This is a genomic window from Neobacillus camarae, assembly GCF_054950115.1.
Window position 1 is genome coordinate 751,904 of record NZ_JBUCKX010000002.1, and the last position, 57,671, is coordinate 809,574.

Annotated in this window: 47 protein-coding genes (1 of these 47 cut by a window edge); 32 read left to right on the forward strand and 15 right to left on the reverse strand. The window is 44.1% G+C overall.

The genetic code is table 11. The features are described from left to right. Positions 1-667, reverse strand: the 5' portion of a protein-coding gene (locus ACY8D0_RS11320) for a copper resistance CopC/CopD family protein (RefSeq protein ID WP_462410606.1). Its footprint begins 308 nt before the window's first position; only the first 667 of its 975 coding nucleotides appear in the window; its start codon is at positions 665-667; its stop codon lies beyond the left edge, outside the window. Between the two features lie 16 nt (positions 668-683). After that, positions 684-1,256 (reverse strand): DeoR family transcriptional regulator, encoded by a 573-nt coding sequence (locus tag ACY8D0_RS11325; RefSeq protein ID WP_462410607.1) that lies wholly within the window; start codon positions 1,254-1,256, stop codon positions 684-686. 280 nt (positions 1,257-1,536) lie between these two features. Here ACY8D0_RS11325 and purU point away from each other — a divergent pair, with 280 nt between their 5' ends. Further along, positions 1,537-2,436, forward strand: coding sequence for a formyltetrahydrofolate deformylase (gene purU, locus ACY8D0_RS11330; protein ID WP_462410608.1), 900 nt, complete (start codon positions 1,537-1,539; stop codon positions 2,434-2,436). A 347-nt stretch (positions 2,437-2,783) separates the two neighbouring features. On the opposite strand, the gene ACY8D0_RS11335 is transcribed toward purU, so the two are convergent. The 4 genes from ACY8D0_RS11335 to ACY8D0_RS11350 all read right to left on the reverse strand — a co-directional run bounded on the left by ACY8D0_RS11335 (position 2,784) and on the right by ACY8D0_RS11350 (position 7,169). Further along, positions 2,784-3,533 (reverse strand): GntR family transcriptional regulator, encoded by a 750-nt coding sequence (locus tag ACY8D0_RS11335; protein WP_462410609.1) that lies wholly within the window; start codon positions 3,531-3,533, stop codon positions 2,784-2,786. Positions 3,534-3,711: 178 nt separating this feature from the next. Further along, on the reverse strand, positions 3,712-4,839 hold the full coding sequence (locus ACY8D0_RS11340; protein ID WP_462410610.1) for a mandelate racemase/muconate lactonizing enzyme family protein: 1,128 nt from the start codon (positions 4,837-4,839) through the stop codon (positions 3,712-3,714). Next, positions 4,836-5,708 (reverse strand): NAD(P)-dependent oxidoreductase, encoded by an 873-nt coding sequence (locus ACY8D0_RS11345; RefSeq protein WP_462410611.1) that lies wholly within the window; start codon positions 5,706-5,708, stop codon positions 4,836-4,838. The genes ACY8D0_RS11340 and ACY8D0_RS11345 overlap by 4 nt, the downstream gene beginning before the upstream one ends. 63 nt (positions 5,709-5,771) lie before the next feature. Continuing rightward, positions 5,772-7,169 carry an MFS transporter gene (locus tag ACY8D0_RS11350; protein ID WP_462410612.1) on the reverse strand — a complete coding sequence of 466 codons (1,398 nt, stop codon included), beginning with the start codon at positions 7,167-7,169 and terminating at the stop codon, positions 5,772-5,774. Positions 7,170-7,461: 292 nt separating this feature from the next. Between ACY8D0_RS11350 and ACY8D0_RS11355 the strand changes: the two genes are divergently transcribed. Next, the gene (locus tag ACY8D0_RS11355; RefSeq protein ID WP_462410613.1) at positions 7,462-8,925 is read left to right on the forward strand and encodes an NAD-dependent succinate-semialdehyde dehydrogenase; all 1,464 of its coding nucleotides are present in this window, start codon (positions 7,462-7,464) and stop codon (positions 8,923-8,925) included. 186 nt (positions 8,926-9,111) lie between these two features. Then, entirely contained in the window at positions 9,112-9,876 is a 765-nt protein-coding gene (locus ACY8D0_RS11360) for an SDR family NAD(P)-dependent oxidoreductase (RefSeq protein ID WP_462410614.1), read from the forward strand. 70 nt (positions 9,877-9,946) lie between these two features. On the opposite strand, the gene ACY8D0_RS11365 is transcribed toward ACY8D0_RS11360, so the two are convergent. Next, entirely contained in the window at positions 9,947-10,483 is a 537-nt protein-coding gene (locus ACY8D0_RS11365) for a GbsR/MarR family transcriptional regulator (protein WP_462410615.1), read from the reverse strand. Between the two features lie 261 nt (positions 10,484-10,744). On the opposite strand from ACY8D0_RS11365, the gene ACY8D0_RS11370 reads away from it, so the two are divergent. The 4 genes from ACY8D0_RS11370 to ACY8D0_RS11385 are packed head-to-tail and all read left to right on the forward strand — an operon-like array spanning position 10,745 to position 14,187. Beyond that, positions 10,745-11,884 carry a betaine/proline/choline family ABC transporter ATP-binding protein gene (locus tag ACY8D0_RS11370; protein ID WP_462410616.1) on the forward strand — a complete coding sequence of 380 codons (1,140 nt, stop codon included), beginning with the start codon at positions 10,745-10,747 and terminating at the stop codon, positions 11,882-11,884. A 12-nt stretch (positions 11,885-11,896) separates the two neighbouring features. After that, positions 11,897-12,550, forward strand: a complete 654-nt coding sequence (locus tag ACY8D0_RS11375) for an ABC transporter permease (protein WP_462410617.1) — start codon at positions 11,897-11,899, stop codon at positions 12,548-12,550. Between the two features lie 15 nt (positions 12,551-12,565). Continuing rightward, positions 12,566-13,489, forward strand: coding sequence for an osmoprotectant ABC transporter substrate-binding protein (locus tag ACY8D0_RS11380; RefSeq protein ID WP_462410618.1), 924 nt, complete (start codon positions 12,566-12,568; stop codon positions 13,487-13,489). An 11-nt stretch (positions 13,490-13,500) separates the two neighbouring features. Continuing rightward, positions 13,501-14,187, forward strand: a complete 687-nt coding sequence (locus ACY8D0_RS11385) for an ABC transporter permease (RefSeq protein WP_462410619.1) — start codon at positions 13,501-13,503, stop codon at positions 14,185-14,187. 329 nt (positions 14,188-14,516) lie between these two features. Here ACY8D0_RS11385 and ACY8D0_RS11390 read toward each other — a convergent pair whose 3' ends face one another. After that, entirely contained in the window at positions 14,517-14,993 is a 477-nt protein-coding gene (locus ACY8D0_RS11390; protein WP_462410620.1) for a sigma-70 family RNA polymerase sigma factor, read from the reverse strand. Between the two features lie 305 nt (positions 14,994-15,298). On the opposite strand from ACY8D0_RS11390, the gene ACY8D0_RS11395 reads away from it, so the two are divergent. Further along, positions 15,299-16,630, forward strand: coding sequence for an MFS transporter (locus ACY8D0_RS11395; protein WP_462410621.1), 1,332 nt, complete (start codon positions 15,299-15,301; stop codon positions 16,628-16,630). A gap of 158 nt (positions 16,631-16,788) precedes the next feature. Here the strand turns inward: ACY8D0_RS11395 and ACY8D0_RS11400 are convergent, their stop codons facing one another. The 3 genes from ACY8D0_RS11400 to ACY8D0_RS11410 all read right to left on the reverse strand — a co-directional run bounded on the left by ACY8D0_RS11400 (position 16,789) and on the right by ACY8D0_RS11410 (position 18,986). After that, complete coding sequence (locus ACY8D0_RS11400; RefSeq protein WP_462410622.1) at positions 16,789-17,496, reverse strand: DNA alkylation repair protein; 708 nt, start codon at positions 17,494-17,496, stop codon at positions 16,789-16,791. 119 nt (positions 17,497-17,615) lie between these two features. Then, complete coding sequence (locus ACY8D0_RS11405) at positions 17,616-17,756, reverse strand: hypothetical protein (protein WP_462410623.1); 141 nt, start codon at positions 17,754-17,756, stop codon at positions 17,616-17,618. A gap of 117 nt (positions 17,757-17,873) precedes the next feature. Beyond that, positions 17,874-18,986, reverse strand: coding sequence for a GerAB/ArcD/ProY family transporter (locus ACY8D0_RS11410; protein WP_462410624.1), 1,113 nt, complete (start codon positions 18,984-18,986; stop codon positions 17,874-17,876). Positions 18,987-19,222: 236 nt separating this feature from the next. Between ACY8D0_RS11410 and ACY8D0_RS11415 the strand changes: the two genes are divergently transcribed. Continuing rightward, complete coding sequence (locus ACY8D0_RS11415) at positions 19,223-20,458, forward strand: DUF3298 and DUF4163 domain-containing protein (protein WP_462410625.1); 1,236 nt, start codon at positions 19,223-19,225, stop codon at positions 20,456-20,458. A 388-nt stretch (positions 20,459-20,846) separates the two neighbouring features. On the opposite strand, the gene ACY8D0_RS11420 is transcribed toward ACY8D0_RS11415, so the two are convergent. Then, positions 20,847-23,348, reverse strand: a complete 2,502-nt coding sequence (locus tag ACY8D0_RS11420; RefSeq protein WP_462410626.1) for an NEW3 domain-containing protein — start codon at positions 23,346-23,348, stop codon at positions 20,847-20,849. Between the two features lie 334 nt (positions 23,349-23,682). Here ACY8D0_RS11420 and ACY8D0_RS11425 point away from each other — a divergent pair, with 334 nt between their 5' ends. The 21 genes from ACY8D0_RS11425 (at position 23,683) to ACY8D0_RS11525 (ending at position 52,470) form a co-directional block, all read left to right on the forward strand. Then, positions 23,683-24,897, forward strand: coding sequence for an ROK family transcriptional regulator (locus tag ACY8D0_RS11425; protein ID WP_462410627.1), 1,215 nt, complete (start codon positions 23,683-23,685; stop codon positions 24,895-24,897). Positions 24,898-25,322: 425 nt separating this feature from the next. Then, the gene (locus ACY8D0_RS11430; RefSeq protein ID WP_462410628.1) at positions 25,323-27,170 is read left to right on the forward strand and encodes a dynamin family protein; all 1,848 of its coding nucleotides are present in this window, start codon (positions 25,323-25,325) and stop codon (positions 27,168-27,170) included. Positions 27,171-27,172: 2 nt separating this feature from the next. Then, positions 27,173-28,924 carry a dynamin family protein gene (locus tag ACY8D0_RS11435; RefSeq protein WP_462410629.1) on the forward strand — a complete coding sequence of 584 codons (1,752 nt, stop codon included), beginning with the start codon at positions 27,173-27,175 and terminating at the stop codon, positions 28,922-28,924. A 14-nt stretch (positions 28,925-28,938) separates the two neighbouring features. Then, the gene (locus ACY8D0_RS11440; protein WP_462410630.1) at positions 28,939-29,463 is read left to right on the forward strand and encodes a hypothetical protein; all 525 of its coding nucleotides are present in this window, start codon (positions 28,939-28,941) and stop codon (positions 29,461-29,463) included. 28 nt (positions 29,464-29,491) lie between these two features. Further along, positions 29,492-33,103 (forward strand): dynamin family protein, encoded by a 3,612-nt coding sequence (locus tag ACY8D0_RS11445; RefSeq protein ID WP_462410631.1) that lies wholly within the window; start codon positions 29,492-29,494, stop codon positions 33,101-33,103. Positions 33,104-33,476: 373 nt separating this feature from the next. Continuing rightward, positions 33,477-34,151 (forward strand): hypothetical protein, encoded by a 675-nt coding sequence (locus ACY8D0_RS11450; RefSeq protein WP_462410632.1) that lies wholly within the window; start codon positions 33,477-33,479, stop codon positions 34,149-34,151. Positions 34,152-34,419: 268 nt separating this feature from the next. Further along, entirely contained in the window at positions 34,420-36,636 is a 2,217-nt protein-coding gene (locus tag ACY8D0_RS11455) for a bifunctional 2',3'-cyclic-nucleotide 2'-phosphodiesterase/3'-nucleotidase (protein WP_462410633.1), read from the forward strand. 257 nt (positions 36,637-36,893) lie between these two features. Beyond that, complete coding sequence (locus ACY8D0_RS11460) at positions 36,894-38,372, forward strand: PfkB family carbohydrate kinase (protein ID WP_462410634.1); 1,479 nt, start codon at positions 36,894-36,896, stop codon at positions 38,370-38,372. Next, the gene (locus ACY8D0_RS11465; protein WP_462410635.1) at positions 38,353-39,453 is read left to right on the forward strand and encodes a mevalonate kinase family protein; all 1,101 of its coding nucleotides are present in this window, start codon (positions 38,353-38,355) and stop codon (positions 39,451-39,453) included. The genes ACY8D0_RS11460 and ACY8D0_RS11465 overlap by 20 nt, the downstream gene beginning before the upstream one ends. Before the next feature lie 57 nt (positions 39,454-39,510). Then, positions 39,511-40,227 carry a dTMP kinase gene (locus ACY8D0_RS11470; RefSeq protein ID WP_462410636.1) on the forward strand — a complete coding sequence of 239 codons (717 nt, stop codon included), beginning with the start codon at positions 39,511-39,513 and terminating at the stop codon, positions 40,225-40,227. 3 nt (positions 40,228-40,230) lie between these two features. Further along, positions 40,231-40,899, forward strand: a complete 669-nt coding sequence (locus tag ACY8D0_RS11475; RefSeq protein ID WP_462410637.1) for a hypothetical protein — start codon at positions 40,231-40,233, stop codon at positions 40,897-40,899. After that, the gene (locus ACY8D0_RS11480) at positions 40,893-41,591 is read left to right on the forward strand and encodes a hypothetical protein (RefSeq protein WP_462410638.1); all 699 of its coding nucleotides are present in this window, start codon (positions 40,893-40,895) and stop codon (positions 41,589-41,591) included. The genes ACY8D0_RS11475 and ACY8D0_RS11480 overlap by 7 nt, the downstream gene beginning before the upstream one ends. A gap of 69 nt (positions 41,592-41,660) precedes the next feature. After that, positions 41,661-42,671 (forward strand): glycosyltransferase family 9 protein, encoded by a 1,011-nt coding sequence (locus tag ACY8D0_RS11485; protein WP_462410639.1) that lies wholly within the window; start codon positions 41,661-41,663, stop codon positions 42,669-42,671. A gap of 4 nt (positions 42,672-42,675) precedes the next feature. After that, complete coding sequence (locus tag ACY8D0_RS11490) at positions 42,676-43,884, forward strand: aminotransferase class V-fold PLP-dependent enzyme (RefSeq protein ID WP_462410640.1); 1,209 nt, start codon at positions 42,676-42,678, stop codon at positions 43,882-43,884. Positions 43,885-43,904: 20 nt separating this feature from the next. Further along, positions 43,905-45,785 (forward strand): iron-sulfur cluster assembly scaffold protein, encoded by a 1,881-nt coding sequence (locus ACY8D0_RS11495; protein WP_462410641.1) that lies wholly within the window; start codon positions 43,905-43,907, stop codon positions 45,783-45,785. 16 nt (positions 45,786-45,801) lie between these two features. Next, positions 45,802-46,458: a class I SAM-dependent methyltransferase gene (locus tag ACY8D0_RS11500; RefSeq protein ID WP_462410642.1), complete on the forward strand. Its 657-nt coding sequence runs from the start codon at positions 45,802-45,804 to the stop codon at positions 46,456-46,458. Next, positions 46,455-47,399, forward strand: coding sequence for a glycosyltransferase family 2 protein (locus tag ACY8D0_RS11505; RefSeq protein WP_462410643.1), 945 nt, complete (start codon positions 46,455-46,457; stop codon positions 47,397-47,399). The genes ACY8D0_RS11500 and ACY8D0_RS11505 overlap by 4 nt, the downstream gene beginning before the upstream one ends. Continuing rightward, positions 47,383-48,588: a radical SAM protein gene (locus tag ACY8D0_RS11510; protein WP_462410644.1), complete on the forward strand. Its 1,206-nt coding sequence runs from the start codon at positions 47,383-47,385 to the stop codon at positions 48,586-48,588. The genes ACY8D0_RS11505 and ACY8D0_RS11510 overlap by 17 nt, the downstream gene beginning before the upstream one ends. A 311-nt stretch (positions 48,589-48,899) precedes the next feature. After that, positions 48,900-50,546 (forward strand): Ig-like domain repeat protein, encoded by a 1,647-nt coding sequence (locus ACY8D0_RS11515; protein WP_462410645.1) that lies wholly within the window; start codon positions 48,900-48,902, stop codon positions 50,544-50,546. A gap of 201 nt (positions 50,547-50,747) precedes the next feature. Next, a complete protein-coding gene (locus ACY8D0_RS11520) occupies positions 50,748-51,080 on the forward strand; it encodes a hypothetical protein (protein ID WP_462410646.1) in 333 nt (110 codons plus the stop codon). A 151-nt stretch (positions 51,081-51,231) separates the two neighbouring features. Beyond that, positions 51,232-52,470, forward strand: a complete 1,239-nt coding sequence (locus ACY8D0_RS11525) for a helix-turn-helix transcriptional regulator (protein ID WP_462410647.1) — start codon at positions 51,232-51,234, stop codon at positions 52,468-52,470. 28 nt (positions 52,471-52,498) lie between these two features. Here ACY8D0_RS11525 and ACY8D0_RS11530 read toward each other — a convergent pair whose 3' ends face one another. Beyond that, the gene (locus ACY8D0_RS11530) at positions 52,499-52,705 is read right to left on the reverse strand and encodes a hypothetical protein (protein ID WP_462410648.1); all 207 of its coding nucleotides are present in this window, start codon (positions 52,703-52,705) and stop codon (positions 52,499-52,501) included. Positions 52,706-52,829: 124 nt separating this feature from the next. On the opposite strand from ACY8D0_RS11530, the gene ACY8D0_RS11535 reads away from it, so the two are divergent. After that, the gene (locus ACY8D0_RS11535) at positions 52,830-54,182 is read left to right on the forward strand and encodes a PDDEXK-like family protein (RefSeq protein ID WP_462410649.1); all 1,353 of its coding nucleotides are present in this window, start codon (positions 52,830-52,832) and stop codon (positions 54,180-54,182) included. A gap of 45 nt (positions 54,183-54,227) precedes the next feature. Here ACY8D0_RS11535 and ACY8D0_RS11540 read toward each other — a convergent pair whose 3' ends face one another. Together ACY8D0_RS11540 and ACY8D0_RS11545 are read right to left on the reverse strand one after the other, a co-directional pair. After that, complete coding sequence (locus tag ACY8D0_RS11540; protein WP_462410650.1) at positions 54,228-55,511, reverse strand: ADP-ribosylglycohydrolase family protein; 1,284 nt, start codon at positions 55,509-55,511, stop codon at positions 54,228-54,230. A 74-nt stretch (positions 55,512-55,585) separates the two neighbouring features. Continuing rightward, positions 55,586-56,278, reverse strand: coding sequence for a hypothetical protein (locus ACY8D0_RS11545; RefSeq protein WP_462410651.1), 693 nt, complete (start codon positions 56,276-56,278; stop codon positions 55,586-55,588). Positions 56,279-56,558: 280 nt separating this feature from the next. Between ACY8D0_RS11545 and ACY8D0_RS11550 the strand changes: the two genes are divergently transcribed. Beyond that, the gene (locus ACY8D0_RS11550) at positions 56,559-57,662 is read left to right on the forward strand and encodes a site-2 protease family protein (RefSeq protein WP_462410652.1); all 1,104 of its coding nucleotides are present in this window, start codon (positions 56,559-56,561) and stop codon (positions 57,660-57,662) included. Positions 57,663-57,671: the final 9 nt, after the last annotated feature.

Here is a 57,671-nt window from a genome sequence, read left to right on the forward strand (position 1 = left end):
AATTTAACACCTTGCTCCACGGGAATCCCGTTTCAATTGTTGCTTGTAACGGTAAACCCAAAATAATGCTTATGCATAACGTGGTGACTGAAAGTCTTATTAACCTGTTCAAAGCCTTCGACACCCATAAATCCTGGATTAATTCTTTACCAGAAACAAAGAGGCAGAAGAAGAGTACTCCCACTAAACACGCGTTGCTTATATATTGAAGCCAACGGATTAGGACTAAGTCGAATTGAGGGACATAGCCTGCTGTTTGACGGTCAATAGTAGACTGGTTTGTACCTTCATTTCCAATTTGGAACGGAATGACTCCTTCCACTGGATGACCGTCACTGGATACAACCCTCCATTGTATGCGGTAGGTCCCATTGGGCAGATTTTCGGCCAAATCACATTCAAGGATAGATGGATGATCGGCACTTACACGGCCATTATTTTGATCAACCCGTTTCCCTGATGATTCAAATACTTCAATGGAATTATAGGAAGGCTGGATGGTCTCATCGAACTCAATGGATACCTTTTTTGGTGCTTCGCTTAGGATTTCGTTATCGGAAGGATTGGATTTTATGATATAAGCATGGGCATAAGCGGACAACGGATAAACGAAAATAAAAAGAGCGAAGACTAAAATAAGAAGGTAACTGTATAGAATCCATTTCAACCCTGCACCTCCTCTATTAATGGCAGCCACAGCCTGTATCTCCATTCATTCTGAGTGAAATTTCGTTTACTGCCTCATTAAATGGTAATATGTATCCGCCAAATCCTTTTTGAAAACGTTCTGCATAGGCTAATGATTCAAATGTTAATACCTGTGGCTGGCAGCAATTTAGATGAAAATCCGCACCCAACAAGAAGTAAGCCAATTTAGCGCTAATCGTGGTATTGCTGAGAAAATCCCGGCAAATAATGTGCGAAACATTTTTTTCAATCGCTTTATATCTTAGTAAACCACAGTGCGGGCAGCATAATTGTTCTACTGTTTGATGGTGAGTAATGATTTGCACAGGGTGGCGATCTGGTAATTCCTTTAGACAATAGGTACAGGAGTTGGGTGAAACTTTTAAAATATTCACTAAAGAAATTCCGCCTGATGTTTTATGTATCTTATTTTCTTCCATCAGCGGCCTAATATCCCGATATACGGTCATTTCAGAAACATTTAATCGCTTGCTGAGCTCGGCAATGGAGAGTATTTCTTCTTCTGATAACCAGCTCAATATTTGTCTTTGCCTCTCAATCGGCAGCATTTGAAAACCTCCTTTACCATTAAAAGTATTAGTCCGTTAAGAATACAATAAAATAGTTCTTCCGTATTAACAAGTTGGACATGTTATTTATGTGTGAATATGATTATATAAAATCACGTTTTTTAACAATAATTAATAGCTCTCGTGCCTTTTTCTTGATTGATTCCTCAAAAAACATGAGAATTGTTCCGCGAATATTAAAAATTTTCCGCTAAATCATTAACGAGAAATCACATTTCATGTATAATATTCTTCATCAATCATGAGGGGATTTTGTACTATGAAATCATATATTAAGGAACAAATCGAGTCATTTAAAGAACGCAATCGGAATCGAGGCCGGTTATTGGTGAGCTGCCCCGACCAGCCTGGGATTGTTTCAACCATTTCCCATTTTTTGTTTTCCTTCAATGCCAACATTATGGAATCCAGCCAGTATTCCACGAATCCGGAGGGCGGGACCTTTTTTATCCGGATTGAATTCGAGTGTCCAGGCCTTATGGAGAAGGCAGAGAAAATGAAACAGCAGTTTGAGGGGATTGCCAAGCGGTTTGATATGGAATGGAGCTTCATGCATGTGTATCGCGTAAAAAGAGCGGCCATCTTTGTTTCCAAAGAACTCCACTGTTTGCTTGAGCTTTTATGGGAATGGCAAAGCGGCGATTTGATGGTGGAAATCCCGCTGGTCATCAGCAATCATGAAGATGCAAGAGAGGTTGTCGAAGGGCTCGATATCCCGTTTTATTACATTCCGGCCAATAAAAATATCCGGGCTGAAGTCGAGGCCAAGCAGCTGGAATTGTTGAAAGAGCATGATGTCGACTTCGTGATTTTGGCGCGCTATATGCAAATCTTGACGCCTGCCTTTGTGACGGAGTACCCGAAACGGATCATCAATATCCACCATTCCTTCTTGCCGGCGTTTATTGGGGCCAAGCCTTATGAGCGGGCCTATAACCGCGGCGTGAAACTGATTGGGGCCACCTCGCACTATGTGACCGATGACCTTGACGAAGGACCGATCATTGAGCAGGACATCGGCCGTGTCGACCATCGTAATGATGCTGACAGCTTGAAAAAAATTGGCCGAAACATTGAGCGAAGCGTCTTGTCGCGCGCGGTCAAATGGCATCTGGAAGACCGGATTATCGTTCATGGCAATAAGACCATTGTTTTCTAGAAAAAAATCATGGGGACGGTTCTTGTGGGAAAAACCAGGAGAACCGTCCCCGTGGACTGTCAAAAACCGAAATATCCCCATTCCTCCTTCATGTAACTTACCCTAGTTTCATGCCTTAAATAGAGTGTTTGTCCAGTTTATTTGACCTTCAGTTGAACAGAATATGGTGATAACTTATGGTTGGAGGCTAATATTGCCGGATTGCGGAGTTGAAAAAGCTGGTAAGAAAGAAAACCGAAGGCGGATTAGAAACCTGAAAGATAGAAGAAGAGGATACTGTGAAATCCTAGAATAAGGAACATATTAATAGGCACAACGAGCAAACGTTGTGCCTTTTTGCAGCTTTTTTAACCTCTTCGATTTAATTTCACTACATACTGGAAGTGGTCTGGACGAAAGACGGATTGTAGAAATTCAATGGGTACTCCTTCTATTGAGAGAGTTAAGCGTTCAATATAGAGTAAGGCTTCGCCCTGGGGGATGTTTAACAATTCCGCTTCTTCGAGGTTGGCATTTACTGCACTGATAACCTGTTTTCCTTCATGGGGTTTAATATTTAATTCTTTCTCTAAATATTGATAGGTAAGAATATCGTGAAGCCCCTTATGTTTGCTAATTTCTATTCCGATATTTTCGGGAAAGTAGGAATGTTCTATAGCAATCGGTACACCATCTGCAAAGCGGAGGCGTTTTAGTTCCCATGCTTCGTTTACTCTAAGATGGTCTTTTATTTTTGCAGGAGGGTTCAATATTTTCCCACTCTTTATCACCTTGGCCCCAGCCTTATTGCCCATCGATTCGATTGTTTCCGAAAAACCCATCAATTCCCCAATCCAGTTTTCCGATTGATTGGACCTTAAAAAGGTGCCGCTGCCTCTTTTTCGATCCAAGAGGCCCTCATCCATTAGGGTTTTTAATGCCGAACGAATTGTAATCCGGCTTACTTGGAATTGTTCAGCCAATTCATGTTCAGTTGGCAGTTTGCCGGATGGGTCCACCAAATGACCATTGAGCAGCTCTTTCCGTATATATTCAGTCAGTTGATGATGTAAAGGGATGGGGCTATTATGATTTAATACAGATTTTAAATCATTCATTTTATTTATTTGAATCCCTCCATTAAGAATACGTTTAAGGTGATAAGTTATACATGTGTCACTTTTAATATTATTTTACACTCAGTGATTGTTCGGAAAAAGACTCTCCCGGAAATTTTCATACGATAACAAAGAAAGCCCATACCTTCCATCGGTAATGGGCTGGTTTTGAAGAAGTTTACATTTGCTTATAATCCACTGTGTAAAAGTCTACAAATTCCTGATCCATTTCGAACCCTAAACCTGGTTGCTCAGGAATTTTCACTTTTCCGTCTTTGACTATAAAAGGATTCGTGAATAGTTGCTCTCTAAATGGATTTGGATTCGCATCCATTTCCAGGATGAGTCCTCCAGGGACGCTTGCAAAAAAATGGAGGCTGGCTGCAAAACAAACAGCTCCGCCAAGATAATGTGGGGCATACGGGCGGTCAAAACTGCCCGCCATTTCAGCGATGATTTTAGATTCAGAAATTCCTCCGTTTTTGCTTAGATCAGGTTGGATAATGTCCACTGCCTCTAGTTCAAGAGCTTTCCTGGCTTGTTTTCTTCCATATATATTCTCACCTGCAGCAACAGGAATACTAGTGGCTTCCCGAATATACCGTAACCCCTCGATATCATCACATGGAATAGGTTCCTCAATCCAAGTTAAGTCAAAGGGCGTGAACTGCAATAAATTTTGAATAGCAGATTGGCGGTTCCATGCTTGATTAGCATCAATCATTAATTTACCGACGGGACCAATCAAATCTCTTAATCTTTTTAAGTTTTGAAGATCCAAAGCTGTATCTTTTCCAACCTTTAGCTTAAAACTGGTTATCCCCATTTCCTGATGCTTCAGGACCAACTCATCTGAAAGTGTAGGGCCCAACCCGCTTGCATATACTTCCACTTCCTCATGAATTTTGCCGCCGAGTAGTTTGTGGATAGGAAGGCCATAATGTTTACCGATAAGGTCCCAAAGGGCGATATCCACACCGCTTATACTATGGTGCATAGGGCCAACAGCGCCCCACTGCAAACACAGAGTAGTCAGTTTCTTAAATAACTTATGATTTATTTTGCCGATTTCCCTAGGGTCTTCACCCAATAAAAGGGGCCTAACACCATGTATTAAGGTAGAAACCTTTTCATGGGCTCCCCAGGAAGGGAAATTGTTCCAAATTTCCCCGATTCCAAATTCCCCTGTATTTGCCTCAATTCGAACCAACACATTTGTCCGTCTGGTCATTTCCCCAAAAGAGGTCTGGACGGGTCTATCTAGTGGGAGGTCAATGACAATGGGCTCTACATTTACAATCTTCAAGCCAAAACACTCTCTTCAAATAACTTATAAACAGCAGCACAATCTTCCTCACCATATCCGGATCCACTTGCCTTACCATAATATTCAGCAGCCAGTTCGCTAAAAGGAGCTATCTGTTTTAAATCTTCTGCCATGCCAACGCCTAAACGGATGTCTTTCAGCGCTAGATTAATAGAAAACTTAGCTTGATAGTCTTTTGCCAAAACCATCGGTCCACGTAATGATAACTGGAAGGAATCAGCCCCGGTATCAGCCAAAAGTCTTTGCATGAGTTCAGGGTCAAGCCCGGCTTTTTCCCCCAATTGCAATCCTTCTGCTAAAACAAGCATATTCGTCATTCCGATTAGATTACTGATTAATTTAAAGGCTGTTGCCTGTTCCACATCGCCCATATAGACAACCGATGTACTAATACTGTTCAAAAGTTCTTCCGCCTTATGGAACACTTCTTTTTTTCCACCGGCAAAAATCGGCTGCACACCGGCTTCCGCCTGTGCAGGGCCTTTGCCTAACGGACAAGCCAAGAACTCAACGCCTGCTTTCTCGGCCGCGATACTGATTTCACGGGCTGTCTTTGGATCAATGGTACTAACGTCAATCAGGATCGATCCTTTTTGCATCTGACCCAGGATTGCCTCTTTGTTTATTAATAGATCCGTCAAATGCACAGGCAACGGTAAGCTTGTAAATAAAACATCTACGTTCGAAACCAATTCTTCAAGCGTATCTGCCTTTTTTCCGCCGACCGCCAATGTTTTTTCGACTGCTGCTTGATTAATGTCGTATACCATTGTTTCATATCCCGCGCGAATCAGATTGCGGGCCAATGCTCCGCCCATTTTTCCAAGACCAATAAAACCTGCTTTCATTATCATTACCTCCTATTTTTGAGACGACTCTTAGGGATTTAAACTAAGAGCCGTTTTGTTTTTTTAAGCTGTATGAGTTATATTTTTATCTTTGTGTTCGTTTTCGATATCGAGTCCCGTTGGGTCCCATTTAATAATTAACGCAGAGATTAACCCGATGATTGGAACAATCGAAAAGAATAGAAATGTTTTAGCAAGGCCAAATGTGGCTAGGGAAACTGGAAACAAGAAGAATCCAATCATACTGCCAATACGGCTCGCTCCCTCTGCAAAACCGGTGCCGAGACCGCGAAGTTCAGTAGGATAAGAGAGTGTTGCCATGGTTTTTCCTTGTGCGCCAGGTCCAAAAGAGTGGCCGAATATAAATAGGGCCAGTGGTACTGAAGACCAAATAAAAGATGTTTCATCATTGGCAATCCCAATCACGAGTAAACTGCCGGCAACGATGGCGTATCCAATGATGGCAATTCGGCGCATTCCTAATTTTTGTGTTAGAAAAACACCTGTAAATCCACCGATAATCCCGAATATGTTGAACACGATGGTTCCTGTAATACTATTAATCATTCCCTCGCCGAATAGAATGAGGGAAATGGTAGGAATATAGAATCCAACTGCAAAATATTGAACGGCTTGTGTACCGGAAATAATGGCCGCCAGAATGGTGCGCATTTTATATTTCTTTGTAAAAATAGCGGTATACGGAATATACTTTTCCTGGCCTTCATTCTTATTTGAACTTGTATGTTCGATCACAACGGGTATCTTATACGTTTTTTCCAAGATTCTGGCAGCCTCTTCTAATGGTAAATTCTTTGCTGCCCAAAGGGGGCTCTCATTCATATAAACCAATCGCATGATTAGGACAAAAAGAGCGAAGACGGCACCAAAACCAACCGCCCATCTCCAAAGGTTTTCATCAACCCCTAATAAGAAGATCGGCAATACAACGAGTCCAGTCCCAACTGTTGCCACATACCACATCGGCTGCCATAGGTTAACATTGCTTCCTTTTTTCTGCGTATTACTGTACTCGGCAATAAAGCTAAGAGCAACCGGCATATCCAACCCTATACCCACGCCCATCAGGAAACGGAAAATGACCAGCCAGGTGAAATTGGGGGCCAGCGCTGCGCCAAAAGCAGAAAAAACGAGAAGCAACAAGTCAACCGTGAACATTTTCTTTCGGCCGAAGCGATCTGTGTAATACCCGCCAATCAGTCCGCCAAGTAAGGCCCCAACTGCTAGAATGGAAGTTAGCATACCCAATCCTTCGGGACTCAAGTGAAATTCCTCTTTTAATTGGCCTGCCCCTATCCCGATACTTACAATGTCATATGCATCCACAAAAATTCCGCCAAGTGCAACCAGGATGACCAATAGTCCCCCTTTTTTAATCGGATTGTCATTAACAAAGTTAATAACATCCTCCCTCGATCGGATAACCAATTTTTCTTTCATAGAAACCCACCTTTCATGGTATTAAGAGATAAAGTTCCACGTTCTGAAAGCGTTTGCGAAAATAAACCCTTTACTCCTTTCCTAATGTATTTGCTTGCAAGAAAAATCAGATGATGAATCGAAGTTGTTAAGTTCTAATGTTATAACAAATATTAAAGCAACCAATAAAATTTTGTCAATGGTGAAAATTCTAAATATTTTATTATTTGTCATTGACATGAATACGTTTTCATTTTACCATTAAATTCAAGTAAATGTTATAACATTAATACAAAACAGACGGGAGTGGAAAATGATTATGAGTTTGACCTTAACAAATGATCAAAAAATGTATTCAGATGGCAGGTGGGTAGAAGCCATCAGCGGACAATACAAAGATGTTTTGAATCCAGCTACAGGCGAAATTGTTGGCTCTGTCCCCGCAGGAGATCGGAAAGATGCCGCCGTGGCAATCGATGCGGCAGATGCAGCGTTTAAGGCTTGGGCAAATAAAACACCTGCCGAACGCTCCGTCTATCTATTTAAGACGTATGAGAAATTAGTGGAACGAGCAGATGAGATTGCAGCCATTTTAACTGCAGAACAAGGAAAGCCTTTGAAAGAGGCAAAAGGGGAAGTGCTCTTCGCGGCTGAATATTTCCGCTGGTATAGTGAGGAAGCCAAGCGGGTTTATGGAGAAACGCTACCTTCCCCAGCGCCTAACAAAAGACTAATGGTCATCCGTCAGCCGATTGGTGTCGTGGTCGCCATAACACCTTGGAATTTCCCTGCCTTAATGATTGCTCGTAAAATTGCTCCCGCTTTAGCGGCAGGTTGTCCGATTGTGCTGAAGCCGGCTGAACTTACACCGCTGACGGCAATTGCCATTTTTAAAATATTCGATGAAGTTGGTTTTCCTGCAGGGGTCGTGAATTTAGTGTCTGGAGTCGGCTCTGTTCTTGGACCGGAATTCCTTGAAAATAAGAAGGTGAAAAAGATTGCCTTTACTGGTTCAACCGCTGTCGGTAAATACCTGCTTAAAGGGTCGGCAGATCAAATGAAGAAAGTATCTTTGGAATTGGGGGGCCATGCGCCATTTATTGTCTTTGAGGATGCGGACATTGATGCGGCAGTGGAAGCTTGTATTATCAGCAAGTACCGTAATGCCGGACAAACCTGCATTTGTTCCAATCGGGTTTTTGTACAAGACACGATTTTGAACCGATTTTCAGAAAAACTGGCTGAACAGGTAAATTTGTTGAAAATGGGAAATGGTTCGGCCGATGGAGTTGATGTTGGTCCGTTAATCGATGATCGTGCGCTAGACAAGGTTGACGAACAGGTCCGAGATGCCATTGCTAAAGGGGCAAAATTGGTCACGGGCGGTGCGAAGTGGGAAGCGGAAGGTTTGAAAGGATATTTCTACTTGCCTACTATACTTAGCAATGTTGATGAAACGATGCTGATTTGTCATGAAGAGACCTTTGGGCCTGTGGCTCCAATCATCTCGTTTTCCTCTGAAGAAGAGGTTTTGGAAAAATCCAATAATTCTAACTATGGTTTGGCTTCCTATGTTTTTACAAATGATTTAGGAAGAGCATTCCGCGTTTCCGAGGGGCTGGAATCAGGAATGGTCGGAGTGAATGATCCACTGCCTACGGTAGCCCAGTCGCTGTTTATCGGCTGGAAAGAGAGTGGCGTAGGCTATGAAGGCGGCAAATACGGAATGGACCAGTACTTGGAAATGAAATACATTTCAATGCTATTGAATGGATAATTTGTCAAAAATATGAAAGTGATAGAATGATAGCCCTTTGGTAAATGCATTCCATTGGTGTGGGAAAAGGACTCTTATGGTTGATAGATTTGTTTAGCCTGAATCTATTGGCATCGCCTGGTCGATGGCGGTGGGTTCAGGCTTTTTTTGTTTTTTTGGAAAATGAAATCGGTGGGAGGTACAAATATGCGTGATTTTTCAGAGCTGAAAGGGAAAGTGGTCCTCATTACAGGGGGAAGCAGAGGAATTGGGAAAGATATCGCCATTCAGTTTGCTAGCCTTGGGTCAGAAGTGGTCATTACGGGAAGAGATGAGCAGTTACTGCGTACCGTAACAGAAGAATTAAATCAGATTCAACCAAACTGCCTGTATGTGGCAGCTGATATGACGAAGGTTGAGGAGATTTATACTATGGTGAGTCAGGTAATCTCCCAAAAAGGAAGAATTGATGTGCTTGTAAATAATGCAGGAGTAAATAGAATCAAGCCTGTATTGGAAGTTACAGAAGATGATTGGGATACAATTCTGGATACGAATTTAAAAGGTACCTTCTTTTGCTCTCAGAAGGCAGGGGAGTATATGATCCTGAATGGAACCCCTGGGAAAATTATCAATATTGTATCGCAGATGGCATTTGTTGGGTACAGCAATCGGGCAGCCTATTGTTCAAGTAAGGGGGGAGCTGTTCAATTGACGAAGGCGCTCGCGATTGAATGGTCCAAATATAATATTAAAGTTAATGCTGTCGCCCCAACCTTTATCGAAACGGATTTCACAAGGAAGATGCTCGAGGATGGTGACTTTTATCAGGAGGTGCTGAGCCGGATTCCATTAGGCAAGCTTGCAGAGCCCAACGATGTTTCAAGTGCCGTATTATTTTTGGCATCGGATATGGCAAATTTTATAACAGGTGAAACAATCCGCGTGGATGGTGGGTGGACGGCTATCTAGTTTGAGCTCAGGGCCATGGGGGACGGTTCTTGTGGGGAAAATTCACAAGAACCGCCCCCGTGGTCTTTCTTTATGGCTTGGGTATATGATTAAATACTTCCCCGCTGTCAAAGAATTCAATTAGCTGGGCTAACCATTGATAATAATCGTGCCATTCTTTCGTTTCCTTAAGCAGTTCATTGATTTTCTGTTCCATTTCTTCCGTTAACGTCTCTTTTTCCTGCATGGCCTTCAGTTCAGCAAAAATCTTTTTTTCAAACAGTTTGTTTTTTTGGATCGCTTTTCTCCAGTTGGAAGTGAACAACGAAACAAAGGTCTGGTAATAATCCTGCTCTACATTGTATAAATCTTTGCGGACCCCTTTTTCAAACACTTTTTCCGCTATATTTAAATCGACCATTTCGCGGACAACCTGACTCATCCGGGTTTTACTCATACCGGTTTCCTCTGATAGTTCATTCAGTGTCATTGGCTTTCGATTCATATAGATAATGCCCAACACCCGTCCGACCGTACCCGAGATTCCGTATGTGTGCATATTGTCGGCAATTTTCTCCACGAACTGTTCTTCAATCAGTTTCATCTTCTCTAATGGTCCTTCATCCAAAAGAATTCACCCTTCCAATTACCCATGTTCGTTGTCACTATATCATAATTTACGATAATTTCGAAAAGGCAGGGGGAATAGGAACTGGGAGGAATTAGGAGAAATTTTACGAAAAAGCCATGATAAACCTTATATCTTATAAATTTTACGTAAATTCTATAAAATTTGTGAATTTTATAAACTTTTTATTTTACGAAACATACTTTAAACTAAATTTAGATTATTTTGATTTTTCTCACCAAAATAATGGAGGTGCTTTGCTTGTTAAAATTTGACCACGTTTCAAAAGCGTACAAAGGGGGAAAACGGGCAGTCCAAGACTTGACCCTAGAAATCGAAAAAGGCGAATTCATCTGTTTTATCGGGCCCAGCGGCTGCGGCAAAACGACCACGATGAAAATGATTAACCGCTTGATTGAGCCCACAGAAGGAAGCATTTATATTAATGGCAAAAACATCATGGAGAGCGACCCGGTCCAGCTTCGAAGGGAAATCGGGTATGTCATCCAGCAAATTGGCTTATTTCCCCATATGACCATTCAGGGAAATATCTCCCTCGTTTTAAAATTATTAAAGGTCCCCGAAGAAAAGCGCCGTGCCAGGGCACGGGAATTGCTAACACTTGTTGACATGACACCCGATTATTTGGAAAGGTATCCGCATGAGCTAAGCGGAGGCCAGCAACAGCGGATAGGAGTATTAAGGGCATTAGCCGCTGACCAGCCGCTGATTTTAATGGATGAGCCGTTTGGCGCATTAGACCCGATTACCCGGGATTCCCTGCAGGAGGAATTTAAAAAGCTGCAGCGGAAATTGGATAAAACCATCGTGTTTGTCACCCATGATATGGATGAAGCGCTGAAATTGGCCGACCGGATTGTGATTATGCGTGACGGGATGATCGTCCAATGTGACACACCGGATGAAATTCTGCGCAATCCGGCTGATGAGTTCGTGGAAGAGTTTATCGGCAGAGACCGGCTTGTCCAGGCAAGGCCAAATATTCAAACGGTTGAACAGGTGATGAATCCAAATCCGGTTACGATTACGGGGGACCGCTCCTTATCCGAAGCGATTCAATTAATGAAACAGCACCGTGTCGATTCCTTGCTGGTGGTAGATGGAAAGAAGGTTTTACAAGGGTTTATCGATGTGGAAATGATTGACCAAAACCGGAAAAAGGCAAGTTTGGTCAAAGATGTCGTCGAAACAGAGATCCTTACCGTCGAGAAACAGACCCTTGTTCGGGATACCGTACGAAAAATTTTAAAAATAGGAATGAAATATGTTCCGGTTGTGGATGACAAACGCCGTCTTGTCGGAATTGTCACAAGGGCTAGTTTAGTAGACATTGTTTATGATTCGATTTGGGGCGTAGACGAAATCATAAAAATAGGTTAGGAGGGAGCGGTGATGGATACCATTTTGCAATTTTTCAGCACAAATGGGATTGAAATGCTATACAAGACATGGGAGCATTTATATATTTCGCTGATTGCGGCGTTGATTGGCATTCTTGTTGCGGTCCCGCTTGGAGTGGCGTTGACGAGGTTTCCTAAAGGAGCGGAATTTGTGATGGGGGTGCTAGGGGTGGTCCAAACCTTTCCGAGTTTTGCGATCCTCGCTTTCTTTATTCCACTTTTAGGTGTCGGGAAAACCCCCGCGATTATTGCTTTATTTTTCTATTCAGTCCTACCTATCCTGAGAAACACTTACACGGGCGTGAGTGGTGTAAAAAAGAGCCTGCTTGAAGCAGGGCGCGGGATGGGTATGACTGGGTGGGAACGGGTCCGGTACGTGGAAGTGCCGCTGGCCATTCCTGTCATCATGGCAGGAATCCGCTTGTCGACTGTCTATTTAATCGGCTGGGCCACCTTGGCCTCGTTTATTGGCGGCGGCGGCCTAGGGGATTACATCTTCAGCGGATTAAACCTGTATCAGCCTGAATTTATTCTTGCAGGTGCAGTCCCTGTTACTATATTAGCTTTATTGACCGATCTTCTTTTAGGCAAAGTGGAAGGCTGGGTAACCCCTAAAGGAATGAAAAAGATGAGAGAAGCAGCTTAGGGAGGGGGCACATATATGAGAAAAAGGAGTCATTTACTGCTAGCATGCGTGCTAACGCTGTCTGTGTTAATGAGCGGCTGCTCGCTGCCCGGACTGAGCGGAGCAACTGATAATACGATCAAAATAGGAACTTTAGCGCTTTCTGAATCGCAAATTATGGGGCATATCATTCGGCTGATGATTGAACATTATTCCGATGAGAAAGTGGAAATGGTGAATAATTTGGGTTCTTCGACTGTCCAGCATGAGGCCATGATGAACGGGGATATCGATATTTCAGCCACACGCTATACCGGAACAGACCTGGCTGGTGCATTGGCGATGGATCCAGTCAAGGACCCGGAGGAAGCGCTCAAAATTGTTCAGCGAGAATTCCAAAAGCGATTTGACCAAACTTGGTTTGATTCGTATGGCTTTGAAAATTCGTATGCGTTTACGGTAACAAGGGCGCTGGCAGAAAAAGAAAACCTGAAAACCGTTTCCGATTTGCAGCCGCTTGTTGCAGACTTGAAACTAGGTGTTGATAATTCCTGGCTGAAGCGGAAAGGGGACGGCTATGAGGGCTTTGTCAAAGAGTATGGTTTTGAATTTGGCCAGACCTTTCCAATGCAGATTGGGTTAGTCTACGAAGCAGCCAAGAATGGAAAAATGGATGTCGTTCTCGCCTATACCACCGACGGGCGCATCAAAGCGTTTGATTTAAAGGTATTGGAGGATGATAAGCAGTTTTTCCCGCCGTATGATACCTCACCAGTGGCCCGCAATGACGTGTTAAAGGCCCATCCGGAAATAAAGAAGATTCTCCAGAAGCTTTCTGGAAAAATCAGTACCGACAAAATGCAGGAATTGAATTATGAGGCTGACGGCCAATTGAAGGAACCGTCGGTTATAGCGAAGGAATTTCTAGAAGAACACGATTATTTTGAAGGTGAAAAATAGGAGGTGACCTCATGGAGACGTTCAATGGTATGGTTTCTTACTACTCACAAAATGCTGCCTATGTCTGGGTCGAGTTTTACCGTCATTTCCTCATGTCCGCTTATGGTGTGTTGTTTGCTGCGATTGTCGCCATCCCGGTTGGTATTTTTATTGCGCGATACAACCGGTTAAGCACTTGGGTGATTTCGCTGGCGAATATTATTCAAACAATCCCGGCCTTGGCGATGCTGGCGGTGCTCATGCTGGTCATGGGGCTCGGAACTAACACCGTCGTTTTTTCCTTATTCCTCTATTCTTTATTGCCGATTATTAAAAACACCTATACAGGAATCCGCAACGTTGACCATGCGCTGCTGGAATCGGGAAAAGCGATGGGGATGACCAAGTTTCAGGTTCTATGGATGGTCGAGCTGCCGATGGCGATGTCGGTGATTATGGCGGGGCTTCGGACCGCGTTGGTTATTACTATCGGGATTGCCACCATCGGGACCTTTATCGGTGCGGGGGGATTGGGCGATATCATCTTGCGTGGAACCAATGTCACGGACGGAGCACCGATTATTCTGGCAGGTGCCATTCCAACCGCTTTGATGGCGGTCATTGCTGATGTGGTGATGGGCTGGCTGGAGCGGAAGCTGTCACCGATTAAAAAAAGAAAAGGCGGTCAAAAGATGAAAAAAAAAGAACAGGCCGCTTAAGTTCAAATGTTGTCCATCCTATTAAGATTGGGGGTGGGCTTTTTTTCGGAAAGGGAGGGTCTTCAAAAGCTCGAACCAAAGGAAAAGGAGCTTTCAGGGGAGTTAGGAGGGTCCCCAAAAGCCCGAGCTGATGGAAAACGATCCATCAGGGGAAATAGGAAGGCCCCCAAAAGCCCGTGATGAAGGAAAATGGCCACCTAAGGGAAATAGGGGATGTCCGCAATATCTTATACTACAAAGGAAACTAACAGTCTATCTTCCAGGCTATTAGCTTCCTTTTTTATGAGCTGGACTTTTTCAGTCCCCTAGAACCTTCCCACTGGCTCTTTTTATTGTTGTCTTCTTAATTTCCTCAGCGCGCTCTGTTTCCATTGCTTCACGGCGGAAACAGAGACGTTTTCTTGGGCGGCAATATCTTTAATCGATTGATCATGGAGTATGGCGCCGACTACCCATTTCGTTTCTTTTTCTGACAGACCTTCGCAATAAGAAAGCAGGATTTGGGCATCAAGGGGCTGGCCGGGATTTTGGTCCTGGACGGTTTCCCAATACTCCTCTTTGGGATAGGTGTTTCTTGCCTCGTACTTATGGTTGTGGGCCAGCTCGAGCAGGAGTCTCCCTTTGATATAGGCATAGGCATAGTTGGTGAAGCTGCCTTTTTCTTGATTAAATCCATTGCTGGCTTCCCAAAGGGCGATTAATGCCGTTTGATAGAATTCCTCCTTGTTTCGGTAAATGTGAAGCGAGTGCATGATTTTCTGGATCATAGGGTTGTACTGATCCACCAATTCATTAAAGTTATCCAATTTGGCCCTTTTCCGGACCGCGCGCTTTCCGATTTATTCCTAGGTAGCTTTAAGATACTTGGAATCCACAGTTTAATCGAACGCCGCTTTTTCTTTTTTGGCGGGAAAAAACGGATGAAATTGTGGTTTTTTGATTTAAAAAAGACTTTTTGAGAGGGGTTTTTGCCTTTTTGAACGGATTTGATATGAATTTGAAAAACTACGGGGGCGGTAAAAGTTGAGTGAGAAGAAGTGTTCTGGGCCATGTGGTAAAATGGAATCCAGAAGTTTCGTAAAATATTTGAAAAAGGGAGGGGAATGGTTTCATGCCTTTAATATGGGCTGTAGCCTTGGGCATTTTGTTAAATCCACTGAACTCCTCGATGATTTCAGTCGCTTTAGCCCGTCTGCAGGTTCAGTTTGATTTATCATTTGTCGATGCCTCATGGCTTATTTCTACCTATTATTTAACAAGTTCGATTGGGCAGCCGATTATGGGCAAATTGAGTGATACGTTTAACCGGAAACATTTATTCTTAATCGGTTTACTTCTTGTCGCGGTTTCCTGTCTATTGGCACCTTTTTCTCCAAACTTTTGGAGTCTTGTGGCGATCCGGATGATTCAGGCGGTGGGTAGTTCCATGCTTTATCCGGCGGGGATGACCACGGTAAGAAAACAGATTACGAAGAATCAAGCGCGGATGTTTGCGATCTTAAACATGTTCTCGTCCGTATCGGCCGCTTTTGGACCAACGATTGGCGGTCTGGTGATTGGGGCGGCAGACTGGGAAGCCATCTTTTGGATTAACTTTCCGATTATCATCCTTTCCATTATTTTAACGCTGAAATTTTTCCCTAATAACCCTGTGGTTAAAAGAAATGCCTCCTTGGATTATGCGGGGATTGTGTTGTTTTCTTTGACGCTTATCAGTTTGTTGTTCTTTTTACTGTCATTAGAGAGGGAGCCAAATTGGGTCAGTGCTGTTTTGTTTATTGTATTGGCAGTAGCTTTATATCGGTTTGAAGCAAAAAGGCCGGATCCTTTTATTGATGTCCTATCGTTTCGGAGCAATCGAAACGCGAGCAAGGTCTATGTGCAATACATATTAGTGAACATTTTATTTTACTCATTGTTTTTCGGAGTCCCTTCCTATTTGCAGCAGGTCATGCATTATAACGCCAGCTTCACCGGCATCATGATGCTTTCGGTTGCCGGTATGGGAGTGATCGTCTCACCCATCGCTGGCCGATGGATTGATCAGGCTGGGACGTCCAAGCCTGCCTTGTTTGCGGGGGGTGCTGCCGCGATACTTGGAACGGGTTTGCTCATGACTTTTCATGAAGCGACGTCTCCCGTTTATATTTTTATTGTGTTATGCATACTTGGCTGTACCAATGGGTTAAACAACCTTGGACTACAAACCGCCCTGTACACCTTCGTCAAACGGGAAGAAACGGGCATTGCATCGGGATTATTTATGACCTCGCGCTATATCGGAACGATTTTTTCGTCAAGCTTGCTTGGACTATTTTTCGCTGATCGGGTCTCTTTAGCAGGATTTCATCTCGTAGCGGCAGCCGGTTTGATTATTGGCTTCCTGATCCTTTTGCTTACCGCAAGTCTTCCGGGAAAGGTTCGGGACCAGGCCGCTGGTTAAAGGGGAAATATGGGAATGGGTTAAGCTCCATTCATTCATCAGCAAACAAAAAGGCACAATGGGCATAAGCGTCCATTGCGCCTTTTTCTGCATAAGATTTTCCTGTTTAAGGGGCGGTTGTGATGGGCTTTGAGACGGAATATTTGTCCCCATGGCCTTCAGCAAATACAGGTTTTTCGTTTTACTCCAATTTTATTGCGTTCTTCTATTTTCTTGATATACGGGACGGCAAGAGGGACTTTGCATGCGGTCTTGCCCATATTGACGTGGACCTTCCCGATAGCATGTCCGACCCTGATAGCTTCCTCATGCAATTCTTTTACATAGGCTCCCACACTAATGACAAAGCCGTTCATCACATAGCGGACCCGATTCTTTTCTTGATGGATCGTTGTTTCCGCCCTTGACAGCAGGCTGCGGATTTCTTGTAAATCCAGTTCTTCATCGGGTGTGATGGATAAGTAATTTGCATATGTACTCCAGCCAGCCACTGCGATCATCTCTTTATCTGAATCGATCCATTCACGGGCAAGTTCCATCGCATACGGACTTTCCGCTGCCACACTTGCAACCGTATATTCCGCAAGCAAGTACCAGTTTGCTTTTTTTACCCATTTTTGAAGGGTTTCTTTTGTCAAAAATTTTGGATTGACGGACAGTCCTGCTAAATACATGGCGTCAGAATTTCCGGTGTCATACAATGCCAAAGCCAAATCCTGGTCCTTTTTTACGAACTTGACCAGCTTTTTTAAATCTCCAACTTTTACTCCAAACAGGCTTCCGGTCGCCCCGTGGTTGATAAACGTATTTTTGGTTTGCTCAGAACCTAATCCTGCCAGTTTCTCCATTATTTCTTCGACGGTCATATACTACCTCCATGAATCATGGGTTTTCAATATTTTACCACTTCGATGGAAAAAATTCAGCATATGATTTATAGGGAGCTTTGTGGAAAAACATAAGAACTGCTAGGCCGACCTAGGACCTAAAATATTTTTGTGATTAAATGGCCAGCCCCGCGGACCAGCCATAACAGCAACTGTCCAATGATCTCTATCAAATCAAAAAGCTCGAGAATCCCATCCCATTTTTTCTTCTTCCGCTTCTTTTTTTCTTTAAACTTCATAACCCATCCCTAATTTCTTAAAAATCTTTCCTTCATTTTAACATGGGAAGCTAGAGAAAAAGCATTTTTGTTTCTAGAAAAAACTAGAATAGCGTCCCTGTGTTAAGGCTGCAGTCACTACGCCACTGTCCTGCTGGTTTTACTTATCGCTTTTCGTATGAAAGCGACGAGCAATAGAAGGACTGGAATCATAATTTGAAAGGGCCAGTGCAGAAAAAATGGAATGATTTTTTCGCCTTCTTTGATCTGTTCGGCATAATTGGCCGATATAGTCATGGAAAACATCAAAGCAATAAAGCCTAATGGAAAACTTAGCCTTCGTGGATCGGTAATTTTGAATATATCAGCTGCTCCTAGAACGGCAGCGTAGAAAAAGAGAGTGATTTTAAAAAAGGCTGCAATCACTAAATAAAGCATAAAAAAGACTTCCAGGCGTTCAATAAAATCGGCCAGTTGTATTTTACTAATAGTCGTTAATAACGGGAAATTGGAACGACTCATAAAGGTTGCACCTAAAACGGAAATATTGATGACCGTTATAATGACTATATTTATTCCTGCCAGCAGCATTCCGCCCATACAGGCTTTTGTGATTTTCTTTGGGTCATTCAAAAATGGGAAAAAGGTGGTGAATACGACCATTTCACCAAAAGGGAAGGTGATGGTTTGAGATAAAAATGCCCAGAAAACGGGATTCCATCCGTTTTCAAGGATGGGCTTGATATTTTCCAAATGAATTAATTTGGAGATAAGGATCAAAACCATTCCCAATATGGCCATCACATAAATAACGATTAAATAGAACTCACCGATTCTTGCAATCACTTCAAATCCTTTATGGATTCCATAGATAATGGTCACAATCAACAATGTATTAATCACCAGCAGCGGTGTATCCGTATAGATGGTCGTGACTAATAAATCTCCGAAATCACGTAGGATCCTGGTTGCCATATATAAAAAATATAAACAATATAAAGATCCAATGAACCGACCCAGCCATTTTCCGGTTATTTTCTGAACATAACTGGTAAGCGGCAATCCTGGGTAAAGCTTAAAGAGTTGATAATAGATCATAAAGACCAATAAACCGCCTGCCAATCCAAGCATGACGGCAATCCAAGCGTCCTGTTTGGCACCAATCCCCGGAGCAAACAGGACCGCACTGCCCATTTCGAATAAAATCACAAGAGCGAACATTTGATAAGCACTGATCTTTGCATTTTCCATAAGCTTAAAGTGAACTCCTTTAGAGGAAACGGCCCAGATTTTTCCTAAAACTCATTATAGGTTGGTCTTTTTTATCGGTCATTATTCATGAGCCGATAGGAGCAGCACCAGTCACTCCCGTCTTGGGGAAGGACATGTTTGTAGGATATTTTTCTTATAAAAATAGATTTCTATATTCTAGAAATTGGGAAGGCAGCTATATTTATAGGGGGATGGATGTAAAAAGGAGTGAGAGGATGGGACTAAAGTGGGCATTGCTCATGGCAATGGTCGTTTTTCTTGCCGCGGGATGCAGCAGTGGGCAGGAAAAAGGGCCTGTTTCAGAAGAACCGGTCGTAACAGGGGACAGTCAACCGGAAAAAAACGGTGGTGAAACGCAAAAACCTGTTGGGGATACGGGGAAGCCTGCCGATGGGACAAAAAAACCAACGGTGCAACCGGGGAAAACCACAAATCAACCAGGAAAACCTACCATGAAACCCGAAACAATCAATCAAACCATACAAATTCAGGATGAGTCGATTGTGAAAGAGAACCCAATTATCAATATTGTCTATCCGCAAATCGATGGCTTGAAAGACAAAATGGCCCAAGCGAAGATCAATGAAATCTTAAGGCAAAAAGCGAACGCAGCGGACGAGAGTCAAATGACCAACGAGGATCCTAGTGCGCCGTCCTCGTTCTATTCAACGTATAAAATCAGCTATCAAAACGATCATCTAATCAGCTTTGTGTATGATCAATATTTTTACTTGAGCGGGGCAGCGCATGGCATGCCGTCGCGCGTTCCAATCTTGGTGGATTTAGATAAGGGGAAGATTGTTGAACCCAATGAATTGTTTAATGGTTCGCCGCAAACCCAACGGATGATTAGCGACCTTATCCTTAAGCAGGATGTTTTGCATACGCTGGACGTGATGGGGGAGTTTATGCAAATCAGTCCGGATGATTTAAAGCAGGTGTATGTCACGAAGGAAGGCTTGATGATGTTTTTCCCGCCCTATGAATACGCCTCTTTTGCTGAAGGCACGCTCCAATATCAGCTTGCTTTTTCGGATATCCAAAGCCTATTGAATGCTGCTTTTTTCAAAAGTCATGGAATCGATATTTCACAGCCTGTTTCGCTCACCACCATTTATGTTTCGGAAGGCTATCATTTTTCGGTGCCAAAAAACTGGGTCAATCGGTTGGTATTTGAACGGGCAGAATACGAGGAGAGTAATCCTTGGTTTAGTGAAATCAATGTATACTACCAATCTTCTAATAAACCTATATTGTTAAGTATCCATATGTATGAAAAACAAGTATGGACTGCGCTAAACCCAGAGGGAGTGGAAGTGAAGCTGGCGGAAGACCATGATATTATTTATTCCTATACCGCCACACCCTACATCGAGAACGATTTCCAGCTCAATGATTTCCTCGAAAACGTAGTTCCCGAAATGATGAAAACATTTCAACTGGATAACTAATCATGACATTCAACTATGACTACGGTTTTTAAGATTGGCTCAGTTATTGTTCATTGTTGATTTTAGACAGGGGTATTCGCTTAATCGGAGGAATTCCGTTTTTTTTTGAAAAAGTAGTGGTTAGTGAAGGAAATAGGCGGATATTTTCCGCTTAACTAACCTAAAAAGCCTTAAAATCATGGAAATCTATAGATTAACAGGAAAAATTCCGCTAAAGTGTCGGGAAATATGTGCATTTCCCGAATTAGCAGGAATTTGTCCGCCTATTTTTTAATGCCATAAAATCAACATTCACCTTTAACAGAGACTTAAATTAAAAAACTCCTCGTTCTTATGACCAGAACGAGGAGTTTTGTTTGAGACTAACCAGGAGAATGGTCCCCTAGCCCTACTTTCCGCTATAGCTGATCAGGTTAGTGAATATCCGGTAGCCGCCTGGAACTTGGCCTTGGATTTGCCGGTAGAAGACCAAGTTGGTGTAGAGGTAGGTTCCTTGGCCATACTTTGCCATCAGGATTCCGCTATCAAATGGAGCTTCGCCAGGGTCATTCATTCGGACGAAAGTTTCGTAATGGCTGTCCCATGTCATTGGGTAGTAGAGGCCTCTTTCTTGTATCCAATGATCCCAATCGCTATCGGTAATCTTATTCGGATAATTGAATAGAGGAGACTCTGGCTGCAGTACCGTTATTTTTGCATTTTCATTTGTTACCCGATACTTAATTGATACATTGCCAATCGTTAAGGGGTAAGGGGCCGTCGTTTGAGCATTCCATCCGTCACTTGGCTTATGGTATTGAACGACCAAGTGCCCGCCATTATAAACGTATTGCTTGAGGCGTTCATTGGATGCAATTAAGTCAGCCCTCGATAGGTAGGCACGAATGCCAACGACAATCGTATCGAATTGGCTTAAATCGGCCGTTTTCAAATCGGACTCTGTCAGCTTGGTGATCTTCAGCCCGGCGTTATTCAAATAATCTGCGACTTTATCAAATCCACTTTCCACATAGCCAATCTTCAAGCTATCATCCTTTAATAGTTCAAAGGCTGCGCCATTCAATTGTGCATCGTACAAATAATAGAAGGTGCCAATATGTTTATAGCTGATTTCCTGCACAGTCGTATTAAACGTTTTTCCATTGACCACGGCTTCAGCATTGATTTTAAAGCTGCCTGCCTGAATTCCCTTCGGTGGTGTTAGCTTGAATTCCACTGCTTTTTCTTCCGAATGGCTTGTAAAGTCAACTTCTGCCGTGCTTGGGCTGACCGTCCAGCCTTCAGGAGCTTTCAAGGAAACGGAAGCATGGGTCGCACCTTCGCGGTAGTTTTTCACCTTCACCGAAACAGGCATATTCTCTTGGATGTCGGCCGTATTGACGACAATATCTTCTGGTGACAGGGTAATTCCTACATCAGGAAGGACGGCAATGGTGCCTTGTAAATCCTTCACTTGATTGATTTTGGTGCCAGTGGATTCGTAGTTGATGCTGGCCTGAATGGCTGGCGTTTTATATGGATGATAGTAGTCGGCATTTTCCGGAACCGTCACTTGGAAGGTCAATTGCTTCGACTCTCCAGGAGCTAAGTTGACGGCTTGGTCACCCGCTGACACATCCCAGCCATCCGGTACCAATAGATTGGCGCCTACATTGAACAGTTTGTTTTTGCCGTTGTTTTTCAAATTAACTGTGACATCGGTTGTTTGTCCTTTTGACAGGGTGTTGAATTCAGAGGATGCCTTCACTTCCAACTCTGAAGCCGTAAAGCTTGCTGTTTGCAGCTGATCCTCTTTCAGGGAAAGCTTATGGAGCAAGTCATTTTTTAGGTCTTGCGAAAGCTTGGACTTTTGTGTTTTATCCTGCAGGTTGCGCACTAATTTCAAGGTATCCTGAGATTTTTCAAATACTTGGTCTCTGCTTGGGTAAGCTGAAATGATCGATTCTAATTCACCTTGAAGCTTTGTAAACAGAACTTTCAAGTCATTTTCAGTTTTCGGAAGTTGATTGGCCCATTCCGTAAAGTCATAGGGGACTCCTGCGAACAGGTCAGTCTGGTTTCCTACACGGTTTTTGAACAATTCAAGATCCACTTGTCTTGGTGCTGCCGGAATATCGGAGCCCATTCCTTGGCTTTTGTGCATATAACGGGATTGTTCTCCAAGCTGTGGATAGGTCATTTGGTAAATAGGATCATACATGCCGATTTCAATGGAGGTCGTGGCGGTTTGTTTGGATGCTGCCGGCAGGTACAGCTTTTTCACCTTCCAAACGGATAGGCCTTCTTTTAATTGGTCAGGGAAGACATTTGGGTCTGCAGCATCCTCGAATGACCGTTCAGTCAGAATTTCCATGGCGCGGTGGTGTCCGTGCTGGGATGGGTCATTTCTGAATGAAGGCATGACAATGTCCGGCTGGTAAGTACGAATAAAGCGAATCAAGCGCTCGTATGTCAATTCCTCTCCCCATTGGGCAAGCGTATCTTCCGGGCTTTTGGAAAAACCAAAGTCAAAGATCGGGTCGGAGGTTGTTTGGCTAAGATGGTAGGCCGTGACACCGGTGATCTTGGCGGCTTCGATCAATTCTCGTGAACGGATAATCCCTAGACCATTTCCAAGTTCATCACCAATTTCATTCTGGCCGCCTTCCCCGCGGTTCCCGATTAAGCTGGATGTTTTTACACCTAGGCCCCGTGACAAATAGGCAAGAAAATCACTTCGCTCGTCATCAGGATGTGCACCTGTGTTTAGAAAGGTAACCGTTGTGTCGAGTGGTTTTATGGCATTCCATAAATCCACATCTGGTTCCTGCGTCTCAGCTGCAAAGGTTCCTAGAGGCAGCAGGGAAACAATTAAAAGAATCGATAACATTCCCATGAAAAATTTTTTCACCTTTGTATCCCCCTCCAATATTGTCATAAAAAAATCCTAACCCTATACCCTCCTTTAGTCATAGTGTGTCATTAAGTTAGTTAAGTTGATTAACTAACCGTAGAAAAACTCCTTACAGTTCTAATATTAAACGGGCTGGAAGAAAATTGTAAATAACATTTAAATTAGGAATAACAAAATGGTAAAAATTACCTAATTTTATTGAAATAGCAGATTGCGTAAATAATTAAATTATTTTAAAAACAATATTGTGAAAATAAAAGGCCATAAGTTATATTTTAGTTAATTATTAAAACTAACTAACCCAACAAACTGATGAAGGCCGTGATACAAAATGAGTGCAAATGAGAACAAACTGCAGATCAGGTCGCTTAATAAAAAAAGAATCCTACAGTGCGTCTTGAATAATGCGTCCATTTCCAGGGCGGAGATTGCGGGGAAACTGAAAATCAGCAAGCCGACCGTCTCATTATTGGTGGATGAACTCATCCAAGAGAAATGGGTCATCGAAAAGGGCATCGGTGATTCAACCTCACAGGGAGGAAGAAGGCCGATTCAACTCTATTTCAATGAAAAAGCGGCCTATATTATCGGCACCGATATTGGAGGCTCAAAGGTAAAAATCATCATCAGTGACCTTGGGGGCCATATTGTTGCTTCGAGCCATTTTTCTACGGAATCCTATTTAGATAACGGGATCATCAAAAAAATAGCAAAAGAAATCAGTTTGCTCATTCAAAAGAATGATATTACTGAACAGGAAATTCTGGGAATGGGGGTTGGAGTGCCGGGAATTACGGATACAACAAGCGGGGTTATTGCGGAAGCGCCAAGCTTGAATTGGGTGCGGTACCCCTTCATCAAGGAAGCGGAGCGATACTTGTCCTTTCCGGTTTACATTGACAATGATGTGAATGTGGCGGCACTTGGGGAACAATGGCTCGGCAATGCCAAAAGCAAAGAAAATGTCTTGTTTATCGCCATCGGAACCGGAATCGGAAGCGGCATTATTATCCATAATCAGCTATATCGGGGGTCCTCCAATGCAGCAGGAGAAATGGGTTATATGGTCACCGATAAAAACCACATGACCAATGAATTTAAACCCATTTTTCATCGCTATGGTTATTTAGAAAGTGTAGCGGGTGGAAAAGCCATTGGAGAAAGGCTCAAACAATTAGTAAGCGAACATCCGAACCATCCCTTGTACGAAAGGTCCCATTCATCAGGGATTACGGGGGAAGAGGCGTTTGAATGGGCGATAAAAGGAGACGAGGTCGCCTTGGTGGCAGTGGAAGAAGCGATTGAGCATATCGCCTATGGCATTGTGAATGCGGCCAGTCTATTAAATCCGGAGGTCATCATTTTGGGAGGCGGGGTGTTAAAGTCCTCTGATTTTATTTTACCAAGGCTCCGTCAAATCGTAGAACATTATCTTCCTAGTTCAGTAGAGTTGAAAATATCACGCTTGGGGGAAAATGCAGGGGTTTTAGGGGCGGTCTCCTTATTTTTGCGGGAACACGAAAGTGTGGTTAATCCTTTTTACTAACTGGGGGACAGTTCGTGAAAAAAAACTAGGAGGACTGTCCCCACGGTTTTTGAAGAAGCAAGTGCATGTTGGGCACTTGCTTCTTTCCTAGATTTTATTATTTTGCAGCTTTCTTCTATTGATAAATAAATGGCGATCTATTTGTGTAAGAAATTTATTTGAAAATAGGAATAAAACTAGTGGGGGGCCAAAAGGTGGATCAGGGTTGTGCCTCTTGCTTCAGGCTAAGAAACAGTCCCTGTGGCTACCCCTGTAGTCCTAGGGAAATTCCAAATAAAAGAATATATTTATTCTGGCGGCTCCGTGATAAAATATGTTTGTAAAACTTTGTAAGGGGTTATTTTGTCATATTTCCCTTAATTAAGAGAGTGAAAATAAGTATTCTAGGATAAATTTACTAAATTGATATTTCTGGAGTGTTGGTTATGGTTACAAGCACGAGTGTTCGAAATTTTGCGTTCTTAAAAGATAAGATTGAAGATAATCTACAACGGTTAGTGCCGCTTCTCGGGGAATTCGGGTTTGAGGGACGCATAAAGGCAGCCCAAGACCGCCTTTCGAGGGAGCAAATGCATTTGCTTGTGGTGGGAGAATTCAGCCGCGGGAAGTCAACATTTATTAATGCCCTTCTTGGACAACCCATCCTTCCGTCAAAAGTCAACCCAACCACCGCCACTATCAGTGTCATCGAAGGCGGGACGGAGAAAAAACTGCAAATCCAGTTTTCGGATGGAACATATGACGAAATTGATCTTCCCGATGAAAAGGTCAATAAATTCCTGGACCAATACGTTACCACCGTTAACAAACAAGCCCATGATATCAAACAAGTGCGGATCCAATATCCTGGTTTTTTGAAGGAGTGGAATTGTCTCATTGTTGATACTCCAGGGGTCAACGATCTTGATGACTTGCGAGAGGAAATCACGTTTAACTATTTGTCCAAGGCGGATGCTTGCATCGTTCTATTGGACAGCCAGCAGCCGCTATCAGAAAGCGAAAGACGGTTTCTAAAAGAAAAAGTCCTGGCGAACGATGTTCAGAGACTGCTGTTTGTCATTAATCGGATGGATGAAGTGGAAGAGATGCCAAATGGGGAAATCAGCAAAAGGCTGACGAACTATGTTACCCGCCTGCTCGGGGAACATCTGCCGATGATTGAATCCCCTAAGATCTTTACACTATCTTCTAAGGAGAGTTTGCGAGCCAGGTTCAAACGTGACGAAAACCCTTGGGAAAAGGAATTTTCCCATTTCGAAGACGAGCTGTTGGCCTTTTTGTCCCAACAAGCAGCCAAAGGCAGGATGCCGGATCATATCGAGCGAATCCACTCCATTATCTCGGATGGCATCAGCACCATCCAGGAAAGAATATCGCTGCAGGACATGACGGAAGAGGATTACTCAAAGAGCCTTGAGAAATTGTATAAAGAAAGTGAACAGCTCCAGGTTAAAAGCCAGTCTCTCCAAGTTTTTTTAGAAAAAGAAACCACCGAGCTCTCACTATGGATGATTCAGTTCACCCGGAAGGAATTTACCAACCTGCAGCAAAATCTCTTGGAAGTGGCGGAAAATTGCTATTCGGATGAGGAGATTTTACATTTAAAGTCCATGATTACTACAGGAATTCGCGACATCATGGAGGAATTGCTGCAAAAAATGAATCAATTCCGCCGTGAATTGCGGGACAAATTGCAAGAAAAGTATGGCGATTTATTTCAGGAAAACCGCTCCTTAGTAAAAACGAATCAATCGATCATGCCATTGGAGAATAATCGATTCATAGACCTTGTTTCGTTTAAGGACGTGAAGATGCTGGAAGATGGAATTGAAAGTGTGGCGCTGAACCTTGCTGTCGGCGGAACGCTGGGCTATATCGGTGCTGCCTTGTTCGGCCCAATCGGCATTGCCGCTGCAGTTGCCGGGACCTATTTATTGGGAAACAAGTGGGAAGAGGGAAAACGGGCGAAAGCATTGGAGGCACAGCGCGTGAAGATTGTCTCGACCATCCGCGGCCAAATCGAACAAATCATCCGCAACGCGGAAGATGAGGCCCAGGAGTTGGCGCAAAAGGAAGTGGCCCCAATCGGCGGGCATTATCGCGAGAGAATGGAAAACCGTTTGGAAACGATCCGCCAAACCACTGAACTCAAGCAGAGGGAGCTTGTCAGCCAAAGTCAAAACGTCGTCTCAGAAAGGAATCGTCTCGAAGAAAAATGGAGTGAATTAAGCAGCATGCTGGCGCTCATAAACTCAATCAAGGGAGAACTGTAACCATGATGGAATTAGGAACGATTCATAAGAAATTATCGGAAATGAACCAGTGGCTGGATCATCCTGCCGCAAGAAATATACTCGCCTCTGTGGAGGAAGCAATCGCTCATGAAACCTTCCATTTGGCGATACTGGGCGAGTTCAAGCGCGGCAAGTCCTCGCTTGTCAATTCCCTGTTGGAGGAGGCGCTGCTTCCAACCGATGTCCTTCCGATGACCGCGTGCATTCATATTTTGGAATATGGCGAAGAAAATACGTACCAAGTCGTATGGGAGGACCGTCCTCCTGAATCCTTCCCCATAAACAAAGAGGAGCTTGGACGTTTCGGTGCGGAAGGGGACATCGATGAATCCAAGGTCAACTTCCTTCGACTTCGCTTAAACCACCCGTTCCTAAGGCAAGGAATCACCATTATCGATACCCCAGGGGTCAACGATATTTCGCAAAGCAGGGCTGAGATAACCTATAACATCCTGCCGTTTTGTGATGCTGCCCTGTTTTTGTTGGATGCCGCTGCCCCCCTGACACGGACCGAAGCGGAATTTTTGCAGACCCGGGTGTTAAGCTATTCGATTGATTCGCTTCTTTTTGTGGTTTCGAAGGCGGACAGGCTGGATGAAGACGAGCTGGAAGAGGCCCTCGAAGGTGCGACGGAACGAATCAAGCAGGTTCTTCAGCGTGACGTGACGGTGATACCTTATTCGGCCCGTGAAGTGATGCGGATGAAAGAAGCCGGCAAGGAGCATAAGGACTACACGAACCTGCTTGCCAAAATAAACCGATTGCGGGATGAGGCGTCCCAGAACTTTTCTCGGCGCCAACATGCGCGGTTGCGGGCAGCTGCCGATCTTCTGTGGGAACAATTAGTCTTCATTGAGTCGATTCACCAACTCAACCAGGAAAGACTGTTGGAGTATCAGAAAGAACTGGCAAGCAAGAAGGACCAAGTGGAAGCGCAGTTTCATCAGCTCAAGAACAGTATCGACCTCGTAGGGCGCCAAACGTTGGAAGAGATGTTGGCCCAATCCTGCACGAATTTAAAAAATCAGATAACGGATCAAATTCTCTATCAGCTCCGGCTGCAGGAAGGGAATCTGGAGAAGTTTTGGAGCCAAGTGGTCCCTTTGCAAATCGAGCGTTCCATCAAACACTTTTCTGAGGCCAAGGCCCCTGAAATTAAAACGTATATGAGCCGTTTTTCGGAGCATGTTTCCCGCGAATATGACAAGTATTTTCGCCTGCAGCTGGCATTGCCGCAGGGGAACCCTGTGGAAATGCCCGTTTGGACGGCAAACGTCAATCAAGGCCAGGACCGGTCTGTCCGGCTGCTGTTGGAGAATGTGCTGCCGATGTCAATCGGTGCGATTGCGGGGAGCTTGATTTTTCCAGGGGTTGGCACCATCGTCGGCGGCGCTTTGGGGAATGTCCTGTCTTCGACCGCACGCATCAAACAACAGGAACAAGTAAAAGAAGAACTCATCCAGCAGGTTCCGCTGTTTATCAATGAAGTGGTTTCCTACTACGAAAGGGAATTAAAACAATCGGTTTTCGCGTGGTTCGGGAATATGACGGAATCACTGGAATCGTTCCATCGTGACCACAATTCTGCCTTTGCCAAGTTAATTGAGTTATCGGTTGATGATCCATTGTTGGAAATGACCGAGCTTTCTGCCGAAAAACGGGCGGAAATACAGCAAACGCTTCAGACTTGCATAGAGAGTTTGAATGAAGATAGCGCTGAAAAAATCTTTTAAGGGGGCCGTGCGTGATGTCAGATATCCTGCATCAGTTTTTTGATCCTTCCCATAGCCAAATGTCACACAGTGAAACGAATGCCATGGGCGGGAAAAATTATTTTAATGAACAGAACCAAATGACGGGACATACCCAATCCAATTTATTTGGCGGAGAAAATTTTTACAATTCCCACAACCAATCAATGGGCCACTCCGAAGCGAATGTAATGGGGGGCAGGGATTGTTTTGACGGAAATAACCATAAATTGGGGCATACCGAGCCTAATGTGTTTGGCGGGCATACCCATTTTGATGCGAACAATCAAATGACGAGTCAGAGCCAGCCCAACGTGCTTGGCGGTCACACTTATTTTAATGCGAATAACCAAATCATCGGCCAAAGCGGGCATAACCTGTTGGGAGGCGAAACATTCACCTCCCACACACCGCAAAATTTACACAGTATTCACGCGGATTGGCAAAACCAGGTCCTGCAGTCAGGGCATGCCGACCCGCTTCAACAGATCCATCAGATGACCTTTCCACCACTACTTTAAAATTTTAGAACCGGGTGACTAATACTACATGCAAACGCAAATAAGTAAGCTTTCAATCAAAAATCCCAAAATCCGCAACCTAATGAAACCATTGGAAGAGGAAGAACTTCTCGTGGAGGTCGAGGTTAAAATAACGGGTCCATCCATTTGGCCTGATGAGGAAGAATTTAATGGAACGTTTATTCTGACAGACAAGCGCATAGGTTTTTTCGACCAAGAGGTGGAGGGCTATTTTTATAATAGTATTTTATATGTAAAGCAATGTTTTCTATATTATGAGCAAAACCAACTTTACTTTTCCTTTAACGATTTCGAAAAGCGCGAAGAGGATAAGTTCTGGATTCAGCTGCATGACCAGGACACCTTGGACGATGTTTATGACTACATCCATGGTATCCGTTATGAACACCCGATTCCCGTGTTGGTGGAGGAATTGCAGGAAGCTTACTCCTTAATTTCGAAAAATTCCTTGGATGAGGCGTTACGGCTTCTTTATGGGTGGAAAGAAGTCGACCCGATGAACGGAATTATTGATTTAATGATTACCAGGACGCTCAATCTATTGGGCAAATCGAGCCAGGCGGTCGTTCATGTGGCAAGAAGGATTTCCTATTTGCTTTATTTTGATCCCGAAAGCATTTTATTCGAACACATTTGGTACAACTGGCATGAAGGGGCACTCCGTTACTTACCCGAATGGAACGGGGGCACGGGGGACCCAAACTCGGTAAGGAATTTGCTTCTCCGGGCCATTTATGCCAAGGCCCGGCAGGATTACGGGGAGATGGTGGAAGCTCTGTGCATGGCGTTCCGGAAATTGGCTGAGCAGGATGAAACCATCTATATCAGGGGAGTAAAGGTGCTGGGGAACCTGATTGAAATTTCGGAGCCATACAATGCGCCATCCCTTTCAAAATTGGTGGATTCCGTTTTGGCCTACGTAGGGGAATTGGAGATGGAGGAGGAGGAAATAAGACCATTTATCAACGTCATCACCAATTTAGCCTCATCCATCACGGAACCGGAAAATTATAATTACCTCTCGACATTTGAACTGGTCCTACAAATTGCCGGGGATGCGCCGGAGTTTAAATCCGATTATCTGGCATATACGGAAGCTTTTCAGGAATTAAGCGAACTGGAGTACCTGCCCAATGTTCAAGCGGATGAAGTGGAGGATTGGACAACCAGCGGCATCCTCGGAGCGGATGAACTCTGGGGAGATTTGGATCCCGGAAAGGATGCTGAAATCAACATCCGCATTTTGTTTGCAAAATTACGGACCGATAGGCAATCTCCTGCACTGATCCTGCAAAAAGTGAATCGTCTGGCCACTTCTTTGGCCATTGGCCGGTTAAGGGAAAAGGATCCAGCTCCAAGCTCGGCTAATCTATATTATTATGCCATGCAGCTGGAGTGTCTCATCAAACTAAACCGAATCCCTGAAGCCCTCCACCTCCTAATGGAATGGAGAAAAGATCTGATCTTCAGAATCGGCCATACAGATCCCTTTGTCCGGCATATCGATGACATGCTTCTGTTCTGGGAAGGCGCCGCCCTTTCATCGAAAAGCGCGATTCTTGAAAGCCTATCCCGTATTCCGAAAGACCACCCGTTCATGTGGCTGCACGAGCTCGGGGAACAGTTTTTAAAGAACGACTTGGAAAAAGTCGAAATAGACGGGCCGGAAGCTGTGATGGGAAGACTGCAAGAGATTGTTCTGCGGATGGAAAAAATGATAGAAGGGAAGCAGAAACGGGCGGAAGTAAGCGGCGAACTCAACCGGTATAAAGAGTACCTTCAAAAGGAATTGCGCACCCTTGTGGATATCAAAAGGGAGGAAAAGGACCTTCAGATGTTTCGGAGGGGCCAAATGCCAACCACCCCATCTTTGAAAATCGCTCTGGTGGGAGAAACCAGTGCGGGAAAAACGACGCTCATGAATTCCCTTTTTTCCACGAATATTTTCTTTGCCACTCAAGAAGAAGCAACGGGAGTGCCAACGGAAATTTCCAGGGGTGAGGAACTAAGAATGGAGGTCTGGGATCAGTCCGGTCATATGCGGGAGCAGTTAGTCGTGGATCCTGCATGGTTGGCTCCAGGCACCTGTGCGATATTGAAGGAACATCTTCCTGAAGTTCAATCGTTTATGTTCGCCCACACCCAGGTAGGGTCTCCTATGCTGCAGTGGGTCGACAAAGTAAAGGTTTATTTCCCGCTTGCGTCCTTGCCGGAACAAATCACGCTCATCGATTCACCGGGCTTCAATGGAAATGAGGCAAGATCGGCCGTTGCCAACAGGGTCGTCGAGAACAGCCATATTTCCTTGTTTATCATGGACGCGCGCAACGCTTTAAAAGGAAAAGAAATAGGAATTCTTGAAATGGTGCGTGAGGAAGCCGGCAAGATTTTTGTGATCTTGAATAAGATGGATTTGGTCTTTGGCGATGACGACCTTGACTGTGATGGGGAAGGCGCCGCGGAAGAAACGATCGAGAGGGTCCGCCGCGATTTGGCCAACCACTTGGATGTGGAACAAGTCATCCTTTACCCGGTATGTTCCCTTCCGAAATCAGAAGTATCCCAGGAGGCTTGGCGATACATCGATAACTTGCACAGCCTGATTCAAAAGGTTTTTGAAGAGGCGGAGGCCCAGCAACTCGATCTATTAGTGGATAAGCTGGCGAAGGAGTCGATCCTGCTCTCCAATAAAGTCACGGCACAAATCGAGCAGGAAATTGTTCAATTTGAAGACCAGTTGACGAAGGTGCAGCAAGTGGCACCGGTCAGTTACGAGCTGTTTGAAGAGGAGATCCGCGATACGCTAAATGACAGTTTTTATTCGCATCGGGATGTTTATATTGAGCGTTTATCCGACAGCATTAATGGCAATTTACTGTCAAGCGTTGATGGCTTTGAAAATTGGCTTTTAACCGTATCCTCCAACAGTGTTTTAAAGAATAATGCTAAATCCAAGGCGGAAAGCTTATCCCAATCGGCCGTTACCCAGATTGAAAAAGTCCGGAGCCAAGAGCTGAGCAGGATGGTCCAGCGATTGCAAGAGGACATTATCCGTGTCTTTGAAGAGCTCTATGCTAACCTGCCGTTCAAAAGCATGGCGAATCCGCGCCAATTGTTAAATTCTCTTCCAAGCTTACAGCTGGCCATGAAGAGCAACCTGGGTGATGGGTTTAATTCCATTAATTATGGCGGTGGACTGAATGGGGGTTCCGCGATCGGTGCGGTGATTGGTGCTGCTTTTCTCGGTCCGCTCGGTGCCGTTTTAGGAGGGTTTTTAGGAAATCTCCTAGGAGGCAAGTCGTTGGGGCAAGTGAAACAGGAACTGTACGAGGCGTATATCAACGCGGTGGAGGAGTTACGGACGAATATCATTGATCTTTGTGACAAGGATTTAAATATGCAAAACATGACCTCCTTCGTGAACAGTTTAAACCAAATCATCGAAGGTCAGCTCCAAACCTATCAAAAAACGATTGAAGCAGAGATCCAACACAACAAACATAACATAGTTGCAGTAGAAAACGAAATCGTGGAAATGAAGCTGTTTACAGCCGAAATCAACATAACAATGGAACAATTCAAGGAATGGCGGTACCAGCGGAGGAAATATATTATTTAGGCTGACCATGGAAACTAAGGGGACAGCTTTTGTGGCTTAAAACCGCCAAAGTGAAATAGATGATTTAAAATTGGGGCCGGCTTCTCTACGAATCCGGTCTTTCTTTATTTAGGGTTACAGTGCCAGGGTTAATGCCTAAAAAAGTATATTAAAATATCTGTATATTTTATTAAAAAAACAATGGATAAAATTAGAATTTTTTATAAGCATAAATTTATTTAGAAACCTAGTACAAAAGTTATGCAAAAATGGATGCATTCGATAAAAAATGACAATGTTCCTATTATTTTTCACCTACCTATGTAAAATATGGAATATTTCTTGGTATAATATAGTAGTAATTTTATAAAAATATATATTGGGGGCCATGTAGGTGAAAAAGGTTTTATTTTTCTTGGTTTCGTTACTTTTAGTGGCAGGATTGACTGCCTGTGGCAGCGACTCGAAAACCACATCAGCAAAATCCAGCGATGATAAGGCATCTGAAGAAACGACTTCAGAAACCACATCATCAAAAGAACAGGCAACAGAAGAGACAGCGGCCGAAGACGCGGAAGATGATACTCCTTCGGCTGATGAAATTTACGCATATGGATTGTCTCAAGACCTACCAGCAATCACGGAGGATAATTTGGAACTGGATCAAGTGTCATATGATTTCATTGTCAAAAATCATACCCTGTTCCCGGCCAAAACTCCAGAGGCTGTTCAGAAGGCCAAACAGATGACAGACAGTTCCGTTAACTACAAACTGCTAAACAAAAATGCTGCTCCATACTTCGAAAAAGTAGTATCGTTCGAAGGGACGGTTATTTCTGTAGAAGAGCAAAATCTGGATAATAACGAAGTGGTTTCCCTCACACATCTAATGGACGACGAAGGAAATTCCTATCAAGTAATTATGTATAACAGCACTGGAGATCTCTTGGAAGAGGACCAGGCCCGTTTTTGGGGTCTGCCTTTAGGGGCTTCCTCTTTTGAAAACGTCTCAGGCGGAACGACCAATGTTCAAGTATTCTTTGGTTCGGCAATAGAAAAAGTTCAATAGGCAAAAAATAAGTCGATAGTGACCAGGGGGCCGGTTCTTGTGGCGAATTAGCCATAAGTACCATCTCCCTGGTTTTTTACGTTTGTTAGGAAACTAACATATAATCGCGGGTTTTAGTGGGTGAATTCCTGCGTTATGCCGAAAAATACGTACATTTTATAAAAATACATATAATAATGTTCATATATTTAATTGAAAGTATTTTTACAATTTGATATATTACTTTAGTAATAGTAAAAACATAAATATAAAAGGGGCGGAATTAAAGTTGAAAAAGGGAAGACGTTTGTTTGTTGCTATGGTTGTGGCCTTTCTTTTTGCCGCAACAGCAGCCGGGATTTTTCCTGGCAGTGTAAAGGCAGAAGCCAGTGGAAACACAGCTTCATTGCGGATATTGGAAACCACGGACCTTCATTCCAATATTATGCCGTATGACTATTACCAAGATAAGGACAACCAATTATATGGACTGGCCAAAACGGCAACACTCATCAAAGAAGCGAGAAGCACAGCGGCCAACTCGATGCTATTTGATGCGGGGGATACGATTCAAGGGACCCCGCTGGCGACTTACGCTGCAAAAAACTTGCCTGCAGGCGAAGTCCATCCGATGTTCAAGGCGATGAATAGTCTTGATTACGATGCTGCGATTGTGGGAAATCATGAGTTTAATTACGGATTACCTTTCTTAAACCGTGTTTTACAGGGCGCTGAATTCGATGTGGTGAATGCCAACGTTTACGATGCAGTCACTGGAAAAAATTATTTCACCCCTTATAAAATCTTAGATAAAAAAATCATCGATGATAACGGTCAAGAATCCACCGTCAAAGTCGGGGTAATCGGATTTGTGCCACCGCAAATCTTGAACTGGGATAAGTTCTACCTGGATGGAAAAGTGACGGTTAAAGGGATTAAGGAGACCGCGGAAAAATTCATTCCTCAAATGAAAGCAGAAGGGGCGGACATTATTGTTGCGATTGCTCACTCTGGCTGTGATATTCAGGAAGAGGACACTGCGGATGCTGAAAACGCCGTCTATCAATTGACCAAAGTACCGGGCGTTGATGTGATGCTGTTTGGCCACGCCCATCAAGTATTCCCGGGTAAAGATTTTGCCAACTTGGCAGGTATTGATAATGCAACCGGTCAAATTAATGGTGTGCCTGCTGTTGAAGCAGGAAAATGGGGCAGCCATTTAGGTGTGATTGATTTAGATTTGGTTCAAGATGCAAATGGCAAATGGACCGTTAACAAGCAAACTGCGGTTTCAAAAGTAACACCTGTTACGGCTGACACAGCATTGGACCAAGTGATTGTGGATGGGGTTAAAGACTTCCATGAGGCCACCATTCGCTATGTGAATGAAAAAATCGGACAAACCACCAATCCAATGTTCAGCTTTTTTGCCAGAGTCGTAGATGATGCCAGCTTACAATTTATCAATGAAGTTCAAAGTGATTACGCAAAAAAATGGATTTCAACCAATAAACCTGAGTTGAGTGGGCTTCCTGTTCTGTCTGCAGCCGCTCCTTTTAAAAATAATACCAATGTGCCTGTAGGAGATCTTTCCATTAAGAGCGCCACTGATTTGTACAACTTTGACAATACGATCAAAGCGGTGAAAATGACCGGGGCACAGGTCAGGGAATGGCTGGAATTTTCGGCTTCCAACTTTAAGCAGATTGACCCTGCAAAAACAGAAACTCAAGAATTAATTGATAACTCTTTTGCCGGCTATTTATATGATGTCATTGACGGCGTAAAATACCAGGTCGATGTTACTCAGCCTAGACGATATAACTTCAGCAAAGGTGAGCTGGAAAATGCCGCGTCCCACAGAATTATTAATTTTACCATGATGGACGGCACGCCGATTAAGGATAACCAAGAGTTTATTGTAGTCACCAATAACTATCGTGCCGGCGGCGGCGGGAAGTTTCCGGGCTTAGTGGACGGAACGGCTCCGCTTGTGCTGGATTCAACGGATGAAATCCGTGACATCATGATGGATTATATTCGTGATAAAGGTGTCATCAGTCCGGTTGCTGACCAAAACTGGTCAATTGCACCAATCAATGCAAATGTGACGCTTACGTTTACCAGTCCTGCCGATGGGAAGCAATATCTGGACCGGGTTCCTAACATTAAGGCAGAAGGGGAAGCTGCTGGGGGCACTCAAATCTATCAATTGGTCTTCGCCAATGAGCCAAGTAATGCTCCGGTTCAGGGGGGAACCCAAACTTCTTCTGGAAGCGGGAATGGAACAGCGGCTACTAGCGGTAATTCGACAAATGCCGGAACACCGTCTGCTAATGTAACAGCATCTCATGCTGCAACATCCACAGATAAACAATCGGCATCCGATCACCAAGGAAATTCGCTTCCGAAGACAGCGACATCTATGTATAATGATCTCCTGCTCGGATTGTTAGTTGTCATTGCCGGAGCAGTACTATATTTCAAAAAACGCCAACTTCATTAGTTGAAGGAGAAGAGCCTAACGGTGGTTAGGCTCTTTTTGTTTTGGGGCGATGGGAATGGATCTATTCTCCTAATTGATGCCAAAATCATTGAGAAGTCTAAGCGCCGTTCTTTCGTCCCTTTATGCTTGAATCAGGGACAGAGTATATTAGGAAAAAGGATCTGAATTTACACCTGAAATACAATGTTATTTTAAAAAAATAATGGTATAACTATTAATAGATAAATAATTTAGGAGAATTTACCCGGAGGCGTGCAGTGGTATATTTTAATTACAACGATTTTGAAAGAGCAGCCGATATCTCATTACTTGGAAATAACATTAAAGCACTAGTCATCGGTGATATTATCCTAGATAAATATACCTATGGCCAGATTGATCGTACATCGACCGGGGTAGCCGTCCCTACGATTGACATCCAAAGACGGGAATACTGTCTCGGAGGAGCCGCCAATGTAGCGGCCAATTTGAAAAGTTTCGTGGAAGAAGTTTCCCTTATTGGACCAATCGGAGTCGATGGGGATTCAGATAAGCTCAAGTTATTATTAAGCCAATACAAGATTGGCACGGAGCATCTTCTTCCATCTAACAGGGCCACCCTTTTAAAAGAAAGAATCTATGTGGCCGACCAGCAATTGTATAGGCTCGACCAATGCAAGAAACACGATATCAGTATAACCGAGTTTGACCCATTGAGGAATCTCAACTGGGAGCACTACAACCTGATTGTCATCGCTGATTACGATTATGGTGCTTGCAGTGAAGCTGTTTGCCAGTACGTGATTGAACACGCCAATGGACTAGGTATTCCCGTTATTGTCTCGTCACGAAACGATACCTGGAAAAAGTTCAGGGGGGCCGATTATTATGTTGTCAACAGAGCTGAATTTCTCAAGCTGGCTGGGTCAATACCTATTCCTTGTTCAGGAAATCTCCGAGAGATGGGTCAACAGGCTGTTGAAGAGCTGTCAGCCAAAGGGCTGTTGATCACCATGGGAGCGGAAGGGTTATTATACATAGAAAACGATCAATTGGTTGAAGACAAGATGTCAGGGGTTTATCCAGTGAATGTGACAGGAGCCGGAGATACTGTTTTGGCTGTGTTTGCTTCTAATTGTCTGAATCATAAGAATATAGATGCCTTTGCCAATGTCATGAATATTGCCGGGAGAACCGCCGTATTGCATGAAGAAACGCTGGTGTTGACCAGGGAGCGCCTACTTTCCGAGAGTTATTTGTATCATCGAAGCCGGCATTTCCTTAATAAAATCATTCATCGGCAATATGGTACAGCACTCGTTGAGAGCTGGAAAAGGCAAGGTCTTACGATTGTGTTTACCAATGGCTGCTTTGACCTGCTGCACCCAGGGCATATTCATTTGCTCAGGGAAGCAAAAAAACAAGGGGATAGGCTTGTGGTAGGCTTGAATTCTGATGCGTCAATTAGACGTATCAAAGGGGACAACCGGCCGATTCACAGCCAAAGGGAAAGAAGCGAAATCTTGGCCTGTCTCGAGATGATCGATTGTCTCATTATTTTTGATGAGGACACAGCCGTAGGCTTAATCGATGAAATTCGTCCCGATGTTTACGTGAAAGGGGATGAGTATAAGCACCTGCCTCTTCCGGAAGCTCCTTTCGCCAAACGGGCCGTTTTTGTGAAAAAATTGGAAAACCTATCGACAACAAATACCATACAGAGGATTATCGAAAAAAATGGAGACAACATGGAATGAAGCAACAATTGACGTTTTTATGCCCGGACGTTTGTGTATTTTGGGAGAACACAGTGACTGGGCCTCCTCCTATCAGACGGAAAATCCAAAAATCAGTGACGGTGCGGCTCTTGTATTAGGGCTTAATAAAGGAATCTATCTGAAGGCCAGAAAAAGTAACCGCCTGATTTACCATTGTACTCTAGAGAAGCTGCCAATTTTTATTGAATGCAGTATGGATCTCAATCCATTGCAGGAGGAGATGAATAAAACAGATTTGGGCCGGTATGTGGTGTCCACGGTGAGGATACTCAAGGAACTTTATGATATTGATGGACTAGAGATGGAGTGTTATAAAATTGATTTGCCGATCAAGAAGGGCCTGTCTTCCAGTGCCGCCATCTGTATGGCGGTCATTCGTGCTGCCAACCAATTGTATCAGCTGCACTTGCCGGTGGAAAAGGAAATGCAATTAGCCTGGCAAGCCGAACGGGATATTGGGTCACAATGCGGTAAAATGGACCAAGTTTGTGCATGTGGAAATAAACTAGTAAACATGAAGTTTGTTAGAAATGAAGTTTTTATCGAAGAGATTGATACAGATATCGATTTGAACATATTGATTGTTGATTTGCAGGGGAAAAAGGATACAAGGAAGATTTTAGCGGATTTAAACAGCCACTATCCTTATCCGGCCGATCAACAGGATGAACATTTGCATGATGCTCTAGGCAAAATCAACCTGCAAATGGTTCAACAGGCCGCAGCCGCATTAAAAGAAGGGAACATTGAAGAGATTGGTCGTTTGATGGGTCAGGCCCAGCAGATTTTCGACCGCTATGTGGCCATCCTTTCTCCTGTCGAGTTAGAGGCGAAACGGTTGCATGAACTCTTGGCAGACCCTTTCCTCCAGCCGTTTGTCCATGGCGGAAAAGGGGTCGGCTCACAGGGAGATGGCAGCGCCCAATTTTTATTAAAGAGTGAAGCAGACACTGCCATGGTGGAATCGTACATCCAGAGAAAATATGGCTATGAAACCTTCCTGGTTTCCACCCGGCCTTCAGAGACAAAACAACTGGCTGCTGCAGGTTTTATCAGGTGATATGGATGGAATTCCAACGGCTTTAGGGGAACTCATTACTAAGAAGGGGACCGAAATATGAATGACATTAAAGCAATTTATACCATGGCAAAGGCTGTTCTCGAGGATAAACCGTTTAGGCTGGATGATGATTACCCGCCGATTTTTTCGATTGAGGGGCTGCCGGGTGCCGGGAAAACTACGCAGATTATCAAAGCAACCCAGGAACTGGGAGAACAGTTTGGGAAACCGTATTTCATTGAGCTGCCAACAGATTCTGTCATTGGGATGATGCTGCGGTCCGTATATGGCGACCAAGAGCGCTGGGAAAAAATCCGTGTGGAAGCCCCATGGATGAATCCCTTGTTTATTTCGATTGATTTCCAGTTGGCCCTGCAAAAAGCGAAGCAGGAAAACGCGGATTTTATCTTGATGTCACGAGGGATCTTGTCGACTTTTTACTATAACATTGGGGCGTATATGGAAACATGCGGGGATTTCGAAGGGGCGTGGGACGAAATTTCGAGAGTGCTTCAGGGATTTGTCCGGCCGACAGCCATCATTTTTCTGGAAGTTCCCGCCGATGAAGCGCATCATCGGGTCGTGAAACGGAATCGGGGTCCACTGCGGGAAATGGATCGAATGGAAAGTATGGTAAGTGACAGGGTGTTGCTCGAGAAGTATATCGAGCGGTTTAACCATGAAATACCGGTTCATTACATTAATGCTCACTCCGATCGGGATACGGTAACGAACAGAATCAAGGAAATTATCTCCCACTATATGGAGGGTTAAAGGATGACGATTATGGGGGAAACAGCAAAGTTTTTACTGGATTTGGATGTGTCGACGAAGGCACTGGAGCTCTTGACTGGTAAATGCACATCCGCCAAGCAAGTAGAAGAGGATCTGGACAAGCTGAAGGCCATCTATCAGGATATGCCTTATGATGTCACGCAGCTGCCAAACGAATTTCATACCTATTTATGGACGCTGCTGGGGGAAATCAGTATTCCCAACTCCTTGGGTGAGGCTGTTCCGGCGCGCTGGCCGATGCTGGTCTTTCCGTTTGCCCTTCATGAGGAATTCCAGCTCCATGACTATCTGGCACAGTATGGCTTTGTGGTGGAAAAACGTGAGAAGTTACTCTTTAATGAGGTCCTCCATGCCTGTTTGTATGGCGGCCAAGCCTGGTTTGAATCCTTACGGTCCGCGTTAAATGAAAAAACCCATTCCTGGGGGGAGCCGGCCGTTCTGCTTTGGGTAGCGAAAGGACCGAACAGCACATGCAGTTTGGCGGCGATTGCCAGAAGGGCACAGCTGCAGCTTCGTCCTTCCATGACTTCCTATCAGGTGAAAAGGGAGGACTTATTGTATCCGGGTGTCATTAAGGCATTCCATACACCGAATCTCGGCAATATTGCGATTCACAGCCTTCTGTTGAATTTGGAGGAATGGAAATGTTAGATCACCGGTTTTATGATAAACATCAATATCCTTTGCAGCGCTTTAGCTATCCATCCATTCCGGAACGTATGTTAACGGTACTCTATAAGTTGACCGACCAATTTGAGTATGTGGTCCGGGGCGGCCTTTGCTACATATTGAATACTGGTGATGTCGAGTATCCATTGAAAGATATTGACTTGGCAATGGATGCCGGGGACACCGAAGCCATCTATTCCGAAATATGGCAGGATGCGGATTTTATTTATCTCAATCAAAATAGCTTTGGCCAAGACGTATTAACTTTGTTTTTCAAAGCGGGGGAGGAGCTATTTTTAAAAATTGATATTTTACTAGTGAACAAGCTGCCGCATCATCATTCAGCTGTTTTTGCTCCACTCGACCGGACGGTTCAGATTATGGATCCTTCTGAATTATGGTATGACCGTATTCGCAAGATAGCCGAAAAGGATTTAAGAGGGCACTCGCCTGATAAGACGCTTAACCATTATCATGTGGTAACAAAATTATCTGAATACTCTTTAAAAAATAAGAACGTCAATGCTGCTGTGCTGAAGGAGATCGGCCTGGGCCAAGTGAAACAAAAGCTAAATGATTCGTATGAGGTGCTGACGGATTTGCTTCATCCGGAGCAGTTGCATGCTTTTAAAAACATCACTCAAGGAGTCCTTCAACAGCTGGGGCCGACGTAAATTGTTTGAACGGATAACATAATGCAGGCAGCCCATTTTATCTACTTTTTCTCAGAAGGGAGAGTAAGTGTGAAGATTTTAATTTGCCAGTTGCGTAATCACGGGGATATCATCCGGACATTTCCCCTGATAGAGGCGCTTAAAGCGGCACATCCCGGGTGTTTTATCGGGTTTACGTGCTTGCCGGAGATGGAGGCAACTTGCCAATTATGCCCCGATATTGATGAGGTGATTGTACAGCCCAGGCTGATGCCGATTGATGACCATGTCGACAACACAAGAATTTGCAATTGTGAACCATTGGCTGAAACGGTTTACCAGGTCAGAAACAAACATTATGATGTGTACCTTGATTTGCACGGGGTGTTTCAAAGCAGCGTGTTTGGGAGCCTTTGTGAAATTCCGGTACGGGTGGGCCGTTCCAAGCCTACGGCAAAAGATGGGGCGCATCTTTTTTACAATACGATTGCCGACATCCACGAGCGGGAAATCAACCGCATGGAACGGCATTTTGTCATTGCTGAAACGTACTTTGGCAGGCTGGACCCGGTATTGGGCAAGCCTTTTAAAGATTATCGGAAAAATCAGGTGGCTGTCATCCCCGGAAGCAGTGAAAAAGGGATTTTAAAGCGTTGGGATTCAGGGCATTACCTTGAATTGATCAAGCGAATCGCTGTATCTGACCAGGTTAGAGTGCTGCTCGGTCCTGAAGAGACCGATTTATTGGCCACATTCAGTCCATTAGAATCGGACACGATCAAAATCGAAGTCGTGACCGGCTGGGAACAATATCTGGATATTTTTAAACATTGCCGCTATGTGGTTGGCAATGATTCGGCCGCTCTGCATATCGCCGCTTGGAAACAGGTTCCGGCCTTTACCATTTGCGGCCCGACTTCCGCTGCGGTTAACTCGGTATGGAAGTATGGAGCTGGCAAAGGGATTACCTCAGGCGTTCCATGCGGCTGTGACGATGTGTGGAGCGGACTATGCGAGAATGGCCACCAGTGCCTTAACGGGCTAACGGCCGAAACGGTCATGAAAGAAATCACTGACGTGTTGAATGAGATGGAAGGATAATCATATGGCAACTACTACGGATGAACGAAAAAAGTTATTCAGTGTTTACCGGAACCAACCGAATCTGGTTTATTTCGACTATGCCGCAACAACCTTTATGCCGGATTCGGTTGTCGATGCTTGGGTCAAGTATCAAACAGAGATTGGATTATCAGCCAACCGGAATCGCAGTTGGCTGGGGGTGACAGCACTTGATTATTTAGAACAGAGTAGAACGAGAGTGGGCGAATTTTTCCAAGCAGGTCCCGACTATGAGCTTATTTTCACAAAAAATGCAACCGAGTCGCTGAATATCGCAGCCAAAGGATTTTCCTCCCAGCTGGCCGAGGGCGATATCATCCTGTTGTCGTCACTTGAGCATCATAGCAACCTCCTGCCGTGGCAAAAAGTGGCTGAGGAAACCGGAGCGATTATTGTTCAGCTGCCGCTCAAGGAGGATGGGGGTCTGGAATATGAGCTGCTCGGTTCATTATCAGGGAAAAATGTCAAGGTGGTCAGTATGTCGCTTATTTCCAATGTGACCGGCCATCAACTGGATTATCAACGGATTAAAGCATTTGCTGACCAGGAGAAGGCACCGTTAATTTTAGATATCTCCCAAGCTGCAGCCCACCAACAGATATCTTTGAGTGAATATCAAGCAGATGCCTATGCGCTGTCCGCCCATAAAATGTATGGACCGAAAAGCATTGGAGGACTCTTCTTAAAAAAGAAATGGGTACCGCAGCTGGAGCCGTTTATGTATGGAGGCGGAATGGTGTGGAGTGCAGGCGGCCATAAAAAGGAATGGGCGGACGGCCATCAAAAATTTGAAGCTGGGACGTTTGATGTGGGACTGGCTTATGCATGGAGTAAAGCCTGTGATTTTATCGAGGAAATCGGGTCAGCTTCCATTGAGGCACGAAATGCTTCCATTTATCGCAGCCTGACCACCGCGTTGGAGGACCTGGATACACTGGAATTGGTCCCGAATGGGGCGGAGCATTCCCATGCCCTGGTATCGTTCGATTTTCACAAACTCCATTCGCATGACCTGGAGGCGGAGTTGAGCAGGCGGAACATCCTCATCCGAACCGGTCATATGTGTTCACAGAATACACTAAGGGAACTGAACAAGGTGAGTTTAAACCGGTTGTCCTGGGGAATCGGGGTTACCGACGAGGATGTCGACTACTTCATTCATATCCTTCGTGAACTCGGATCCGCATTTTAGTAGAAAGAGATGGATAAAAGATGGTAGTGAAGCAACAGTTTGCTTTTAAAAAAAATACCAGACCAGTGATGATTGCGCCCGACGTCATTGTCGAGTCGGAAGGACTGGCTTGCGGCGACAAAGTGAAGCTGTCCCTGTCAGTTGCCGGCCAGCAATGCTTGTTTGTATTTGCCTCTGACGGCTGCAGTGTCTGCACCGCCATGGGACAATTTTTAACGGATCAGTTATATGGCAAAGACCCGGCTGCGATTGCGGATGTTACATCCAAGCTTTTAGACGGAGAGTATGGTGATGCTGACTGGATTAGGAAGGTGCCGGCAGAAAGGTATTTGTGCATCCGCACCCCGATCAAACTGCTCCATGAGGCGGTCATTTCTTATAGTCCCCAGTGTGACATCGTTCCTTCTGCGGGGCTATTGGCCTGTGACGCCTGTGTCAGCTCGTTTGCGATGAACTGGAGTGTCGAGGAAGAGGAAAAGCAAGGCCAAAGTCATGACAAAAAAACATCCTTACGGCAGCTCCTTTCCGAGGTCCGTTCATTGGATGATATGCTCGAGATGAAGTTGCAGCGGCTTGGTAAATCCGTGTTAACCGAGAGGGAGGCAGAGGAATTAGCCGATGTGATGAATAGCATGGACAAGGCGTTGTTCCAAAAGGTGAAGAAGCTGCGGCTGCCGATGCTATACCATAATAATGTAATGCAGACCAGGGGCGGAACAATCCGTAACCCGGCTGTGCAGTTGGCCAAACGGCAGATCGCCGCCCAAATCGTTACCGGTGCCCAGATTCGAAAAATTAATCAAACGATTCATCAAAACAAGTGGGCGATATCCACGGTAAAAGGGGCCAGGACAGCAGAGTTCTATGACGAGGGACATTACCGGACCTTCCTGGATTATGATTATGTCGCCAGTGATTTTTCCGATGGGGCCGAGTTCATTCACTACTTGATCAATGTGGAAGGGTTTAAATTTGTTGCCGGCGGTTCGGTGCCGTTTTCTTTTAAAATTGTCGATGATGCGAACGGAAGCGAAACACTGACCGGTCATTTGCATGTGGAGAAAATCATCCAGGATGCGTTTCAAGTGGTCGTCGATATCAATTTGGGCGGGTTTCCATTAGGAAGGACCGGAATTGTCAAATTAAATGAGCAAAACATTGTCAGTGTTGAAGAACAATTTGTGATAACGCTTTGTCATATTTTTAAACATGAGAAAGTTTACATGAAGGATATCAATGATATCTATTACATATTAAAATCAGGGCAACTTGATTTTCAGATATTAGCAGGTTTGATCGAAGTCAATGAACTGCAGCTCTATTTTTACGTGTTAATGGACTTTATCAACCGGCACTTTGACCTGCCGGACGTTGAGCTCCAACACTATCAATCTTTTAGGAACCGGTTGATTCACAAGCTGCATGGCAAAACATGGCCGTATTCCCGGAAACAACACTTTTGGTTTAAGTTTCACGATACGGCAATCCGATCGATGAAAGTTAGTGGCATAATAAAGGGATGGCAGGAAACGATGAACATGAGTTTGGGGAAGGAAAATAAAGGAATTCCTGCTCGAGTTTATTCCACCATTCATCCTTACAAGAATATCCGTACCTATCTGTATCCAGCAGTACTCTTTAAACAGATGGTCAATTTGCAGTCCATTGCCCAATTTGAAGGTGTGGAAGAAGTGGTTAAAGATTGCCTTTATAAATATGGAACCAACCTGTTGATTACCCGATTTGGGGTGTTCATTTCTCAGGCCGACCGCAATCAGTCCAACGACCGTTTAAAAGTGACAGAACAGGTTTCGAATGTATTGGCCATCCTGGATTTAGATGCGGATGGCTTAAACCAGGAATATATCATGCAGGCAAGACCAGATCTTTGGCTTTATTAAAAGGGAGTGTTACAGGATGGCAGATGCTATTGATCACGAGGATGCGATTACGTATTTACAACACGTGGACAAACATAATATTCAAAATGACTCTGATTTTCTACTGGGCCATCTCCCATTACAGGACTCAAAGTGCCTATTGGACGTCGGTTATGGATCAGGTCAGCTTTTATCAAAAGTACTTAATGCCCCCTATCGTCTGGAGGCCTATGGTGTAGAGAAATCGGAGGCTTTATACGAGCATTCGATGCAGCTGTTTGAAAATAAGAACATTCAACTGATTTGCACGGATTTTATGGATTGGCAAACAGACGTCAGGTTTGATGTGATTACCATGTCTTTTTATCTTCACCATGTGGATTTTTCCCGACACTTGACCAAAGCGCTCTCGCTTTTGGATGAGGGGGGTGTGGTCATAATCTTAGACCGAATCGCCATGGATGAAGCGGCCAAACGTGAGTTTCGCGGTTATTGGGAAGAATATTATGCCGCCCAGCATGAATGGTATGAGGATTGTCCGGCCATCTATACCCGAGAGGAAGTAGACCGGGTGGTTCGAGCAGCAGGGTTTATCACAGGCAAATTTATTCCGGTGCCGAATGATCGCCGCAAAGGAACAGAAAACTTTCCCAAAACACTAGTAGTGGTGAAACGTGGGGAGACCGTGCTATGAAAAAAGTTGGTTTAGTTACTTATACAAGAAAAACGGAGACATTTACCGAAGAATTTTTGGAAATGGGCAATGCCCTGCAACAAGAATTTGGGGACTTTAAGTTTATTTTATTTTCAGAGGCTGAGGTAGCAATCCCAAGCGAGGCCAATTTTGAAGTGCAGCAAATCCATATGGAAGGCACGAAGTATAAAAAAATATTGTACCTGCTCGAGCACGATGATTCCTGTTATTACCTGAGTGTGGATAATGATATTAAGGCGGATCTGGATCATTTAGTCGAGTTCGCACGGACGATGGTGGAACGGAATGCGGATATTGGCTGGTGCAAAATCATGGCCCGTCCCAAGCCGAATTTTGTCTCCAGATTGGTCGCAGTGGATAAATTATTATCTCATAATTGGATCCGGCCAATCCTTTGGAAATGGGGATACGGCATCAGTATTCCCGGACAATGTTTTATGCTGAAAAGAGCCACCTTTAGCGGGAAATTGCCCGCTGTCGATACCTTCTTGGATGATTTGGCTTTAGGTTTGTACGTCAATCAGCATTTTGATGATCTTAAAACCTATCTTTCTGCTAAAATAGTGGGCTATGAGCAGCCGAACGATTCATTTGGTGGATTGTGGAAGCAGCGAAGCCGTTGGGCGAAAGGGTTTTCCACGATTATAGACGGAGTGGACGAACCGGCCTCGAGGAGGTTAGTTTGGATACACGGGTTTAGTTACCATGGCCTTTGGCTGGTGAACTGGCTTGTGATGGTGCTGCTGGCCATGGTTCATCCGGCCTTAACGGCAGTTTATGTTTTGCTGCAGGCCTTGATTTTAACGGGCGGGCAGGTTCGTTTGGCGGGGTATTCCCTGCTGTATCCGTTTGTTTTTCCGGTTTTTCATATGAGATGGATTTACTGTATAAAAAGGGGTAAACATGATGATAAAAAGTGAGACATTATTGAAGGTTGAAATTTTAACAAGAGGTGTAGTCTTTACCGAGAACGCCTTGGTGAAGGCCGCAAAGGACGGGGCCAAGGGACAGAATTTGGTGTACAACATGCCATTGGATGCCCAAGCATCGAGGCCGCAGGAGTTATTTATTGAAGGACTCGATGGCTATACGACAGTTGTTTCCTGTGTCGCGCCGAATGGACAGAGGGAGCCAGTTACAATTGATGCCGATGGGGAAGATCAATTGCTGGCCTTGATTGAGGGGGTGCCATTTTCGGATGTAACGATCCGATATGTGAAAGAGCCTGGATACTACAGTAGGCAGTTGGAAAATGGCGACCTGATGAAAAAATATATCTCAGCTTGTGGCTATGACGAGATGAACATCCTGCCTTGGAAGGGCTGCGGCATCTCCAAAGGATGTAAATTCTGCGGCGTAAATACAGTGGCCAATGAAAACGAAACCGATTTGTTTACCGCGTTTACCATCAGCCAAAATCCGTTGGTATGGGAGCAAAATAAGCAGAGTTACCTGGCGAATTTACAGGCCTCCATCACTTTTGCTCTTAAGGATGAATGTTATGAGGAACATGTTCATTTAATCATGATTTCCGGGAATTTATCCGATGACAGCTTGGATTTCCAGGCCGATATTTACTGCGAAATTGCGGAAAACATCAAGGATTTGTTGAAGGACAGAGCGGTTGAGGGCCTTGTGGCCGTGATGACTCCGCCAAAGGATTTCGGGCGATTGGCAAAAATGAAAAATGCCGGGATTGATGTCGTGGTTTTCAATCTGGAGGTGGCCAATGAACCTTGGTTTTCTAAGTATTGTCCAGGGAAAAGCGGTTTAGGCCAGGGGTATTTTACGGACCGATTAGAAGCGGCAGTGGAGGTGTTTGGTGCCGGGAAAGTATGGACCAACTTTGTCTTTGGCTTGGAACCGGTCGACAAGCTGCTGGAGGTATGTGAAAGCTTGGCCCAAAAAGGAATTGTTGCAGGAGCGAACGTCCTCCACTTGGACAAAGGAAACCGGCTCGATTGTTCGGTCCCAACCAAGGAAGAGGTGATCTACTTTTTTACCCAACTAGCTAGCATCTACAAAGAGCATAACTTTGACCCGTACTACTGCCAAAAGGCCCTGCGCACCAGCCTCAGTAATGAAGCCTTTGCAGGCAGATTGGACTAGTTGAACTATGGAGACGGTTCTTATGGCTCAAAACCATGAGAACCGCCTTTTTTTATGTATCCTTGAAATTGACGCCCGCTATTTCGGCCCTTAGTCCCTCCTGACTAAGGGCAATCCCTTCTTACGTACAAAACAACTCCTCCATTCTTTTATTCGTGACATAATGAAATGCTTCGTTGCTAATTTTTAAAGGACAAGAACCTTTCGCTTGTTACACCAGCTTCAAATTATTTTTCACTATGACTATAGTAATAATTCAGAAATATTACTATAATAAGTGATGGTAAAATAGTCCAAAAGGGGGATGTGTTTTGAGGAAGTTTCTACTAGTAGTTTGTTTGTTTCTTTTTTCTTCCATACTGGCAACACCTTTAACCTATGCTAAAGCAGAGGCTGCAGGTCCGGTTATTGATAGTGTGGAGGTCACTCCTGGAGAATTATCGGCAGGGGAGAATATCACTGTTAAGGTAAAGCTAGCTGACGCTTCAACCGAAGTGACCAAGCTAACGGGTTTTGTTGGAACGCCTAAGAATCGGGGATTTGAAGTCCATTTTTCTTATAATCAGAATGAGGATGCGTGGATTGGAACCTATGAAATCAGATCCTATGAAGTGTCAGGGGAATTTTTTGTTCAGGTAGAAGCAGAAGATGCTAATGGAAATTATGACTACGCTGATCAATCCTTCGTGGTGAAAAGTAACCCCAATGCCGATTTGGATTCACCGGTGTTAAAAAATATTGAACTCTCCACCAGTGAGGATAATAGTCAACTTATTGTAAAGGCAGATGTCTTAGACGCCTATTCGGGACTATTTTCAGTCAGAAGCTGGGTCTATTCACCAGAAGGTAGTATCGGCTATAATATCGATTTAACCTATGATGAAAACCAAGGACGCTGGATTGGTTCAAGGAACGTTAACTTGGACCGCTTTGGAAATATTGATGATTATGTCTTGCCAGGCGAGTGGCGAATTGAGTTAGAAGCTACTGATGAGGCAGGCAATACAAAGTCGACCGAAACAACAGCAACCATTAATGGTGATCTATACAAAACGATTGTTTATCTGAACGGTGCCTATGATTTATTTGGGGAAGATTCCTTTTTAAGTACATATGTTGATAAAATTGCCAAAACCCTGCTTCAAGAGGCAGAAACGATGAATACCATTAAGGCAAGGGATGTATACCAATTATTGATGGATTCTTACTATACATCGGATGAGGTAAAAGCAGAGGCAAAAGAAAAGCTGGACGGTTTAAAAGGCCAAAACGTGGTAGTCGAAAATGCGGATCATACAACTTTTTCTACTGCGCTTCTAAATTCACTAAATGAGGACAATCCGATCCTTCTTTCCAAATCAGGTACTCAATTATCGATTCCAGTAAGTGAATTAAAAAGGATTGCCGCCAATCAGGATGTGCAAATTGATATTCATGATGTGACTGCCAATTATTCAGATGCACTGAGTGCGGTATTGGATTTTGATATTCTCGTTGATTCAAAGAAATATAGCGGTCAGTTTGCAGAACCTTTTACAGTTACGTTTAACGTAGACCCATCCAAGGTTAAAAACTGGGATAACATCGAGCTCCGCTATATCGACGATAATGGAAAAGCTATCAGCTACAAAGACCAGATTGTCAGTGTTAATAAAGAGACTGGGGAAGTGGTCGCTAAAATCTATCATTTCAGCACATATGGTATCTTCGAGGTGGCTAGTGCTGGAAATGGTGGTGCTTCGAGTACGGTTGTTTCGACTACAAATTCCAGCTCCACAACATTAGCTGCAAATACTGTTAGCACAACAGCAGCATCTACTAATACGCAAGATGCGGGAAAAACCCTTCCTAAGACTGCGACTAACACCTATAATCTCTTGGTTGTGGGAGGATTAGTTGTTTTGAGTGGATTAGGGATGTTTTTTGTGCACCGCCGGGGGTTGCAGTTTAATAAGTAGATTATATTTTATAGACCAGGTCTGATAGGGCCTGGCTCTTTTTTTACTTGGGGGTGTTAGGGACAGTGGGCATAATCATCCCTTTAGAGCTTTGAATCTGAAACGAGGAAGTGTAAAAATTTTTAAAAATATGGAATGGTGATAGGCCAAAAGCCTAATAAATAATGTAAGATAATAGTAAAAAAGTTTTAGGGGTGTAAGATGGATAAACCGAACAAAGAAGTTTTAGCTGTGAAAATACATAATGCCGTTCACAAGGATGGTAAAGATTATTACGAAGCGACCCGTGGGAATTGGAGAGCCAATAAAGACCGGGCCTGCGCAGTTGAATATGTAATCGGAATTCTAGACCAACAGGTTGTTTGTGCGTATAAACCAGATTCCTGGGAGACGATTGAGGAAAGTGGCAAGCAAAGACAGAGATTTGAAGGCAAAGAGGTGGACCAGGCTACTTTTAATAGATTGAAAGAAATGGAAGAGGAACTACTAAAGGGCTTTGGCAGCCAGGCATCCATATCTTATAAAAAGCTGTAAACTGGATACCCTTTTCTGTCTTACTTTGGCGGGGAGAGAAATCTTCCTGCTTTTTTCATGAATAAATAACAGGCAATACACTTCTTGAGGTTAGGAATCTCTTGATTTTAGACCAGTCATAAAATGAGAATGCTGGGGAGGGGTTGAAAAGATGACAAATGCTTATAAGGTCTGCCGATTCAGAAAAAATAAGCAATCCATCACTCTTTATGTGGATTCTGTCCAAAGGAAGAGCGAATATTGGCTAGAGGTTTCGGCTGGAAACGGGGAAGTGGCAACTTCTGAAAAGGTGTTTACCTGGAATGAGGCGTTGGCTTTATTGGAATCCCATCAATGGGACCAATATGAGACCGATTATGTGGACTCTGCCTTTTTTGATTTGGTCATGGAGGCGAAAAAAAGGATGGGAGGCACCGCAAAGGCTAAAGGTTATAACGCCCAGCAGCGATTGTTAGAAATTCTGAATCGGTTGGAGCGGAATGAAACCATCAATGTCCAGCAGGCAATTCAGGAGTTTAAAGTAAAAAGCACGCAAATTCAGCGGGATATCAAGGCGCTCCGGGAGTTTTTCCAGTATACCAATCAGGATATCGACTATGTGCGTTCCAAAAAGGGCTATGAATTGACCGAGAAGGGCGACTATTTTTCCATTCATGATGCCCTGATTGTCCTTCTGTTCCTTTATGGGACGCGTGCCCTCAATAAGGAGGAGCTCAAGACTTTTTCAGAAAAAATAATCCGGCTTTTTTCAAGAGCCGAGCAAATCAAAATCAGGGAGTTTTTCCAAAGTTATCTTTATTATTACAAGCCGGTCCAAGAGAACAACCTGTTTGACTTGTTTTACACATGCTTTGAAGCGATTACCCAAAAGCGGTACCTTAAATTCGCATATACCAACAATAAAGGGGAAACGAAGGAGCGGGAGGCGGCCCCGTTCACGATTACCTATCATGACCGGAAGTTTTATCTGCATGCCAGGCTGAAAGGGTTGGAGGACCAAGAGCCATATGTTTTTCAGCTGGACCGGATGGGAGATTGCGAGATGACAAATGAGAAGACCCATCGACAGACGGATAACATGAAGATTGGAGAGTATGCCCAGAAGGCCTTTTATATGTACGCCGGCGACGTGGTAAAAGTTAAATTGAAGATTAGAAAGTCGAACGTGGACTTTTTAAAACGAAATTTCCCTGAGGTAATCATCAGTGGCATTGGTGAAAATGATTGGGTGGAAGCCCGTCTGGAGGTCATGGGGTACATGGGCATTAAGCTTTGGGTCCTGCAGCAGGGGCCGGCAGTTGAGGTGCTGGAGCCGGCCGAGCTGCGTGAAGAGGTAAAAGAGCTTATTGCGGAAATGCACGGGATGTATTTTGCTCCCTCAAGAGTTTAAACGAGGGGCTCAGGTAGTTTGAGAAAAGCTAACCATTGTCCTCATCAAAGGTTTCCCATTCCGGACAATAGGAGCCCTCGCCCATTGGATGTGAGCGGAACGGTCCGAACGGTTTCTGGCAGGTGCCTGTTGGGTCAAGAGCGTAAAAATGGAAACCAGTGAAATCAACCTCTCTGCGGCCTGCCCAATAAATGCAGGAAGCACACACTTGCTGGTCTTTGCTCCAGCTGCTCATAGAATCACTCCTTTTAGATTGATAGGTTGATTGTATAATCCAACAGCGACTTATTATGTTGGTGATGGCTGGTATAAATAGTTGTATAAGAAATGATTTTGTTTTTCAAAATGAAGAGGGAGTGATGAAGGTGAATAGTAGCGAGACAATCAAATTGCTAACATCTTATATTGTAAATAATAGTCAATTGGAGAAAGTGGAATCCCATCTACATACGTTTAACCCGTTGAAGGTTCTTAAGCTTAATCATTATGAAATCAGGCATTCTAACGTATTGGGGTGGCTGTTGGACCCAAATGAGAACCACAATTTAAGGGATACCATTTTGAAAAAATTCATTCTGGATATTTTAACCCAATCCGATAATGAATCCAAAGAAAAGCCGGAGAACATTAACGAGGCCAATATTTTATTGACCAATTTATTGGACATGGAAGTGAACAGAGAATATAAAGTTGGAACCGGCAGCAGTCAGAGGTCTATCGATGTACTAGCCGTGTCGCATACCAGCAAGATTATTTTGCTGATTGAGAATAAAGTATACGCTGGAGAGGGCCAGGACCAACTGACCTTTTATTTAAACCACATTCTCGAGGAATACCCAGATTATAGTATTTTACCAGTATACTTGACCCTTTTCGGTGATGAACCGTCCGACAACCGCTACTTCATGTACAGCTATGTCAATTTATATCAACTGATTGACGATACCTTATCGGTTCAACAGCCTTTTATGCATGGAAAGGTACTGGAGTTTATTAAAGATTATTTACTTATTATCAAGGAGTTGACGAGTTCCGATTCGGAATATGTAGACTTATGTGAAGACATCTATAAAGAACACTCTAAGGCCATTAACCTAATCATAAACGAAAAGCTTGAAAAAGTAGAAAATCCCCAAATTCGGGAACTAATCAGACGATACAAGGATGTTTCCCAGTTTATTAAGAGCAATGGCGAAGTTGATTACTCGGAAGTGGCTTTTCATCGGTTTATTGAGAACCACCCGGAGCTAACCTTTTCGCCACGATATAAATACGGAAAAATCGCTTATTTCTTCTATCCAAAAGATTATCATTTGATACCAGATTTTTCCGGGCTGACCCATCAATCTTGGCCTTATTGTGAATTTCCTGTTCCGTTCATATTTGATAAAGGCGAAGACTTCTTATCCCTTAAGATGGAAGTGGGCAAATTTGACGCCGAACATTTAGAAATCAGAAAAGGGTTTCTGGAGCATTTAAAAAATCAGACCAATGTCTTTGGGAACAAGTCGAAGCTTTCTGATAACATTACCATGCTGATCAAGATCAAGAAGAGAGTGGAGGAGAAAATCTGGCAAGACACAGAAAGCATCCTAAATGCAATGAACGAACTATATGAATCTTATAAGTCAGATCACTTTCCGGAAATTTATGAAGGCATCAAGGAGTATTGGGGTAACGGCGACATTCACGTTCAGGAAAATGACGAGTAAAGGCAAAGGACGGTTCTTTTTCAGCAAAAGAACCGTCCCCGTGTTTCATCGTATTCCCATTTTCTTTTTGGCTTCCACCTTTTTTCGTCCCCTAAAGAAGTTCTCCAGTTCTTTCGGACCGCCCAATTTCCTCGGAGTCTTTTCTGGCCTTCTTTTTAAGTAATCCCGAACAAGGCGGATTTTGGTTCCTGCTGGCAATAAGACAAATGCTCTTTTGCTAGGGAAGTGGACCTTCCATTTGAAATCCGTTCCGATATAGGCGTTCTTAAAAATTCCGTAAAGCCATTCGCCGTCTACCAATGCTTCCAGTTGCGAGTTGATTTGAACCTCATAGTAGGCTTGGTCCTGTTCATTGAAAAAAAGGTGATAATCACAAGTTTTTCCCTTATAGGCGAACGCCGACATGTCCGTTTGCAACTTATGAAGGTTGTCTGCCATGTCCTCAATTATTTCCAGTTGGGCTAATGGCTTCACCCAGCGCTGTGGAATGGCATCCCGGCCATAGAAAGCCCCGGCCAACTGGCCATAAACGGCTCCTGTAGTATCCGAGTCGTTACCGAGATTGACTGCCAGCAGCAATCCCTCTCTAAAATTGCCACTCAGATAAAATGCCCATAGGGCTGCTTCCAACGATTTCACCACATATCCGCTTCCCACAATTTCTGGTGGCTGCTTGTGCTTATACGACCCTTCCGCCACTTCTTTTATCTTGGGACTCAACGGTCTCCCCATTTTTTCTTCCACAAAGTGGACGAATTCCTTGGATAACAGCTGCTCCCGTGGCATTCCATTTACGGCACCGGCAATCAATGCCCCAAAATAGCAGCAGGCATCTATTGTTTCTTCCGCCTGATGTGTCGTTTTCGAACTTTGCCCCGACCAAAAAATCGCTTGTTCGATATCGTCTGCCCATGCTAGGGGCACGGGAGCCAGCCTCATGATGGAGCCGTTTCCGGCCTGGTACGGGTCGGTAGAGCCGCTGAATGGTTCCCCGGTATCCAAATAGCGAAGAAGGGCCTCTCTAGTGCCGATGCCAATATCGAAACACTCGCCGGTGCTGCTCATATAGCCTTCTTTGTACCATCGCAGATAGCGCTGCATTTGATCTTCGGCATTAAATTCCTTGCACTCAATCAAACTCTGGGCCAAGCATAGTGCCATAGAAGTGTCATCCGTCCATTGCCCGAGCTTTAACTGATGTGGTCCACCTTCGAGCATATCGTTTACAGGGGAAAAAGTCCCCGGCGGGCTAAATTCCACCGCAGCCCCCACGCAATCCCCGACCGCCAATCCAATTAAACTGCCCGCTATCCGATCTTTTTTGTCCATTTGGGTTCCTTCTTCCAGTTGATTTTTTTGATAGCGGGAACGGTTCTGTTGGGAACCATCCCCATGGTTTCGGTTTAAACCTCAAAATAGGTGATCATGGAAAAACTAAGCCGGTAAAGTTTTTCATATAACATTTCGAGATCTTCTATGTTGGTATCGCAAATCTGCTTGCATTTTTCAGCATACTCCGATGCGGCTAACGCCTTTTTCATATATCCGATGGCTTCTGGATAGTGCTGTTGGTCCTTTTTGACCTTTGCTAAAAACAGGTAGCCATTAAAGAGGTAGCTGTTTTGCTTCACATCGGGGTATTTTTGGCGATACCGTTCGATTTCCTTTACGGCTTCTTCCTTTGCCTTCTCGAGCTCTCCGGCCTGTTCCATGATTTCAAGTTTATAACTTAAATATTTGCCGCCTTCTGAGAAAAAGGACATTTCTTCGCGGTTTTGTTCGGTGTTGTCCAAAACCTCAAGGGCCTGGTTGATCAATTGGACAGCCTCGACGTAATCCCGGTTCACTCTCCAATGCAGACAGCCCAAATCGCTTAACGCCCAGGCATAATGGTCATCTCCGTCGGGAATTTGCTCGACCACGGTTTCCATGATTCGAAGCGCAGGCTCAAAAATTTGATCCCGCATCATAAACCGGGCCAGGGACGCACGGCAACTCCAATCCCAATAATTCGCAGTAATGATTTCAGGGGGATGGATCGAAGCCTCGGTCCTAAGCCACTCCCGCCACTGGTCAAATTCTTCTCTTGTAATCATACCACCACTCCTTGATTCATTTAGACAAGCTGTATCTATCTTAACAACCTACAACGACACAATAAGTACCTGAAAAAATCGTTTTAAAGTTTTTTATCGCTTTACTGTAGTGGGGGCCTGTCCCCCGTTCTGTTAACGCGTTACTGCAGTGGAGGACAGGCCCCCGCCCAAAAGCAAATTATTAGAATGAAAGGTTGATAATAGAATCCTATTTATTGTGGGATTTCCATTTCCTTCTTTATATAATAGAAAGTGTACTATTTTTAAAGGGGGTGGCTAATTGAAAAAGGATAACAGCAAAAAGACTAAATGGGGAGTATTAGGAGCGCTGGCGGCCCTTATCCTGGGCAAATTAAAATTCGTTCTGGTCGTTTTGAAACTTTTGAAGCTGCAAACACTTGTGAGCATGTTTATTTCACTTGGCAGCTATGCCTTAATTTTTGGCTGGAAATTTGCCGTTGCTCTGATTTATTTATTGTTTGTCCATGAAATGGGACACGCTTATGCGGCAAAAAGGCTGAAACTGCCGGTCACTCCGGCCTTATTCATCCCATTTGTGGGTGCGGCTGTCGGGCTTAAACAGATGCCGAAGAACGCCAAAGACGAGGGATATTTGGCCTACATGGGACCCTTTTTTGGATTGCTGTCGTTTTTGCCGGCCTGGCCCTTGTACATGTATACGCACGAGCCGTTCTGGGCGCTTTTAATTATTATAGGCAGCATGATCAATTTATTTAATTTAATCCCGATTACGCCACTCGATGGCGGGAGAATCGCCGCAGGCATCAGTACGAAACTATGGGGAGCAGGAATTGTCTTACTGTTGATTTATTCTGTAATCAATCTAAATTTGCTAGGGTTGATTATCGTCATCTTGGGGGCAAGAGAGTGGTACAAATTAAATAAAAAGCAAAAGAGTCTACAAGACATAAAATACGAAGTCCAGGCACTTGAGAGGTTCGTTGTTATTTTGAAGCAAGGAACCCTTTCATATGAAGTTATTCAGGAAGAGATTAGAAAGGCAAACTGGAAAATCTCACAACCTTCTGTTACGAAACTGTTAAACCAATTGAATTCCGAAATAGAAACCATGAAAAGGGACATTTACCTGCAAATGTTATCGGGGGAACCAGTTCTTGGCGATGGGGTCAGCTCTGAAAATCAACAAGCAATTGACCGTATCTCCCGCCAACTACAGGAGCAACTGGCGGCACTAAAGAAAGACGTACACACAACGGAAACGTATTACAAAACAAACAAGAAAACGAAACTCCAGCTATTCTTAATCTACCTGGCATTAGTCTTGGCACTCGCCATTAACTACCACTACGGCAATGCTATTCTCGAAAGCCATCCAGAAATCCAAAGATTGATGAATAGATAAAGGGGGCCT

Excerpts from the sequence above, each read along its gene's own strand:
- ACY8D0_RS11325 (WP_462410607.1), bottom strand. The coding sequence starts at position 1,256 with ATGCTGCCGATTGAGAGGCAAAGACAAATATTGAGCTGGTTATCAGAA.
- purU (WP_462410608.1), top strand. The coding sequence starts at position 1,537 with ATGAAATCATATATTAAGGAACAAATCGAGTCATTTAAAGAACGCAAT.
- ACY8D0_RS11335 (WP_462410609.1), bottom strand. The coding sequence starts at position 3,533 with ATGAATGATTTAAAATCTGTATTAAATCATAATAGCCCCATCCCTTTA.
- ACY8D0_RS11345 (WP_462410611.1), bottom strand. The coding sequence starts at position 5,708 with ATGAAAGCAGGTTTTATTGGTCTTGGAAAAATGGGCGGAGCATTGGCC.
- ACY8D0_RS11350 (WP_462410612.1), bottom strand. The coding sequence starts at position 7,169 with ATGAAAGAAAAATTGGTTATCCGATCGAGGGAGGATGTTATTAACTTT.
- ACY8D0_RS11355 (WP_462410613.1), top strand. The coding sequence starts at position 7,462 with ATGATTATGAGTTTGACCTTAACAAATGATCAAAAAATGTATTCAGAT.
- ACY8D0_RS11360 (WP_462410614.1), top strand. The coding sequence starts at position 9,112 with ATGCGTGATTTTTCAGAGCTGAAAGGGAAAGTGGTCCTCATTACAGGG.
- ACY8D0_RS11375 (WP_462410617.1), top strand. The coding sequence starts at position 11,897 with ATGGATACCATTTTGCAATTTTTCAGCACAAATGGGATTGAAATGCTA.
- ACY8D0_RS11380 (WP_462410618.1), top strand. The coding sequence starts at position 12,566 with ATGAGAAAAAGGAGTCATTTACTGCTAGCATGCGTGCTAACGCTGTCT.
- ACY8D0_RS11385 (WP_462410619.1), top strand. The coding sequence starts at position 13,501 with ATGGAGACGTTCAATGGTATGGTTTCTTACTACTCACAAAATGCTGCC.
- ACY8D0_RS11395 (WP_462410621.1), top strand. The coding sequence starts at position 15,299 with ATGCCTTTAATATGGGCTGTAGCCTTGGGCATTTTGTTAAATCCACTG.
- ACY8D0_RS11400 (WP_462410622.1), bottom strand. The coding sequence starts at position 17,496 with ATGACCGTCGAAGAAATAATGGAGAAACTGGCAGGATTAGGTTCTGAG.
- ACY8D0_RS11405 (WP_462410623.1), bottom strand. The coding sequence starts at position 17,756 with ATGAAGTTTAAAGAAAAAAAGAAGCGGAAGAAGAAAAAATGGGATGGG.
- ACY8D0_RS11410 (WP_462410624.1), bottom strand. The coding sequence starts at position 18,986 with ATGGAAAATGCAAAGATCAGTGCTTATCAAATGTTCGCTCTTGTGATT.
- ACY8D0_RS11415 (WP_462410625.1), top strand. The coding sequence starts at position 19,223 with ATGGGACTAAAGTGGGCATTGCTCATGGCAATGGTCGTTTTTCTTGCC.
- ACY8D0_RS11425 (WP_462410627.1), top strand. The coding sequence starts at position 23,683 with ATGAGTGCAAATGAGAACAAACTGCAGATCAGGTCGCTTAATAAAAAA.
- ACY8D0_RS11430 (WP_462410628.1), top strand. The coding sequence starts at position 25,323 with ATGGTTACAAGCACGAGTGTTCGAAATTTTGCGTTCTTAAAAGATAAG.
- ACY8D0_RS11435 (WP_462410629.1), top strand. The coding sequence starts at position 27,173 with ATGATGGAATTAGGAACGATTCATAAGAAATTATCGGAAATGAACCAG.
- ACY8D0_RS11440 (WP_462410630.1), top strand. The coding sequence starts at position 28,939 with ATGTCAGATATCCTGCATCAGTTTTTTGATCCTTCCCATAGCCAAATG.
- ACY8D0_RS11445 (WP_462410631.1), top strand. The coding sequence starts at position 29,492 with ATGCAAACGCAAATAAGTAAGCTTTCAATCAAAAATCCCAAAATCCGC.
- ACY8D0_RS11465 (WP_462410635.1), top strand. The coding sequence starts at position 38,353 with ATGGAGACAACATGGAATGAAGCAACAATTGACGTTTTTATGCCCGGA.
- ACY8D0_RS11470 (WP_462410636.1), top strand. The coding sequence starts at position 39,511 with ATGAATGACATTAAAGCAATTTATACCATGGCAAAGGCTGTTCTCGAG.
- ACY8D0_RS11475 (WP_462410637.1), top strand. The coding sequence starts at position 40,231 with ATGACGATTATGGGGGAAACAGCAAAGTTTTTACTGGATTTGGATGTG.
- ACY8D0_RS11480 (WP_462410638.1), top strand. The coding sequence starts at position 40,893 with ATGTTAGATCACCGGTTTTATGATAAACATCAATATCCTTTGCAGCGC.
- ACY8D0_RS11490 (WP_462410640.1), top strand. The coding sequence starts at position 42,676 with ATGGCAACTACTACGGATGAACGAAAAAAGTTATTCAGTGTTTACCGG.
- ACY8D0_RS11495 (WP_462410641.1), top strand. The coding sequence starts at position 43,905 with ATGGTAGTGAAGCAACAGTTTGCTTTTAAAAAAAATACCAGACCAGTG.
- ACY8D0_RS11500 (WP_462410642.1), top strand. The coding sequence starts at position 45,802 with ATGGCAGATGCTATTGATCACGAGGATGCGATTACGTATTTACAACAC.
- ACY8D0_RS11505 (WP_462410643.1), top strand. The coding sequence starts at position 46,455 with ATGAAAAAAGTTGGTTTAGTTACTTATACAAGAAAAACGGAGACATTT.
- ACY8D0_RS11510 (WP_462410644.1), top strand. The coding sequence starts at position 47,383 with ATGATGATAAAAAGTGAGACATTATTGAAGGTTGAAATTTTAACAAGA.
- ACY8D0_RS11520 (WP_462410646.1), top strand. The coding sequence starts at position 50,748 with ATGGATAAACCGAACAAAGAAGTTTTAGCTGTGAAAATACATAATGCC.
- ACY8D0_RS11525 (WP_462410647.1), top strand. The coding sequence starts at position 51,232 with ATGACAAATGCTTATAAGGTCTGCCGATTCAGAAAAAATAAGCAATCC.
- ACY8D0_RS11530 (WP_462410648.1), bottom strand. The coding sequence starts at position 52,705 with ATGAGCAGCTGGAGCAAAGACCAGCAAGTGTGTGCTTCCTGCATTTAT.
- ACY8D0_RS11535 (WP_462410649.1), top strand. The coding sequence starts at position 52,830 with ATGAAGGTGAATAGTAGCGAGACAATCAAATTGCTAACATCTTATATT.
- ACY8D0_RS11540 (WP_462410650.1), bottom strand. The coding sequence starts at position 55,511 with ATGGACAAAAAAGATCGGATAGCGGGCAGTTTAATTGGATTGGCGGTC.
- ACY8D0_RS11545 (WP_462410651.1), bottom strand. The coding sequence starts at position 56,278 with ATGATTACAAGAGAAGAATTTGACCAGTGGCGGGAGTGGCTTAGGACC.